58 protein-coding genes and 1 tRNA gene (2 of these 59 running past the window's edge) are annotated in these 55373 nt (G+C 60.3%); 51 read left to right on the top strand and 8 right to left on the bottom strand.

The window, feature by feature from the left end:
* The 10 genes from mraY to lpxC form a co-directional block, all read left to right on the top strand.
* Positions 1–557, top strand: partial view of a phospho-N-acetylmuramoyl-pentapeptide-transferase gene (gene mraY, locus AAF659_RS13925; RefSeq protein WP_349752385.1) — the 3' portion only. 529 nt of this gene lie to the left of the window's left edge; 557 of the gene's 1086 nt are visible here — the last part of the coding sequence; its start codon lies off the left edge, out of view; its stop codon occupies positions 555–557.
* Between the two features lie 11 nt (positions 558–568).
* Positions 569–1909 carry a UDP-N-acetylmuramoyl-L-alanine--D-glutamate ligase gene (gene murD, locus AAF659_RS13920; RefSeq protein ID WP_349752384.1) on the top strand — a complete coding sequence of 447 codons (1341 nt, stop codon included), beginning with the start codon at positions 569–571 and terminating at the stop codon, positions 1907–1909.
* Positions 1906–3063, top strand: a complete 1158-nt coding sequence (gene ftsW / locus AAF659_RS13915; RefSeq protein ID WP_349752383.1) for a putative lipid II flippase FtsW — start codon at positions 1906–1908, stop codon at positions 3061–3063. Before murD ends, ftsW begins: the two co-directional genes overlap by 4 nt.
* Positions 3060–4136, top strand: coding sequence for an undecaprenyldiphospho-muramoylpentapeptide beta-N-acetylglucosaminyltransferase (murG, locus tag AAF659_RS13910; RefSeq protein ID WP_349752382.1), 1077 nt, complete (start codon positions 3060–3062; stop codon positions 4134–4136). Before ftsW ends, murG begins: the two co-directional genes overlap by 4 nt.
* A complete protein-coding gene (gene murC, locus AAF659_RS13905) occupies positions 4129–5589 on the top strand; it encodes a UDP-N-acetylmuramate--L-alanine ligase (protein WP_349752381.1) in 1461 nt (486 codons plus the stop codon). Before murG ends, murC begins: the two co-directional genes overlap by 8 nt.
* Positions 5576–6535, top strand: coding sequence for a D-alanine--D-alanine ligase (locus AAF659_RS13900; RefSeq protein WP_349752380.1), 960 nt, complete (start codon positions 5576–5578; stop codon positions 6533–6535). The genes murC and AAF659_RS13900 overlap by 14 nt, the downstream gene beginning before the upstream one ends.
* Entirely contained in the window at positions 6532–7359 is an 828-nt protein-coding gene (locus tag AAF659_RS13895) for a cell division protein FtsQ/DivIB (protein ID WP_349752379.1), read from the top strand. The genes AAF659_RS13900 and AAF659_RS13895 overlap by 4 nt, the downstream gene beginning before the upstream one ends.
* 17 nt (positions 7360–7376) lie before the next feature.
* Positions 7377–8612, top strand: a complete 1236-nt coding sequence (ftsA, locus tag AAF659_RS13890) for a cell division protein FtsA (RefSeq protein WP_349752378.1) — start codon at positions 7377–7379, stop codon at positions 8610–8612.
* 64 nt (positions 8613–8676) lie between these two features.
* On the top strand, positions 8677–9840 hold the full coding sequence (ftsZ, locus tag AAF659_RS13885; protein WP_349752377.1) for a cell division protein FtsZ: 1164 nt from the start codon (positions 8677–8679) through the stop codon (positions 9838–9840).
* Between the two features lie 155 nt (positions 9841–9995).
* A complete protein-coding gene (gene lpxC, locus AAF659_RS13880; protein WP_349752376.1) occupies positions 9996–10916 on the top strand; it encodes a UDP-3-O-acyl-N-acetylglucosamine deacetylase in 921 nt (306 codons plus the stop codon).
* 5 nt (positions 10917–10921) lie between these two features.
* Here the strand turns inward: lpxC and AAF659_RS13875 are convergent, their stop codons facing one another.
* On the bottom strand, positions 10922–11374 hold the full coding sequence (locus tag AAF659_RS13875) for a DciA family protein (RefSeq protein ID WP_349752375.1): 453 nt from the start codon (positions 11372–11374) through the stop codon (positions 10922–10924).
* Between the two features lie 187 nt (positions 11375–11561).
* On the opposite strand from AAF659_RS13875, the gene AAF659_RS13870 reads away from it, so the two are divergent.
* The 6 genes from AAF659_RS13870 (at position 11562) to ribA (ending at position 18780) form a co-directional block, all read left to right on the top strand.
* The gene (locus AAF659_RS13870; RefSeq protein WP_349752374.1) at positions 11562–12482 is read left to right on the top strand and encodes a M23 family metallopeptidase; all 921 of its coding nucleotides are present in this window, start codon (positions 11562–11564) and stop codon (positions 12480–12482) included.
* A gap of 160 nt (positions 12483–12642) precedes the next feature.
* Positions 12643–15417 (top strand): preprotein translocase subunit SecA, encoded by a 2775-nt coding sequence (gene secA / locus AAF659_RS13865; RefSeq protein ID WP_349752373.1) that lies wholly within the window; start codon positions 12643–12645, stop codon positions 15415–15417.
* Positions 15418–15422: 5 nt separating this feature from the next.
* Positions 15423–16640, top strand: a complete 1218-nt coding sequence (argJ, locus tag AAF659_RS13860) for a bifunctional glutamate N-acetyltransferase/amino-acid acetyltransferase ArgJ (RefSeq protein WP_349752372.1) — start codon at positions 15423–15425, stop codon at positions 16638–16640.
* Entirely contained in the window at positions 16603–17589 is a 987-nt protein-coding gene (locus AAF659_RS13855; protein WP_349752371.1) for a Nudix family hydrolase, read from the top strand. The genes argJ and AAF659_RS13855 overlap by 38 nt, the downstream gene beginning before the upstream one ends.
* A complete protein-coding gene (moaC, locus tag AAF659_RS13850) occupies positions 17546–18091 on the top strand; it encodes a cyclic pyranopterin monophosphate synthase MoaC (protein ID WP_349752370.1) in 546 nt (181 codons plus the stop codon). The genes AAF659_RS13855 and moaC overlap by 44 nt, the downstream gene beginning before the upstream one ends.
* Positions 18092–18156: 65 nt before the next feature.
* Positions 18157–18780 (top strand): GTP cyclohydrolase II, encoded by a 624-nt coding sequence (gene ribA, locus AAF659_RS13845; protein WP_349752369.1) that lies wholly within the window; start codon positions 18157–18159, stop codon positions 18778–18780.
* A gap of 4 nt (positions 18781–18784) precedes the next feature.
* On the opposite strand, the gene dxs is transcribed toward ribA, so the two are convergent.
* From dxs to AAF659_RS13830, 3 genes are all read right to left on the bottom strand, one after another.
* A complete protein-coding gene (gene dxs / locus AAF659_RS13840; RefSeq protein ID WP_349752368.1) occupies positions 18785–20710 on the bottom strand; it encodes a 1-deoxy-D-xylulose-5-phosphate synthase in 1926 nt (641 codons plus the stop codon).
* A 126-nt stretch (positions 20711–20836) separates the two neighbouring features.
* Positions 20837–21715 carry a polyprenyl synthetase family protein gene (locus AAF659_RS13835; protein WP_349752367.1) on the bottom strand — a complete coding sequence of 293 codons (879 nt, stop codon included), beginning with the start codon at positions 21713–21715 and terminating at the stop codon, positions 20837–20839.
* The gene (locus tag AAF659_RS13830) at positions 21712–21987 is read right to left on the bottom strand and encodes an exodeoxyribonuclease VII small subunit (RefSeq protein WP_349752366.1); all 276 of its coding nucleotides are present in this window, start codon (positions 21985–21987) and stop codon (positions 21712–21714) included. Before AAF659_RS13830 ends, AAF659_RS13835 begins: the two co-directional genes overlap by 4 nt.
* Positions 21988–22145: 158 nt before the next feature.
* On the opposite strand from AAF659_RS13830, the gene AAF659_RS13825 reads away from it, so the two are divergent.
* Genes AAF659_RS13825 through AAF659_RS13800 form a run of 6 tightly spaced genes read left to right on the top strand, consistent with a single transcriptional unit; the run spans position 22146 to position 26788 of the window.
* Complete coding sequence (locus AAF659_RS13825; RefSeq protein WP_349752365.1) at positions 22146–22946, top strand: sulfite exporter TauE/SafE family protein; 801 nt, start codon at positions 22146–22148, stop codon at positions 22944–22946.
* 7 nt (positions 22947–22953) lie between these two features.
* Entirely contained in the window at positions 22954–23751 is a 798-nt protein-coding gene (lgt, locus tag AAF659_RS13820; RefSeq protein WP_349752364.1) for a prolipoprotein diacylglyceryl transferase, read from the top strand.
* Entirely contained in the window at positions 23752–24591 is an 840-nt protein-coding gene (locus AAF659_RS13815; protein WP_349752363.1) for a thymidylate synthase, read from the top strand. It begins immediately after the preceding gene.
* Positions 24592–24600: 9 nt separating this feature from the next.
* Complete coding sequence (locus AAF659_RS13810) at positions 24601–25113, top strand: dihydrofolate reductase (RefSeq protein ID WP_349752362.1); 513 nt, start codon at positions 24601–24603, stop codon at positions 25111–25113.
* Positions 25114–25902: an acyl-CoA thioesterase gene (locus AAF659_RS13805; RefSeq protein WP_349752361.1), complete on the top strand. Its 789-nt coding sequence runs from the start codon at positions 25114–25116 to the stop codon at positions 25900–25902. It abuts the gene before it with no gap.
* 1 nt (position 25903) lies between these two features.
* Positions 25904–26788, top strand: a complete 885-nt coding sequence (locus tag AAF659_RS13800) for a DMT family transporter (protein WP_349752360.1) — start codon at positions 25904–25906, stop codon at positions 26786–26788.
* Here AAF659_RS13800 and AAF659_RS13795 read toward each other — a convergent pair.
* A complete protein-coding gene (locus tag AAF659_RS13795; RefSeq protein ID WP_349752359.1) occupies positions 26782–27120 on the bottom strand; it encodes a hypothetical protein in 339 nt (112 codons plus the stop codon). The genes AAF659_RS13800 and AAF659_RS13795 overlap by 7 nt on opposite strands.
* 136 nt (positions 27121–27256) lie before the next feature.
* Here AAF659_RS13795 and AAF659_RS13790 point away from each other — a divergent pair, with 136 nt between their 5' ends.
* A complete protein-coding gene (locus tag AAF659_RS13790; RefSeq protein ID WP_349752358.1) occupies positions 27257–27880 on the top strand; it encodes a class I SAM-dependent methyltransferase in 624 nt (207 codons plus the stop codon).
* A 27-nt stretch (positions 27881–27907) separates the two neighbouring features.
* The gene (locus tag AAF659_RS13785) at positions 27908–28483 is read left to right on the top strand and encodes an LON peptidase substrate-binding domain-containing protein (protein ID WP_349752357.1); all 576 of its coding nucleotides are present in this window, start codon (positions 27908–27910) and stop codon (positions 28481–28483) included.
* On the opposite strand, the gene AAF659_RS13780 is transcribed toward AAF659_RS13785, so the two are convergent.
* Together AAF659_RS13780 and AAF659_RS13775 are read right to left on the bottom strand one after the other, a co-directional pair.
* Positions 28408–29463 (bottom strand): GGDEF domain-containing protein, encoded by a 1056-nt coding sequence (locus tag AAF659_RS13780; protein ID WP_349752356.1) that lies wholly within the window; start codon positions 29461–29463, stop codon positions 28408–28410. The genes AAF659_RS13785 and AAF659_RS13780 overlap by 76 nt on opposite strands.
* The gene (locus AAF659_RS13775; protein ID WP_349752355.1) at positions 29456–30286 is read right to left on the bottom strand and encodes a GGDEF domain-containing protein; all 831 of its coding nucleotides are present in this window, start codon (positions 30284–30286) and stop codon (positions 29456–29458) included. Before AAF659_RS13775 ends, AAF659_RS13780 begins: the two co-directional genes overlap by 8 nt.
* Before the next feature lie 115 nt (positions 30287–30401).
* Here AAF659_RS13775 and AAF659_RS13770 point away from each other — a divergent pair, with 115 nt between their 5' ends.
* The 14 genes from AAF659_RS13770 (at position 30402) to AAF659_RS13705 (ending at position 41987) form a co-directional block, all read left to right on the top strand.
* Positions 30402–31658, top strand: a complete 1257-nt coding sequence (locus AAF659_RS13770; RefSeq protein ID WP_349752354.1) for a glutamate-5-semialdehyde dehydrogenase — start codon at positions 30402–30404, stop codon at positions 31656–31658.
* A gap of 12 nt (positions 31659–31670) precedes the next feature.
* Entirely contained in the window at positions 31671–32315 is a 645-nt protein-coding gene (gene nadD / locus AAF659_RS13765) for a nicotinate-nucleotide adenylyltransferase (RefSeq protein WP_349752353.1), read from the top strand.
* A 2-nt stretch (positions 32316–32317) separates the two neighbouring features.
* Positions 32318–32668, top strand: coding sequence for a ribosome silencing factor (rsfS, locus tag AAF659_RS13760; RefSeq protein ID WP_349752352.1), 351 nt, complete (start codon positions 32318–32320; stop codon positions 32666–32668).
* A 1-nt stretch (position 32669) separates the two neighbouring features.
* The gene (gene rlmH / locus AAF659_RS13755; RefSeq protein ID WP_349752351.1) at positions 32670–33143 is read left to right on the top strand and encodes a 23S rRNA (pseudouridine(1915)-N(3))-methyltransferase RlmH; all 474 of its coding nucleotides are present in this window, start codon (positions 32670–32672) and stop codon (positions 33141–33143) included.
* A gap of 2 nt (positions 33144–33145) precedes the next feature.
* Positions 33146–35056, top strand: coding sequence for a penicillin-binding protein 2 (mrdA, locus tag AAF659_RS13750; RefSeq protein ID WP_349752350.1), 1911 nt, complete (start codon positions 33146–33148; stop codon positions 35054–35056).
* Complete coding sequence (gene rodA / locus AAF659_RS13745) at positions 35053–36201, top strand: rod shape-determining protein RodA (RefSeq protein WP_349752349.1); 1149 nt, start codon at positions 35053–35055, stop codon at positions 36199–36201. Before mrdA ends, rodA begins: the two co-directional genes overlap by 4 nt.
* Positions 36202–36210: 9 nt before the next feature.
* Positions 36211–37077, top strand: a complete 867-nt coding sequence (gene mltB / locus AAF659_RS13740) for a lytic murein transglycosylase B (RefSeq protein ID WP_349752348.1) — start codon at positions 36211–36213, stop codon at positions 37075–37077.
* 1 nt (position 37078) lies between these two features.
* On the top strand, positions 37079–37963 hold the full coding sequence (locus AAF659_RS13735) for a septal ring lytic transglycosylase RlpA family protein (protein WP_349752347.1): 885 nt from the start codon (positions 37079–37081) through the stop codon (positions 37961–37963).
* A gap of 20 nt (positions 37964–37983) precedes the next feature.
* Positions 37984–39135, top strand: a complete 1152-nt coding sequence (locus AAF659_RS13730; protein WP_349752346.1) for a D-alanyl-D-alanine carboxypeptidase family protein — start codon at positions 37984–37986, stop codon at positions 39133–39135.
* A gap of 10 nt (positions 39136–39145) precedes the next feature.
* Positions 39146–39415, top strand: coding sequence for an HP0495 family protein (locus tag AAF659_RS13725; RefSeq protein ID WP_349752345.1), 270 nt, complete (start codon positions 39146–39148; stop codon positions 39413–39415).
* Positions 39415–40062 (top strand): lipoyl(octanoyl) transferase LipB, encoded by a 648-nt coding sequence (gene lipB, locus AAF659_RS13720; protein WP_349752344.1) that lies wholly within the window; start codon positions 39415–39417, stop codon positions 40060–40062. Before AAF659_RS13725 ends, lipB begins: the two co-directional genes overlap by 1 nt.
* On the top strand, positions 40063–41454 hold the full coding sequence (locus AAF659_RS13715; protein ID WP_349752343.1) for an ABC1 kinase family protein: 1392 nt from the start codon (positions 40063–40065) through the stop codon (positions 41452–41454).
* Between the two features lie 72 nt (positions 41455–41526).
* The gene (locus tag AAF659_RS13710) at positions 41527–41769 is read left to right on the top strand and encodes a GrxA family glutaredoxin (RefSeq protein WP_349752342.1); all 243 of its coding nucleotides are present in this window, start codon (positions 41527–41529) and stop codon (positions 41767–41769) included.
* Positions 41770–41795: 26 nt separating this feature from the next.
* Positions 41796–41987, top strand: a complete 192-nt coding sequence (locus AAF659_RS13705; RefSeq protein ID WP_349752341.1) for a hypothetical protein — start codon at positions 41796–41798, stop codon at positions 41985–41987.
* 6 nt (positions 41988–41993) lie between these two features.
* On the opposite strand, the gene AAF659_RS13700 is transcribed toward AAF659_RS13705, so the two are convergent.
* Complete coding sequence (locus tag AAF659_RS13700; RefSeq protein WP_349752340.1) at positions 41994–43256, bottom strand: 6-phosphofructokinase; 1263 nt, start codon at positions 43254–43256, stop codon at positions 41994–41996.
* 153 nt (positions 43257–43409) lie between these two features.
* Here AAF659_RS13700 and mpl point away from each other — a divergent pair, with 153 nt between their 5' ends.
* From mpl to dnaB, 13 genes are all read left to right on the top strand, one after another.
* Positions 43410–44783 (top strand): UDP-N-acetylmuramate:L-alanyl-gamma-D-glutamyl-meso-diaminopimelate ligase, encoded by a 1374-nt coding sequence (gene mpl / locus AAF659_RS13695; RefSeq protein ID WP_349752339.1) that lies wholly within the window; start codon positions 43410–43412, stop codon positions 44781–44783.
* A gap of 22 nt (positions 44784–44805) precedes the next feature.
* Entirely contained in the window at positions 44806–45441 is a 636-nt protein-coding gene (locus AAF659_RS13690) for a flavin prenyltransferase UbiX (RefSeq protein ID WP_349752408.1), read from the top strand.
* Positions 45428–46195 carry an ATP-binding protein gene (locus tag AAF659_RS13685; RefSeq protein ID WP_349752338.1) on the top strand — a complete coding sequence of 256 codons (768 nt, stop codon included), beginning with the start codon at positions 45428–45430 and terminating at the stop codon, positions 46193–46195. The genes AAF659_RS13690 and AAF659_RS13685 overlap by 14 nt, the downstream gene beginning before the upstream one ends.
* A 100-nt stretch (positions 46196–46295) precedes the next feature.
* A complete protein-coding gene (locus AAF659_RS13680) occupies positions 46296–47435 on the top strand; it encodes an acyl-CoA dehydrogenase family protein (protein ID WP_349752337.1) in 1140 nt (379 codons plus the stop codon).
* 97 nt (positions 47436–47532) lie between these two features.
* Positions 47533–49587 (top strand): hypothetical protein, encoded by a 2055-nt coding sequence (locus tag AAF659_RS13675; protein WP_349752336.1) that lies wholly within the window; start codon positions 47533–47535, stop codon positions 49585–49587.
* 93 nt (positions 49588–49680) lie between these two features.
* Positions 49681–49767: transfer RNA gene (locus tag AAF659_RS13670), tRNA-Leu, on the top strand.
* Positions 49768–49834: 67 nt separating this feature from the next.
* Entirely contained in the window at positions 49835–52327 is a 2493-nt protein-coding gene (rnr, locus tag AAF659_RS13665) for a ribonuclease R (protein ID WP_349752335.1), read from the top strand.
* A gap of 15 nt (positions 52328–52342) precedes the next feature.
* Entirely contained in the window at positions 52343–53104 is a 762-nt protein-coding gene (rlmB, locus tag AAF659_RS13660; RefSeq protein WP_349752334.1) for a 23S rRNA (guanosine(2251)-2'-O)-methyltransferase RlmB, read from the top strand.
* Between the two features lie 84 nt (positions 53105–53188).
* Positions 53189–53623, top strand: coding sequence for a 30S ribosomal protein S6 (gene rpsF, locus AAF659_RS13655; RefSeq protein ID WP_349752333.1), 435 nt, complete (start codon positions 53189–53191; stop codon positions 53621–53623).
* 30 nt (positions 53624–53653) lie between these two features.
* Entirely contained in the window at positions 53654–53884 is a 231-nt protein-coding gene (gene rpsR / locus AAF659_RS13650; RefSeq protein WP_095617960.1) for a 30S ribosomal protein S18, read from the top strand.
* 18 nt (positions 53885–53902) lie between these two features.
* Positions 53903–54754, top strand: coding sequence for a hypothetical protein (locus AAF659_RS13645; RefSeq protein ID WP_349752332.1), 852 nt, complete (start codon positions 53903–53905; stop codon positions 54752–54754).
* Between the two features lie 15 nt (positions 54755–54769).
* Positions 54770–55216, top strand: coding sequence for a 50S ribosomal protein L9 (gene rplI / locus AAF659_RS13640; protein ID WP_349752331.1), 447 nt, complete (start codon positions 54770–54772; stop codon positions 55214–55216).
* A 31-nt stretch (positions 55217–55247) separates the two neighbouring features.
* Positions 55248–55373, top strand: partial view of a replicative DNA helicase gene (gene dnaB, locus AAF659_RS13635; protein WP_349752330.1) — the start only. Its footprint extends 1269 nt past the window's final position; only the first 126 of its 1395 coding nucleotides appear in the window; the start codon lies at positions 55248–55250; the stop codon falls past the right edge of the window.

Genomic DNA, 55373 nt, shown 5'->3' with positions numbered 1-55373 from the left:
TTGCGCTGCTGAGCTATCTGGTGATCGTTGGCAGCAGCAATGCCGTGAATCTCACAGATGGGCTCGATGGCCTCGCGATCATGCCGACGGTGATGGTTGGGGCGGCACTGGGGATCTTTGCCTACGCTTCGGGTCACGCGAATTTCGCGGACTACCTCCAGATTCCGAGCCTGCCGGGCGCCGGTGAGCTGATCGTGTTCTGTGGGGCGCTGATTGGCGGCGGTCTGGGGTTCCTCTGGTTCAACACCTATCCCGCCCAGGTCTTTATGGGGGATGTGGGGTCACTGGCGCTGGGTGCGGCTCTGGGCGTGATTGCGGTCATCGTCCGCCAGGAGATCGTGCTGTTCATCATGGGCGGTATCTTCGTGGTTGAAACATTGTCGGTGATCATTCAAGTGGCTTCATTCAAGCTGACCGGTCAGCGGGTCTTCCGCATGGCGCCCCTGCACCATCATTTTGAACTCAAGGGTTGGCCCGAGCCGCGCGTAATCGTCCGGTTCTGGGTGATCACAGTCATTCTCGTACTCGTGGGTCTGGCGACCCTCAAGCTGAGATAGGGCAGACAGTCATGGCACTGATTGTATCGGACCGTCGCACACTGATTGTCGGGCTGGGAGCCACCGGCCTGTCCTGCGTGCGTCATTGCCATGCACTGGGCCGTCAGCTGGCCGTGGCGGACAGCCGTGCCCAGCCCCCTGGCCTGGCTGAGGTCCGTGAGAACTGGCCTGAGGTGGACGTAGTCACCGGGGCGTTTGATCCGGAATGGTTTGGAAGCTTTGACGAACTGATTGTCAGTCCCGGGGTCAGCCTGGACGAGCCAGCGATTACTGCGGCTGCCGAGGCGGGTGTCCGGATTTCCGGCGATCTCGATCTGTTCCGCGAGGCGGTGGATGCGCCGCTGGTGGCGATTACCGGCTCCAATGGTAAAAGCACGGTCACCACGCTGCTTGGTGAGATGGTCGCGGAAGCCGGGGTGAACGCGGCAGTGGGCGGAAATCTTGGAACGCCGGCGCTGGATCTGGTCGCGCCCGATGTGGCGCTCTACATCCTGGAGGTTTCCAGTTTCCAGCTTGAACGTACCACGGACCTGAAAGCCGAGGTGGCCACTGTTCTCAACGTCAGCGACGATCACATGGATCGTTACCCAGATCGGATGAGCTACTTCCAGGCTAAGCACCGGATCTTTCAGGGCGCGCGCAATGCTGTGGTAAACCTGGACGATCCCCTGAGCCAGCCCCTGCTCAACGAGGGCATGGTGCCGCACTTCTTCGGCCTTTTCCGGGTGGATCTGGGGGTGTTCAGCACCCGTGAGGATGAAACGGGGCTCTGGCTCACGCAGGGGCTGGCCAATCTGATGCACGCCCGCGAGCTGGGTGTGGCCGGAATGCACAATATTGCTAATGTGCTGGCGGCGCTGGCTCTGGGCCATGCTGCCGGCCTGGCGATGGCGCCGATGCTTGCTGCCGCGCGCCGGTTCCGGGGCCTGGCGCACCGGAGTCAGACCATTCGGCAACACGACGGCGTGTTGTGGGTGAACGATTCCAAGGCTACCAATGTGGGCGCCACTCAGGCCGCTATAGAAAGCCTGGCTCCCAGCGATGGTGAGTTGGTTCTGATTGCCGGAGGTGACGCCAAGGGAGCGGATCTGTCGCCCCTGGTCAGTGCAATCGCCGGGCGGGTTCGCCATCTGGTCCTGATGGGCCAGGACGCCCCAGCCCTGGAAGAGGCGCTTGGCGCAGGGGCAGCGAGCACCCGAGTCAGCACTATGGAAGAGGCCGTGACGGTTGCCGCCGGAAAAGCCCGGCCCGGTGACCGGGTCCTGCTGTCTCCGGCGTGCTCGAGTCTGGATCAGTACAGCGGCTATGAGGCTCGCGGCGAGGCCTTCGTGCGGGCAGTGGAGGCGCTATGACGGCGGCTGTGGGAACCATGCCCATCCGCGTGCCGCGGCGCGAACTTACAGCGCTGCTTCTGAGCGCGGGTGTGCTGCTGACACTGGGCATCGTGATGATCGGATCAGCCTCCATGGACATTGCGGCTGAGAGCCATGGCAATCCGCTCTATTTTGTGCTGCGCCAGAGTCTTTATGCCGTTCTGGGCTGTCTGGCGGGACTCGCAGCGGCGAATATTCCGCTGGTCTGGTGGCTGCGTGGCGCCTGGTTGTGGCTGGCCGGCGCTTTTGCGTTGTTGATACTGGTGCTGACGCCACTTGGCATTACGGTCAATGGCAGTACGCGCTGGATCTCCATGGGAGCGGTAAACCTTCAGGTTTCAGAGGCCGCCAAGTGGCTTTTGGTCGTCTATCTGGCCGGGTATGTAGTGCGTCGCCATGCGGAAGTGGTGGATACCTGGCCGGGCGTTCTCAAGCCGCTGGCGGTCCTGGGGGCAGCAAGTGTGCTTCTCCTGGCGCAGCCGGACTTTGGCGCTGTGGTAGTGCTGATGGCAGCTGCCTTTGGTGTCATTTTCGTCAGTGGCGTCGGAGTCGGCCGGTTTCTGGTGGTGAGCCTGACCGGCCTGGCCTTGGGCGTAGCGGCCCTGTTCAGTCAGCCCTATCGGATCGAGCGGCTGGTAGCCTATCTCGATCCATGGCAGGACCAGTTCAATTCCGGTTATCAGCTGACCCAGGCGTTGATCGCGTTCGGGCGCGGGGAATGGACGGGGGTGGGCCTAGGCAACTCGATCCAGAAACTGTTCTATCTGCCGGAGGCGCATACGGATTTCATCTTTGCCATCGCCGCCGAGGAGTTCGGGCTGCTGGGTGCCTTATGCATCCTGATGACATTCACCGTGCTGGTGCTGAGTGGTCTGCGCATCGCACGTCAGGCACGAGACGCAGGCATGACCTTTGGAGCCTGTCTGGCTTATGGCCTGACGCTGCTTATCGCGCTCCAGGCCTACATCAACATGGGGGTAAACACAGGGCTGCTACCGACCAAGGGGCTGACCCTGCCGCTGGTAAGCTACGGCGGCTCCAGTCTGGTCATCAGTTGCGTGACCATAGGCGTTATCGCGCGTGTGCAGATGGAAGTGGAAGACCAGCGGGCGCAGGAGGGCGGTGAGCCATGAGCCAGCGGTTTCTGATTATGGCGGGTGGTACCGGCGGTCATGTTTTCCCAGCGCTGGCCACCGCACGAGCGCTGCGTGAGAAAGGGCATGAAGTCGCTTGGCTGGGCGCCACTGGCGGCATGGAAGAAGGGTTGATTGGCGGCAAGGACATTCCCTTGTATCTGATTGAGGTTTCGGGGCTGCGGGGTAAAAGCGGTCTGACGCGCCTAGCCGCGCCAGTGAAGCTGATCCGGGCCCTGTGGCAGGCGTTGGCGGTGGTGCGCCGCGTTCGCCCTGACTGCGTGCTCGGGATGGGCGGCTTCACGGCCGGGCCCGGCGGTCTGGCGGCTTGGCTGCTGCGTCGGCCGCTGGTCATTCACGAGCAGAACGCGATCGCTGGTATGACCAACCAGTGGCTCTCGCACCTGGCTGAGACCACATTGGAGGCATTTCCCGGAGCCTTTGGTGGAAAAACGGTCACCCGCTGCACGGGTAATCCGGTGCGCCAGGATCTGACACAGCTTTCCGAGCCGGCGGAGCGGGTCGGGCGCGAGGCGCGGCTGAAGCTGTTGGTTCTGGGTGGCAGCCGGGGAGCACGTGCTATTAATGAAGTCGTGCCGCAATCACTGGCGCAACTAGGTAATGATCAGAAGGTGGTGGTTTGGCACCAGTGTGGCGGGGACCATCTGGATGAGACCGGCCGGGCCTATGCTGAGGCCGGTTTGGAAGCTGATGTGGTGGTGTTTATAGAGAATATGACTGAGGCTTACCGCTGGGCGGACCTTGTGGTTTGCCGGGCGGGAGCGCTGACACTGGCAGAGCTTGCCTGCGTGGGGGTGGGATCAATACTGGTGCCTTTCCCGCATGCGGTCGACGACCATCAGACCGCGAACGCACGCTACCTCAGCGATGCCGGTGCGGCACTTATGATGCCTCAGTCGCAGCTGGACGCAGCGCGTCTGGCACGCGAGATCAAGCGGCTCGACGAAGACCGTGAAGCGCTGTGCACTATGGCGGCGAAGGCCCGTGAGCTGGCGGTGCCGGACGCCACTGAACGTGTTGCCAATTACTGTCTGGAGGCGGCCCATGGCTGAGCGCAATACCAGCCCCATGGTTCACGATGTGCCCGAGATGCGTCGTATCCGCCGGATCCACTTTGTGGGGATCGGTGGTTCCGGCATGAGCGGGATCGCGGAGGTGCTCTACAACCAGGGCTACGAGGTGACAGGCTCCGACATCCGTGAAAGCGGCGTTACCCGACACCTGGGTGGACTGGGTATCGGCATCGCCATTGGCCATCGTGGCGAGAACAGTGCCAGTGCCGACGTTGTCGTTGTTTCCAGTGCTGTGGACGAATCCAACCCGGAAGTCGCCATGGCTAGGGAAAGGCGTGTGCCCGTGGTGCCGCGGGCGGAGATGCTGGCTGAAATCATGCGTTATCGCCATGGTATCGCCGTTGCAGGCACCCATGGTAAGACAACGACCACCAGTCTGATCGCCTCCATTCTGGGAGAAGGTGGTCTGGATCCGACGTTCGTGATCGGAGGCAAGCTCAACAGCGCCGGTACCAATGCCCAGCTCGGGCGATCGCGCTATCTGGTGGCAGAGGCCGATGAAAGCGATGCCTCCTTCCTGCACCTGACACCAGTGATCAGCGTGGTAACCAATATCGACGCGGACCATATGCACACCTATGGTGGCGACTTCGAGAAGCTCAAGCAGACCTTCGTGGAGTTCCTGCACAGCTTGCCGTTCTACGGTGTGGCAATCATGTGCTGCGATGATCCCCGGGTTCGGGAAGTGATGGATCGAATCTCGCGTGCGGTCATCACTTACGGTTTCAGCGAGGATGCCGACTACCGTGCCACAGATGTGGATACTGACGGATTCAGCATCGGGTTCCGCGCCATACGTCCCGAAGGGTACGCGGATCTCGATGTGCGGCTGTGTATGCCTGGCCGGCATAACGTCCTCAATGCCATGGCGGCTATCGCCGTGGCTACCGATGAAGGGGTCGGCGATGACGACATCCTCAGGGCACTGGCGCATTTCTCCGGTGTCGGTCGCCGCTTCCAAGTCTACGGCGAATACCCGGTAGCCGGGGGTGAGGTCACGCTGGTGGATGACTACGGCCACCATCCGCGCGAGGTGGAGGCGGTTATCCAGGGAGTGCGCGATGCCTGGCCGGAGCGTCGCATAGTGATGATTTACCAGCCGCACCGCTACAGCCGCACCAGCGATCTCTACGAGGATTTCGTGCGCGTGCTTTCCTCCGTGGACGTGCTACTGATGCTGGATGTCTACCCGGCGGGCGAGCAGCCGATCCCGGGGGCAGACAGCCGCAGCCTTTGCCGCAGCATGCGCCAGCGGGGGCAGTTGGATCCGGTTTTCGTAGAGGATACGGACCGGGTCGAGGATCTTCTGGGCAATCTGCTGGAGCCTGGTGACCTGCTCATTACACAGGGCGCCGGCGATATCGGCGGCCTGTCGGCACGCCTGGCCGCGAATGGACTGACGGGCAGCGGGGGTGAGCATGACGGTCACTGACCCATTCCATGTCAGTCGCGAAAAGGCGCGCGCGCTGGGCCAGGTTGCCGTCCTGATGGGCGGTGACTCGGCTGAGCGCAGTATTTCGCTCAAAAGCGGGCAAGCGGTGACAGACGCGCTTCGGGCAGCGGGTGTCGATGCTCATGCGGTCGACGTTCAGGGCACGGCGATTCTCAGGCTGGCCGCGGAAAAGACGTTTGACCGGTGCTTTATCGCTCTTCATGGCCGTGGCGGGGAGGACGGAACCGTTCAGGCCATTCTGGACCAGGCGGGTTTTCCCTATACCGGCAGTGGGGTGCTCGCCTCGGCCCTGGGTATGGATAAGCTGCGCACCAAGTATACGTTCGCGGGAGCCGGGCTTCCGACCCCGTCTTTCCGGCTCATGCGTTCAGCAGATGAGGCGGCGGCCATCCTTGGCGAGCTGCGCGCTCCGCTCGGCATCAAGCCGGCTCGCGAGGGGTCGAGCATCGGTATCTGCAGGGCAGAAACGGTGGCCGAACTGCAAGACGCCTACGCCCAGGCCTGTGAGTATGACCCTCTGGTGCTGGTAGAAGAGTGGATAACCGGCAGCGAATACACCGTCAGCATCCTGGGAGATCAGGCACTACCGGTGATTGGGTTGGCCACGGACCACACCTTCTATGATTTCGAAGCCAAGTACCTGTCGGACGATACCCATTATATGCTGCCCAGTGGCCTGGATGCAGGCGACGAGCAGCGCATACGGAGGCTGTCTTTGGACGCTTTCCGCGTCATTGACGGCTGCGGCTGGGGCCGTGTGGATGTGATGCAGAATGCTGCGGGCGAGTTCTGGTTACTGGAAGTGAACACCATTCCCGGCATGACCGATCACAGTCTGGTCCCCATGGCCGCGGAGGCGGCCGGCATTGGATTCCGTGAACTTTGCGTGCGGATTCTGGAACAGTCACTGGAGGCGCAGCCATGAAAGGGATCCTGCCACCTCTGTGCGTCCGCGATACGCGTGCCAAGACTACGCGTCAGCGCGGCGCCAGCCCCATGGTGGAGGAACCCTCAGCACTGCGCCTGGGCCTGCGTATGGCAAGCAGTGCTGTTCAGCGCGTGCCCTGGGGACAGGTTGCGCTCGGCATAGTCGTAGCGCTTGCTGCGGCGATGCTTCCCTGGGCTGTCGGGCAGGGAGTCCAGCTTCTGGACCGGGATTTCAGTAGTCTCCAGGTCCAGAGTGATCTGACGCGGGTCACGGAGCCGGCACTGGAGAGTCATCTGGAGCCTTTTATTGGAACAAGCTATTTCGCTACGGATCTCTCCAGGGTCAAGGATCAGATTGAAATGCTGCCCTGGGTTAAGAGCGCGGCCGTAGGGCGTGAGTGGCCGGGCACCCTGACTGTCAGCGTGCGTGAGCATGAACCTGCTGCACTCTGGAATGATCGGGCACTGCTCAGCGCTGAAGGCGAGGTTTTCCGGCCCGCGTCGCCGGCCGCACTGGATCTGCCCCGGTTGAGTGGACCAGCGGGGCATTCGCAAAAGGTCCTTGAGCGGACCAGGGCCTTCCGCAGCCAGTTGATGGCGCTGGGAGTCCGGCTTGAAAGCGTCAGCCTGGAGGCCAGGGGGGCCTGGGAGCTGCTTCTGGACAACGGCATCCGCGTCTCACTGGGCCGGGACCGGGTCCGGGAGCGCTTTGAACGGTTCATGACGGTTTACGAATCCCGGCTGGCGCCTGTGGCGCCGGACATTACCGGGGTGGATGCGCGCTATGGCAACGGGGTTGCGGTGCGCTGGAGAGATACTTGAATCACGGGACTCAGATTATGTCATCGGCAGACACAGAGAACATGATCGTCGGGCTTGATATCGGCACCTCCAAGGTAGTGGCGCTGGTCGGCAGGCAGAATCCGGATGGCTCCATTGAGATTGCCGGCATCGGCTCGCATCCATCGCGTGGACTCAAGCGTGGCGTTGTGGTCAACATTGAGACCACTGTTCAGGCAATCCAGCGAGCGGTTGAAGAGGCGGAACTCATGGCCGGCTGCCGGATCCATTCCGTGTACGCCGGTATCGCGGGGAGTCACATTCGCAGTATGAACTCCCACGGTATTGTCGCCATCCGGGACCGGGAGGTGACTCAGGCCGATATCGACCGAGTCATTGATGCCGCCCAGGCGGTGGCGATTCCGGCGGACCAGAAAGTGCTGCACATCCTGCCCCAGGAGTTCGTGATTGATAATCAGGAGGGCATCAAGGAGCCGATGGGCATGTCCGGTGTGCGGCTTGAAGCCAAGGTGCATCTTGTGACCTGCGCGGTGAACGCGGTTCAGAACATCGATAAGTGCGTGCGCCGCTGTGGCCTGGATGTGGATGACATCATCCTGGAGCAACTGGCCTCCAGTTATTCGGTTCTGACGGATGACGAACGTGAGCTGGGCGTATGCATGGTCGATATTGGCGGCGGGACCACTGATATCGCGATCTTCACTGGCGGTGCCATCCGGCACACGGCCGTGATTCCGATCGCCGGCGACCAGGTCACCAACGACATCGCGATGGCGCTGCGAACCCCCACGCAGAACGCCGAGGAAATCAAGACCCGCTACGCCTGCGCCCTGACACAGCTCGCCGGTGCCGAAGAAACCATCAAAGTACCCGGCGTGGGCGACCGCGCGCCCCGGGATCTCTCCCGGGCGGCGCTGGCCGAGGTGGTTGAGCCCCGCTACGAGGAGCTCTTCACGCTGGTCCAGTCCGAGCTGCGGCGCAGCGGATTCGAGGATCTGATTCCGGCGGGGATCGTGGTGACCGGCGGTTCTTCCATGATGGAAGGCGCGGTTGAGCTGGCGGAAGAAATCTTTCACGCCCCCGTGCGCCTGGCTACACCTTCAGGGGTCACGGGTATGAGCGATGTGATCGGCACCCCGGTGTACGCGACCGGCGCGGGGCTGCTGATGTACGGCTTCTGGCAGGCGGAGAAGGGGCACGGGGGCGGCTCCTCTCCGTCTGCGGGAGATTCACTCCTGGCACGGATCAAACAGTGGTTCACCGGGAATTTCTGAATCGGGTATTCATGTATCAATAAAAGCGGCACGAGCCGCTGGATAAAAGGAAGGAGAAAGGGGAATGTTTGAACTGGTAGACAACGTAGAGCAGAGCGCAGTGATCAAGGTTGTCGGCGTCGGTGGTGGTGGCGGCAATGCTGTTCGCCACATGCTTGCTAGCGAGATTGAGGGCGTGGAGTTTCTTTGCGCCAATACCGACGCCCAGGCGCTGAAGGATCTGGACAGTAAGTCTCTCATCCAGCTGGGGGGCAATATAACCAAAGGCCTGGGCGCCGGTGCCAACCCGGAAATCGGTCGCCAGTCCGCTATGGAGGACCGGGACCGCATCGCTGAGGCGCTGAAGGGCTCGGACATGGTGTTCATTACCGCGGGCATGGGCGGCGGCACTGGCACGGGTGCGGCACCTATCGTGGCCGAAGTTGCCCGCGAGATGGGTATCCTGACGGTGGCGGTGGTCACCAAGCCGTTCGGCTTTGAGGGCGGCAAGCGTATGAAGGTGGCGGACGCTGGTCTGAAGGCTCTCGAGGATACCGTGGATTCGCTGATCACGATCCCCAATGAGAAGCTTCTGACGGTCATGGGTAAGGAAACCAGTCTGCTGGACGCCTTTGCCTCCGCCAATGACGTGCTGCTGGGTGCGGTTCAGGGGATAGCCGATCTGATTACCCGTAACGGCATGATCAACGTCGACTTTGCGGACGTGAAAACGGTCATGTCCGAGATGGGTAATGCCATGATGGGCACAGCCCGTGCAAGTGGCGAGGAGCGTGCCCGCGAGGCCGCCGAAGGCGCTATTCGCAGTCCGCTTCTGGACGACATCAATCTGCAGGGCGCACGTGGCATCCTGGTTAATATCACCGCTGGTATGGACCTGAATCTGGGTGAGTTCAGTGAGGTTGGCGATATCGTGCGTGATTTTGCCTCCGAGTCCGCGACCGTTGTGGTGGGTACTGTGATCGACCCGGAAATGGAGAGCGAGCTGAAGGTTACCGTTGTTGCCACCGGCCTCAACGCTGACGCGGATGCGCCCCAGAAAGTGGTCGACAACACCCGCAGCGTGGACGGCAAGACCGACTACAACCAGCTGGATCGTCCGGCCGTGCTGCGGCGGCGCGCAGTGGCCAGCGAGGGTAATGCGGCGGTGGATCAGGACAGTCAGGGGGAAAAGGATACCAACACCGAGTATCTGGATATCCCAGCGTTCCTGCGTCGTCAGGCCGACTGAGATGCGGCGGGAGTCCCGGGACATTGAGCGCCATTACAGCCAATGTTTCGGTTTTCCACAGGCTGTGTAAATGGCACTCAGCGTTGCCATCTGTTATAGTGCGCGCAAATTAGCGGCGTCAGCTTAAGCCGTTTCCATGACGGAACAATGACATCATGATCAGACAACGCACCCTGAAAAACACCATCAGAGCTACCGGTGTCGGGCTCCATTCCGGCGAGAAGGTCTTTCTGACACTGAAGCCGGCACCTGTCGATGCAGGGATTGTATTCCGGCGCGTGGACTTGGACCCAGTTGTGGAAGTACAGGCAAGAGCCGAAAACGTCGGCGAAACCATGCTATCCACCACGCTGGTTAAGGAAGGCGTTCGCGTTGCGACGGTGGAGCACCTGATGTCGGCCATGGCTGGGCTTGGCCTCGATAATTGTTACGTCGAGCTGAGCGCAGCCGAAGTGCCGATCATGGACGGCAGCGCTGGGCCCTTTGTCTTCCTGCTGCAGTCCGCTGGCATTGCCGAGCAGGAAGCGCCCAAAAAATTCACCCGCATCAAGCGGGCGATTACCGTCGAGGAAGAGGGCAAGTGGGCCACTTTCACTCCCTTTGATGGGTTCAAAGTGAGCTTTACCATTGAGTTCAATCACCCGGTATTTGAAGGGCGCAACCAGACCGCGACAGTGGATTTTTCCAGCACTTCTTTTGTCAAGGAAGTGAGCCGGGCTCGGACTTTTGGTTTTATGCGTGACATCGAGGCACTCCGGTCCATGAACCTGGCGCTTGGTGGCAGCGTTGACAACGCCATCGTGGTGGATGACTACCGCATCCTCAATGAGGATGGCCTGCGTTATGACGACGAGTTCGTCCGGCACAAGATGCTCGATGCCATTGGTGATCTCTATCTGATGGGAAACAGTCTGATCGGTGAGTTCCGTGGCTCCAAGTCGGGGCACGACCTGAACAACAAGCTTCTACGCAAACTCATAGCGGAAGAGGATGCTTGGGAGGTTGTAACCTTTGACGACGAAGCCAAAGCCCCTATCTCCTATTTCAAGCCGGGTCTGGCTGCTGCCACAGGCTGACCCGGCTATTGCCCATCATGGGCGTGTGAGGACAGTCGTTTAAGTATACCACTGAGGCCGCTGTCCTCCGTTTCTTCGGCCACCTCCCTCAGAAGTTCCGCATTCTCAGCTGTCATTTCAGGCCGTGTTCTTATCGTTCTCGGGCGTGGGTCATGCCATGGCTGAACCCGGGCGCGGACTCGCCAGACCTGACTGAATCGTTCATGCTGCCTGAGGTCGCGGACAATGGCGCGCTGCTGGAACCGGACCTGGCTGGCGCGTGTACTGTCCGGTACCAGAAGGGTGAGTTCACCGTTGGCATAGCCGCCGAATCGGCAGGCCTCGGCGAGGTTGCCTGGCAGAGCTTCCAGAATCGCCGTTTCTACACGCCGGTGCTGTTCGGCCTGCCTTAAAAGCCGGTTGAGCGGGCCTTCAGGGCTGCTGTCGAGCGGATGAGTGGGGCGGTTTTCCCGGGGCATGGGCTATCTGCAATTCAGGAGGACGTTAAAATTGTAACGGATTCTGCCCGTGATCTGTCTCACAGTTAAGATTCCGTTACACTGATCAGTTAAGTATGCTCGGCATCAATACTAGGATCAACCGACGTACCGGATGCCACAGGCATCCAGAACACAGAGGTTGCATAGACGGAGTTCGGGGAAACCCATGAACATACTTTTCGTAGGCCGCCATCACGGCAAAGCCCGGGTGTTTTCCCCGGGGCGCAATGCGCTGTTTGCAGCCGGTGCCAGCCTGGCACTATTGATGGCTGGTGCTGGCTGGGGGGGGTACCAGCTGGCGATTCACTCGGGAGCCGCTGGTGGAACTGAGAAGAGCCATATGGTTGAGCGCTGGCAGCAGCGGCTGAATGACGCCCGCTCGGAACTGGCGCGGATTGAAGCCAAAGCTGAAAACGAAATCTCGGTACTGACCCGGCGCGTGGGTGAACTTCAGGCGCGGGCGCTGCGGGTGGACGCTCTGGGCCAGAATCTCATGGCCTCTGCGGAACTCTCCGGAGAAGAGTTTGACTTTGAATCCCGTCCGGCCATGGGGGGGCCTGAATCCGAAGGCGCGGGTGAGAACCAGACAACGGGCGCCCTTGAACGCCAGATCAGTGCGCTTGAGAAACGCCTTAGTTCGCGCGAAAAGCAGCTGACCCTGCTTGATCGACTCATTGCCAACCGCGAACTCAAGAGTCAGCGCGAAGTCGATGGCCGGCCAGTGACCTGGGGGTGGACATCATCACCCTATGGTTATCGTACTGACCCCTTCAGCGGGCGCCGGGCTTGGCACACCGGAGTGGATATTGCTGGTCGTGAAGGCGGGGATGTCATCTCCGTGGGCGCTGGCATTGTAACCAAGGCGCGCAAAAAAGGCGGCTATGGATACATCGTTGAGATTGACCACGGCGATGGTTATCAAACCCGTTATGCTCATGCCAAGAAGCTCCTGGTCGAGAAGGGCGATGTTGTCGAAAAAGGCCAGAAGATAGCGGCCATGGGGTCAACCGGTCGCTCCACCGGGCCTCATGTGCATTTTGAGGTAGTCAAGGACGGTACGCGCAAGAATCCAACCGATTTCATGTGACCTGAGCCGAGTCCCTCTCGGCCGCCGCTTTTCCCTTTTAGTTGATTGGCGTTAGAATGCATTGCCTTATTGTATTCGACAGCGCCGTCTCCAACTGTTCCGCCCTGTCCTCATCGCGGCGCCCGTCCAGGCAGGGCTTTTAGGGAAACGAATCAGGATTATGTTCTCACAGCTGGCCACCCGACTTTTCGGAAGCAAGAACGCTCGTGAAATTAAACGCATGCAGAAGCAGGTTGACCGGATCAACCAGTTCAGTGAGAGCGTCGGAGCGCTCTCGGATGAAGCACTGAAAGCCAAGACCGATGAATTCCGGGAAAAAGTTGATAATGGCACGCAGCTGGAAGATCTGCTGCCGGAAGCGTTCGCGGTGGTGCGCGAGGCCAGTGACCGGACGCTCGGTCTACGCCATTTCGACGTCCAGCTTATCGGGGGGATCACCCTTCACGAAGGCCGTATTTCAGAGATGCGGACCGGCGAAGGCAAGACGCTGGTTGCCACCCTCGCAATCTACCTGAACGCGCTAACTGGCAAGGGCGTCCATCTGGTTACTGTGAATGACTATCTGGCACGGCGCGATGCCGATTGGATGAGTCATCTGTACAATTTCCTGGGGCTGAGTGTGGGCGTGATCATGTCCGGGCAGTCCACCGAGGACAAGCGCGCGGCCTATGCCTGTGATGTGATCTACGGCACCAACAATGAGTTTGGTTTCGATTATCTGCGCGACAACATGGCGTTCAGTCTGGAGGACAAGGTTCAGCGCGAACTCCATTACGCCATTGTTGACGAAGTGGACTCCATTCTTATCGATGAGGCGCGTACACCACTGATCATTTCCGGGGCGGCGGAGAGTGACACTGACATCTATCGCAAGGTGAACGAGCTGGTCCCCCATCTGGAGAAATCCTCTGAGGATGCGGATTCAGAGAATGAAGAGCCGGACGGCGACTTCACCATTGATGAGAAATCCCGTTCCGTCGAATTAACGGAAAAGGGCCATGAAAGAGTTGAGGCCCTGCTGCGCGAAGCTGGCCTGCTGGAGGAGGACTCCAGCCTTTACTCCGCGGCAAACCTGAGCCTGCTGCATCACATCCACTCCGGACTGAGGGCCCACCACCTGTTCCATCGTAACGTTGACTACATTGTCAACGAAGGCCAGGTGGTCATTGTGGATGAACACACCGGTCGTACTATGCCTGGCCGGCGCTGGAGTGAGGGGCTGCATCAGGCCGTGGAAGCTAAAGAGGGTGTCGAAGTCAAGGCTGAGAGCCAGACCCTGGCTTCCACCACCTTCCAGAACTTCTTTCGCCTCTATGACAAGCTGGCCGGGATGACCGGCACGGCGGATACCGAGGCGTTTGAGTTCAATCAGATCTACGGTCTGGATGTGGTCTGTATCCCCACAAACAAGCCGGTCAACCGTACTGACTACAACGATCTGATTTACCTTACCAAAGAGGAAAAGTACCAGGCGATCATTGATGAGATCCGCGATGAGGTGTCTTCCGGTCGGCCGGTTCTTGTAGGTACGGCCTCCATCGATACCTCCGAGGTGATGTCACGGCTACTGAATGAGGCGGGTATCCCCCACAACGTTCTCAACGCCAAGCAGCATGAGAAAGAAGCTAATGTCATCGCTCAGGCCGGGCAGCCCGAAACCGTGACCATTGCGACCAATATGGCCGGACGTGGCACTGACATTGTGCTGGGCGGAAATCTGGATGCGGAACTGGCGCAAATGGGCGAAGACGCCTCCGAGGCCGACATCGAGGCGGTTAAGCAGGACTGGCAGAGCCGTCATGATGCCGTGGTCGAGGCGGGTGGTCTGCATATCATCGGCACCGAGCGCCATGAATCCCGCCGGATTGACAACCAGCTCCGTGGGCGTTCTGGGCGCCAGGGTGATCCTGGCTCGTCGCGCTTCTTCCTTTCTCTGGAAGACGATCTGATGCGTATTTTCGCACCGGATCGTGTCAAGAACCTGATGCAGGCGCTGGGCATGCAGAAGGGCGAGGCCATTGAGCACCGCATGGTGACCAATTCCATTGAAAAAGCCCAACGCAAGGTTGAGGGCCGTAACTTCGATGTGCGCAAGCAGCTGCTTGAATACGATGATGTAGCTAACGATCAGCGTAGCGTTGTGTATGAGCAGCGCAACGAGGTGATGGAGTCCGAGGATATCTCGGAGCTTATCCAGCAGGTCCGCGAGGATGTGGTTGACTCGGTGATCAGCCAGCACATTCCGCCCCAGAGCATGCCGGAACAATGGGATATCCCCGGTCTGGAACAGAAGCTTGAGAGCGAGTTGGGCCTGCAGTTGCCGGTGCGTGAGTGGCTTGAAGAAGAGGGCATGTACGAGGAGAAACTGCGTCAGCGTATCCTCGACGAGCACATCCGGGTGTATCAGGAGAAAGAGGACGTTGTCGGGGCTGAGACCATGCGCCGGTTCGAGAAACAGGTTTTCCTTCAGGCGCTGGATACCCTCTGGAAGGAACATCTGGCGAACATGGACCATCTCCGCCGGGGTATTCATTTACGTGGCTACGCGCAGCGTAATCCCAAGCAGGAGTACAAGCGCGAGGCGTTCAACCTCTTCCAGAATATGCTGGAGTCGGTCAAGTTTGACGTGGTGCGGGTGATCTCGCGGGTGCGTGTGCAGCGCCAGGAAGAACTGGATGAGATGGAGCGCCGGCGCCGTGAAGAGCTTCAGCAGGAACTTGCGCGGGCTCAGGCGCGCCATGACGAAGCCACCGGTCAGGCGGCTGAGCGTGCGGATGACAGTTCGCAGGGCGAAGGCGAGAATGGCGGCGATGAAGACAGCGCGGGCGTGGGGCAGCAGCCGTTCGTGCGTGATAACCGCAAGATCGGCCGGAATGAGCCCTGCTACTGCGGCTCCGGCAAGAAATACAAGCACTGTCACGGTAAGGCGGAATAATCACCATGGCGGTCAATCCCGGAGCGCTTCCTGAATTTCATCCGGTTCCCGGCGTGCGGCTGGGTACGGCGGATGCGGCCATTAATAAGCGGGGCAGTGATGATCTGGTGCTGGTGGAGCTGGCCGAGGGCAGTAGCGCTGGCGCCGTGTTCACTCGCAATGCGTTCCGGGCCGCGCCTGTTCTGATTGCTGAGCAGGCGCTGGCGGCGGGTCGCCCCCGCTATCTGCTGATCAACACCGGCAATGCCAATGCCGGTACCGGGGAACAGGGTATTTCGGATGCCCGTGCCTGCTGCCGCGCGGTTGCAGAAGCTTCCGGTGTGGGTGCGGAACAGGTTCTGCCGTTTTCCACCGGGGTTATCGGGGAACCGCTACCGCTGGCCCGTATGCTCGAGGCCATCCCTCAGACTGTAATGGATCTGGATGCCGACGGTTGGGCAAAAGCTGCCCCCGCCATAATGACCACTGATACTGTGCCGAAAGGCGCAACCCGTCGTGTGATGATCAACGGCGAACCGGTACATATATCCGGCATCAGCAAGGGTGCCGGCATGATCCGCCCGAACATGGCCACCATGCTCGCCTTTGTGACCACGGATGCCGCTATTCCAGCGGACGTCCTTAATCCATTGGTCCGCGAGCTGGCGGAGTCCAGCTTCAATCGCATCACGATTGATGGGGATACCTCCACCAATGACGCCTGCGTTCTGGCATCCACAGGCCAGAGCGCCGCTCATGTGCTTGATGCGTCTGGGCAGCTTGTGCCGGCGCTGTATCAGGCGCTGGCATCCGTTTTTCTGGAACTGTCCCATGCCATTGTGCGGGATGCGGAAGGCGCTACCCGCTTCGTGACTGTTGAGGTAGCAGGGGCCGCCGATGGCGATGAAGCCTGCCGCGTGGCCTTTACCGTGGCCGAATCCCCGCTTGTGAAGACGGCACTCTACGCGGGGGATCCCAACTGGGGGCGGATTCTGGCGGCCGTTGGGCGCGCCGGCATTGAGGATCTTGCCCTTGATGGCGTTTCGATCCATCTGGACGATGTCTGCATTGTTCGCCATGGCGGGCGGGCTCAGGAGTACACCGAGGACGCTGGCCAGGCCGTGATGGATCAGGAGGAGCTGGTTATCCGCATTGACCTCGGGCGCGGCAGCGCGCTGGAACGAGTCTGGACCTGCGATTTCTCCCATGAGTATGTCACCATCAACGCCGAATACCGAACCTGAGACCGTGAAAACGGTGCATGTGGCTGTTGCGGCGGTCTGTCGTCACGCTGGTGGGCGCGAAGAGGTATTGGTGGCCCGCCGGCATCCGGAGCAGCATCAGGGGGGGCTTCTGGAGTTTCCCGGCGGTAAGGTTGAAGCTGGGGAGCCCGCTACCACGGCGCTTGCTCGTGAGCTTTACGAAGAAGTCGGGCTGCGGGTGAGGGAAAACGATCTGGATTTCGAGCTGCGCTTGATTCACGATTACGGCGACCGCCGGGTTCAGCTGGATCTCTACCGCACCGTACGTTTTTCAGAGGCGCCTCAGGGGCGAGAAAATCAGCCCCTGATGTGGCTGGCGGTGGCTGGTCTGGATCCGGCCGCATTCCCGGCTGCCAACCGTCGCATGATACAGGTGCTGCAGCTGCCGGCGCGGACGCTGATCACGGGCGGTGATATAACGCCTGAAAGGCTCGCGAACCGTCTGCAGGGCTGGGGTGGCAGCCAGTGCCTGCTGCGCTGCCCGGACATTGACGACGATGCCTACGGGGCTCTGGCTGGCGAATGCCTGTCCGTGGCCCGAGAGGCAGGTTGCCGTTTGCTGCTTCACGGCGCGCCACAGCGTCTGGCATCTCTTTCCGGTGCGGGTGGTCTGCATCTGCCTTGGCGGCAGGCCAATCAGTTGATTGAACGACCCATCAGTAATGCGTACCGCCTGGGTGTATCCTGCCACGATCTTGCTGGGCTGGAGCACGCGCAGGCGCTGGGCGCTGATTACGCACTGCTTTCACCGGTAAAGTCCACACCCAGTCACCCGGAGCGCTTGCCGATGGGGTGGGATGGCTTTGAAAGGCTGGTCACAGCAATGGATCTTCCGGTCTACGCACTGGGCGGGGTTGGTAGCGATGATGTGATGATGAGCCGTCGACATGGCGGATGTGGAGTGGCCGGTATTGGCTTCTGGTGGCATTGAAGGAGGAATGATGAGCGGTCTCAGTCACGTGGATGGAACCGGAGCGGCCAACATGGTCGACGTCGGTAACAAGGCAGTGACCCAGCGCGAGGCGCGTGCCGGGGGCACGATCCGTATGCAACCGGAAACCCTGGACATGATTCTTGCGGACGAACACCCCAAAGGGGATGTGCTCGCCACCGCCAGGATTGCCGGCATCATGGCGGCCAAGCGGACCCATGAGCTGATTCCGCTCTGCCATGCGCTCAACCTGAGCTCGGTCAAGCTCTGGCTCACCGCCAGGGAGAATCGCGATGGTATCGATATTGAAAGCCGATGCCGGCTGAATGCCACCACAGGCGTGGAAATGGAGGCGCTGACCGCGGTTTCCGTAGCGGCGCTCACCCTCTATGACATGTGTAAGGCGGTGGATCGGGGTATGGTCATGGACAACATCCGGTTGCTGGAGAAACAGGGCGGCCAATCCGGTCACTGGCAGGCACCGTTAGAAGCGGGTGGCTGACCCGTTCAGCGCGACTCTGGCTTCTGTTAGAATATTAGCCCTTTACTACCCTGAGAGGATCGCCCGTGGTCGTCCGATTCATCGAGAGCTGTCGCCTTCCCACGCCTTTCGGTGTGTTCGATATGCATGGGTTTGCGGAAATCGAAACCGGCCAGGAGCATGTGGTGCTCAGTCTCGGTGATGTGGCTGACGGGCGCCCGGTGCTTGGGCGGACCCACTCTGAGTGCCTGACCGGCGACGCCCTTTACAGCATGCGTTGCGACTGCGGTTACCAGCTCGAGGAGGCCCTGCGCAGTATTGCCATTGAAGGGCGTGGGGTGCTGCTCTACCTGCGTCAGGAGGGGCGGGGCATCGGGCTTTTGAACAAGATCCGGGCCTACCGGCTTCAGGACGAGGGAGCTGATACGGTGGAGGCTAACGAACGTCTCGGCTTTGCCGCGGATCTGCGGGATTACAGCATGTGCCTGGATATGCTTGAGCACCTCGGTATCCGCCAGCTGCGGCTGATGACCAATAATCCGGTTAAAGTGGATGCGCTTCGGGAACTGGGGGTGGATGTGGTTGAGCGCGTCGCCCTGGAAGTGGGTCGCAACCCGCACAATGAAACCTATCTGGACACCAAGCGTTCCCGCATGGGCCACTGGTTCCATACCCACCAGGACGACGACCCGCCGCCCTCGGGAGGTTGAGGGATCAGGTCTGGGCGACGGCGAGGCCGCTGTCGCTGCCCCGGGAAAGACGCTGGCTTATGGCGTTGTGGATGGTGTCTGCATCCAGCCCGGCGTCTGCCAGCTGCTCCGCCGGCTTGCCGTGGTCGATAAAACGGTCCGGTAGACCCAACTGAAGCAGGTCCACGCCAACCGCGGCGGCATGCAGGTGTTCCGAAACGCCGCTACCGGCGCCACCGGCCACCATGTTTTCCTCGATGGTCACCAGAAGGTCGTGGCTGGTCGCCAGATCCTCCACCAGCGCCGTGTCCAGCGGTTTCACAAAGCGCATATCCGCCACTGTGGCATTCAGTGATTCCGCAACCTCCAGAGCAGGGGTGACCATGGCGCCAAAGGCCAGAATGGCGACCCGGTTACCTTGGCGTCGCACAATTCCGCGCCCAAGCGGCAACGCTTCCATGTGTTCATCCACAGCCGCGCCCGGGCCGGTGCCCCTGGGGTAGCGAACGGCAGCCGGCCCTGCATGGCACCAGCCGGTGTAGAGCAGGTGCCGGGTCTCGTTCTCGTCCGAGGGCGCCATCACCACCATGTTGGGCACGCAGCGCAGGTAGGTCAGGTCGAAGGCGCCGGCGTGCGTCGGGCCGTCCTCGCCCACCTGGCCGGCACGGTCCAGAGCGAAGAGCACGTCCAGGTTCTGTAGAGCCACATCGTGGATCAGCTGGTCATAGGCCCGCTGAAGGAAAGTGGAATAGATGGCGACCACCGGCTTGGCGCCGTCGCACGCCATACCGGCGGCCATTGTTACTGCGTGCTGCTCGGCAATGGCGACATCAAAGTAGCGTTCCGGGAAGCGCTCGGAGAAGGCTACCAGGTCCGAGCCCTCGCGCATGGCGGGGGTGATGCCCATGACCCGGTTATCCTGCTCGGCTATGTCGCACAGCCACTGGCCGAAGATGTTCGAGTACTTGGGCTTCTTGGGAGCATCCGCCGGCTGAACGGGCGGTGCCGGTTCGATCTTGTTGATGGCGTGATAGCCCACGGGATCGGACTCAGCAGGGCCGAAACCCTTACCCTTGGTCGTAACCACATGAAGGAACTGGGGCCCTTCAAGGTGGCTGATGGTATCAAGGGTTTCCAGCAGCAGGGGTAGGTCGTGGCCGTCGATGGGGCCGATGTAGTTGAAGCCCATCTCCTCGAACAGGGTGCCCGGAGCCAGCATGCCCTTGAAGTGCTCCTCAGTGCGGCGCACGAGGGCCTTGAGTCCGGGGGTGTTGGCCAGTGCTCGCTTACTGCTGTCGCGGACCTGGTTGTAGGTCCGGCTTGCCAGGAGACGCCCAAAGTAGTTGGAGAGCCCGCCCACGTTGTGCGAAATGGACATTTCATTGTCGTTGAGCACCACCAGCAGGTTGGCACGCACATCCGCAGCATGGGTCAGGGCCTCAAAGGCCATGCCCGCGGTCATGGCGCCGTCGCCCATGACCGCGATGCCCTTGCGGTTGCGCCCCTGCTGGCGAGCGGCCAGGGCCATCCCCAGGGCAGAACTGATGGAGGTACTGGAGTGGCCCACTCCGAAGTGATCGTAGGGGCTTTCTTCTCGGTTGGGGAAGGCGGCCAGGCCGTCTTTCTTGCGGATGGTCCGCAGCTGTTCGCGGCGCCCGGTCAGAATCTTGTGCGGGTAGGCCTGGTGGCCCACATCCCAGACCAGCCGATCTTCGGGGGTTTCAAAGGCATAGTGCAGGGCCAGAGTCAGTTCGACTACGCCCAGGCCAGCCCCGAAGTGCCCGCCGGACTGACCCACGGACCACAGGAGAAAGGCGCGTAATTCGCGCGCCAGGGGCACCAGTTGCTCACGGCTGAGCGTGCGCAGCTGCTCCGGTGTGTTAATGCGGTCCAGCAGGGGCGTCTCCGGGCGCTGCGTGGGTATGCTGTTGAAAACGGTGTTGTCCTGCATCCGGGCCTTGCTGCCTTGGTGATTCCTGACGATGATCCCGTATTATAGTGAAAACGGCGCGGAAGATCAGTCCCGCGTTTTACAGTACAATAAGTGCACCGCCGAGGCGGTGACAACAGCGTGGCGTCAGTGATTGCGTTCGATGATGAAAGTGGCGAGTGCGGCGAGCAGTGAGGTGTCGCCTGGGATAGGTGCGAGCTGGTCAAGCGCATCGTGATGGAAGCCGTCCAGGCGTTTGCGGGCGCCTTCCAGGCCCAGCAGGGCCGTGTAGGTGGCCTTGTCCGCCGCTGTGTCAGACCCCTGGGGCTTGCCGGTCTCGGCGGAGTTGCCTTCCACGTCCAGAATGTCATCCTGAATCTGAAAGGCAAGCCCGATGCTGCGGCCGAAAGCGCGCAGGGCACCTAGAAAACGCTCATCACCATCCGCGCACAGAGCGCCCAGAACCAGTGAGGCTTCTATGAGGGCACCGGTTTTGCGCCGGTGCAGAGTTTCCAGCGCCTCGATGGAGGGGTGGGCGCCGGTAGCGTCCAGGTCCAGTGCCTGTCCTCCAGCCATGCCTTTGTGCCCAGTCGCATAGGACAGTTCCCTGACCATGGTCACCACGGTCGCTGGCGGCTGGCTGATCCCGGAAAGTGTACCGAAAGCCAGTGTCTGCAGGGCGTCGCCCGCCAGGATGGCGGTGGCCTCGTCAAAGGCCACATGACAGGTAGGCTGACCGCGACGCAACTCGTCATCATCCATGGCCGGCAGGTCGTCGTGCACCAGGGAGTAGGCGTGGACGAGTTCCACTGCGATTGCGGCGGGCAGGGCCTGTTCTTCAGATCCACCACCACAGCGGCAGGCCGCCAGTACCAGAGCGGGACGCAACCGTTTACCGCCACCGAGTACGGCATGGCGCATGGCCTGATGGAGGCGGTTGGGCTCGCTGTCCGATCCCGGAAGCGTGCGCTCAAGGGCGCTTTCCAGGCGTTGCCGGGTGTCGTTGAGAAAAGTGTCGACCGTCATGCCTCGGAGCTTTCCTCCGGGTAGGGGCGGCTTTCAAGCTCACCCTGGCTGTTCTCGATCACCTGTTCCACGCGCTGTTCCGCATCACGCAGAGACTGCTGGCAGGAGCGAGTAAGCTGAACGCCGCGCTCGAATGCCTTGAGCGAGTCCTCCAGCGCCATGTCGCCCTGTTCCAGTTTGCGAACCAGTGTTTCCAGTTCCTGGATGCTGGCCTCGAAACTGGCGGTATTAGTGGTGTTGCTGTTACTGCTGTCATGTTCACTGTCACTCATGCATCCACTCCCGTTACTACCGGCGTTGTTACCCGGTGGACAGACGAATTGTAGCACGCCCTCCGATCCCGTCACTCACGCCAAGTGGTGCGACCTGTCACCCATGACCGTCCCCTGATACCATGCTGCCCTTCTTCGGACAACGGAACGGCAATCGGATGGGCATCCTCGAACCACTGGCTTTCTATCTGGGACTAGGGGCCGTTGCCGGGACGCTGGCAGGTCTGTTTGGGATCGGCGGGGGTCTCATCATTGTACCGGCGCTGGTGTTTGTCTTCGGCTGGCAGGGCATGAGCGAGGGCATTACGGCCCATCTTGCAGTGGGTACGTCGCTGGCTACGGTCGTATTCACTTCTATGAGCTCGATCCGGACCCACCATGGCAAGGGCGCGGTCCGGTGGGATCTGTTCCGGCCCATGGCAGCTGGTATATTGCTGGGTGCGGCGCTGGGTGCGGTGACGGCCGGGATGCTCAGTGGGGACATGCTGCAACGCATCATCGGTGTTTTTGTTCTTCTTGTGGCCGTGAAGATGGTCACCGGTTGGTCCCCCAGGGCCTCAGAGCGCGACCCCGCCAAAACCGAATTTGGCGGCGTGGGAGGCGGCATCGGCTGGCTTTCGGCCTTAGTGGGCATCGGAGGTGGGACCCTGACTGTTCCCTACCTGACGTGGATCGGTGTGCGCATTCAGCATGCCGTAGGGACGTCGGCGGCCTGCGGCCTTCCTATTGCGGTTTCCGGGGCGCTGGCCAATATGGTCGTGGGTTGGGGCCGGGAGGGGCTTCCGGAATACAGCATCGGTTTTGTGTTTCTGCCGGGCCTGGTGGGAATTGCACTGATGAGTGTTCCTTTCGCCCGTGTTGGTGCACTGCTGGCACACCGGTTGGATGAGCGCTGGCTCAAGCGCCTGTTCGCGCTGCTACTGGTGGTGGTTGGTGCGCGTTTTCTGATTTCAGGTTGAAGGTCTCATGCTGGTACATCCGCAATTCGATCCGGTTGCTGTCTCCCTCGGCCCTGTGGCCATCCACTGGTACGGGCTGACCTATCTCGTCGCCTTTGTTGGCGGCTGGGCACTGGCGCGCTCGCGCACGAGCCGCGCGGATTCGCCGGTCAACGCTGAACAGCTGGGCGACCTGCTGTTCTATATGGCATTGGGCGTGATTCTGGGAGGGCGTTTCGGTTATGTGCTTTTCTATCATTTTGATCGTTTCCTGGGGGACCCGTTTTGGCTCGTCCAGATCTGGGAGGGCGGAATGTCCTTCCATGGAGGGCTGATCGGAGTGCTGGTCGCGATGCTGATGTTCGCCCGCCGTATTGATACCCGCTTTTTCAATATCGCGGATTTTATTGCACCGGTGATTCCGGTGGGCCTGGGGCTGGGGCGGCTGGGCAATTTCATCAATGGTGAACTCTGGGGCCGCCCCACATCGCCGGAGCTGCCTTGGGCCATGGTGTTTCCGCAGGCTGGGGATGCCCTGCCTCGCCACCCCTCGCAGCTGTATCAGTTCGCGCTTGAAGGCGTGCTTTTGTTCGTGGTCCTCTGGTGGTTCTCCGCCAGGCCAAGACCGCGCATGGCAGTGTCCGGGCTCTTCCTGGCCGGTTACGGGATTCTGCGTTCCGTGGCCGAGTTCTACCGCGAGCCCGACGCTCACCTTGGTTTTGTGCTGCTGGACTGGATGACCATGGGGCAGGTTTTGTCCGCGCCCATGATCGTGGCCGGTGGTATGTTGCTGTTTCTGGCCTATCAACAGGGGAGGCCCGCCTGAATGGAATCCTATTTGGCGCTGATGCGCGATGTGATCGATAACGGTGTAGACCGGGGTGATCGAACCGGGGTTGGCACACGCTCGGTTTTCGGGCGTCAGCTGCGCTTTGATCTGGGGCAGGGTTTTCCGCTTCTCACCACCAAGAAGGTCCATGTGCGCAGCATCATCCATGAACTCCTGTGGTTCCTGCGTGGCTCCACGGACAACGGTGAGCTGCAGCAGAACCGGGTCGCCATCTGGAATCAGTGGGCCACCGACGACGGTGACCTGGGACCGATCTATGGCAAGCAGTGGCGCAGCTGGCAGTGCCCGGATGGCAGCACCGTGGACCAGATCAGCGACGTTCTCGACGGTATCCGCAACCGCCCTGAATCCCGGCGTCTGGTGGTGACCGCCTGGAACCCGGCGGAGCTGCCGGATGAATCCATGGGCCCCCAGGAGAACGTGCATGCGGGCCGCATGGCGCTGGCACCCTGTCACTGTCTGTTCCAGTTCTTTGTGGCGGATGGGCGGCTGTCATGCCAGCTCTATCAGCGCAGCGCCGATTTATTCCTCGGCGTTCCGTTCAACATTGCGTCTTACAGTCTGCTGACCTGCATGATGGCTCAGCAGGCGGGGCTTGAACCGGGGGATTTTGTTCACACTTTCGGTGACGTACACCTTTATCAGAATCATCTGACGAACGATATTGTCTATGAGCAGCTGCGCCGCTCGCCTGGGCCTGTGCCGAGTCTGGAGCTGCAGCGTTGCCCTCCGAGTCTGTTTGATTACGAGGAAGCGGATTTTCGCATTACCGGGTATGATCCGTATCCGCTGATCCGTGCTCCCATCGCCATCTGAGGTCCGTTCATGCGTCTTGCACTTATGGTGGCCATGGCCCGCAATAGGGTGATTGGCCGAAATAACCGTCTACCCTGGTATCTGCCTGAGGAACTGCAGTACTTCAAGAGGGCTACCATGGGGAAACCCATCATCATGGGGCGCTGTACCCATGAATCCATAGGGCGGCCGCTACCTGGTCGCAGCAATATCGTGATCACACGTAATGCTGAATGGTCGCGGGAAGGTGTCTGCGTGGTACATTCGTTTGAGCAGGCCCTGGAGCAGGCTGAAAGGCAGGGGTTGATCGACGGGGCTGAGGAGACGGTTGTCATTGGCGGGGCGCAGATTTACGCAGAGGCGCTGCCAATGGCGGATCGGCTCTATCTGACCGAGGTTCATGCCGAGGTGGCTGGCGATACGTTTTTTCCGGAGGTGGATCTCAGCCGCTGGGAGGAGGTCTCGCGCGAGGATCACGCCGGCGGCGAGGAAGCCAACCGTTACCCCTACAGCGCTGTTGTCTATGACCGTGGAGAGTACTGAATGAGTGATTTTGACAACCTGATGCACACCGCCCGTCAGGGGCGGGCGGAGCTGACTCCTGACTGGGGCCAGGGTCGGGCCACTTTCGGTGGCCTGCTGGCGGCGATGGCGCATGAGGCCATGCGTGCCGAGCTGGTGGATCAGCGGCCTCTGCGTTCACTGGCCATTTCTTTCGTGGGGCCCGCGGCGCCGGATCAGACGGTCGATGTCAGCGCGGAGATTCTGCGTCAGGGCAAGGCCGTGACCCAGGTGGAGAGCCGTATTCATCAGGACGGTGAAACAGTGATGGTCGCGCTCGGCAGTTTCGGATCCGGACGGGATTCCGAGGTATCCGTTGAGCAGCAATCCGCTCCCGAGGCGGATAAGCCCGATGCAGCGCGCCCGATGCCGCAGATTGAGGGCGTTACTCCGGATTTTCTGCGCCATTATGACCTGCGTTTCTGCCTCGGTGGCTTCCCGTTTACCGGTTCCGCGGACCGCACCATGGGCGGTTGGATGCGTTTTCGGGAGGCGCCGGCATGCATCACCCACTCGCACCTGGTGGCTCTGGTCGATACCTGGCCGCCGGCCGTGCTGCCGCATCTGAGTAAACCGGCACCGGCCAGCACCCTGAGCTGGACCATGGAGCTGGTCCATCCCATGCCGTCCATTGATCCCTCCGATTGGTTGCTTTACCAGGCCACCATTGACCAGGCGCGGGATGGCTATGGCCTGACGCGGGCGGGGATCTGGACGGCGAGCGGCGAGCTGGTCGCGCGCAGTCAGCAGACGGTTACTGTTTTCGCCTGATATGAAAGATCAGCGCCAGGCCATGACCCTTGGCGTGACCACGGTGCTTCTGTGGTCCACGGCAGCGACTGCGTTCAAGGTATCCCTTGAGTACCTGTCGCGTACTGGACTGATGTTCTGGGGGGTCACTTTTTCGATACTGGTGCTGGTCGCCTGGCAGAGATGGCAGAGTCGCCTCAAGGAAACACTGCGCCCCGGGCGGCGTGATCTGCTTCTATCCCTTGGTTTTGGGCTGATCAACCCGGTTCTCTACTACCTTCTGCTGTTCGGCGCCTATGATCTGCTGCCAGCGCAGGAGGCTATGGCCATCAACTACACCTGGGCGCTGACGCTGACCTATCTGGCGGTACCTTTCCTGGGACACAGTCTGAAGGCGGTGGACGGTTTGGCCGGGCTCATCTGCTATAGCGGCGTCTTCGTTATTGCAACACGCGGTCAGCCATTGGCTTTTGACCTCTCGAATGGGGCTGGGGTAGGTCTTGCCCTGTTGAGTACCCTGGTGTGGGCGTTCTACTGGATCTTCAATACCCGTGATACGCGTGAGCCGGTCGCTGGACTGCTGCTGAACTTCCTGGTGGCCTGGCCGTTGATTCTGGCCCTTGTCCTCTGGAGTGGTTGGGAATGGCCGCATTGGAAAGGGCTGGCCGCGGCTGCATGGGTGGGCACGTTCGAAATGGGAATTGCATTCGTTCTCTGGCTCCTCGCCATGAAGAAGGCGACCAATACCTCACGCCTGAGCAACCTGATTTTTCTGTCACCGCCACTATCGCTGGGGTTCATCGCGCTGATCGTGGGTGAACCCATTCGCGGATCGACTGTGGTAGGGCTCGCTCTAGTGATTGCTGGCCTTTACCTCCAGCAGCACTATCACTCGCGGGCTCAGTAACCTTCCGCCGGGCGGCGGTTGGAGCGCGGATCCTCCCAGTCGAGTTCCCGTGGATCGTACCAGCCGAGCTCGTCACGGACCCGCTTGCGTGACGATTCGGAAAGGGATGCCCAGATCGCCTCGAAGCGCTCTCTGGCTTCGCTCCGTGCTCGCCCGCTACGACTCTGGAGACGGTGGATGACGGCAGGGAGGCCCAGCGCTTCGCCGAGCTGGCCGGGCACGATGCATTCCTCACCCAACACCTTGCGTTTATGGGTGCGGCGGGCGAGTACCTGCTGCAGTGCTTGGGCTGCGCTCAGGGCGCTTTGCTCGGAGAAACGGTTGTCAGTCACGGCGGTATGATCTGGGTTAAGAACCGATGAAGGAACTATAACCCGCCAGTAATTCAACTGTCTGCCCCTGGGGAGATGACGAACGACCCCTTGATTGGTACTGTATCGTTCTTCTTTGATCTAGGGAGTGCAGAAAGTGGACAACAACAGCATCAAGGGCGCCTACAAGCGTTATGCCCCGGTCTATGACTGGGTGTTCGGGCTCGTGTTTCGGAACGGCCGGCACGTAGCCATGGACTCTCTTGAGTTTCAGTCCGGCGATCGAGTTCTGGAGCTGGGCGTGGGAACGGGGCTGTCGCTGCCGGAGTATCCTGATGATGTGGATATCCATGTCACTGGTATCGATATTTCCCAGGATATGCTCGATAAAGCCGAAAAGCGCGTTGAAAAACACGGCCTGACCAACTGCGAGCTTTACAACATGGACGCAGAGGCGCTTGATTTTCCGGACAATAGTTTCGATAAGATCATGGTACTGTATGTTCTTTCCGTGGTTCCGGATCCCTACAAGGTGATGAGCGAAGTACGTCGGGTCGCAAAGCCTGGCGCGGATGTGATCTTCGTGAATCACTTCGCCAAGGAAAACCCCCTTGTTCGCCGGTTTGAATCCACACTGTCGCGTTGGGCCGCGCCCCTTGGCTTTGATCCGGACTTCCCTATGGAGCCAGTGCTTGAAAACGTGGGCTTGGACGTGGAAAAGATTGAGTCTGTGAACCTGTTCGGTTACTGGACCATGCTGCACGGGCGCTACCACGAATAATACCGTCCCTGCCGGGAGGCTCTTTCCATGATTCGGGCCCTTTTCCCCCTAAACTCAGTGGTGCTTCCCGGCGGTCGCCTCCCTCTGAGGCTGTTTGAACGCCGTTATCTGGATATGCTCACCCACTCGCTGCGCTCAGAGGAGCCCTTTGTCCTGGTTCTTCTGGAGCAGGGCAGAAGTGATACCAAGGCCGAGGCAGCTTTCCATCCCATCGGCTGCGATGTCTCGGTAGTCGATTTCTCGCCGCTCGAAAACGGGGTTCTGGGTATTACCGTGGAAGGCCTGCGCAAGGTGTCTGTGGCACGCCCATGGCGCGAAAGGGATGGGCTCAATCGTGGCGATGTGGTGCCTCTGCCGGAGGAACCAAAGACGCCCACCCCGCTCAGGCATGCGGATCTGTGCGAGCTTCTGGCAGCGCTCTGCTGTCATACCTCAGTGGCGGAGCTGGCGTTGGGCGTCGATTATGACGATGCACGCCAGGTGGGCTGGCGCCTGACAGAGCTGCTGCCACTGGCAATCGAGCAGCGTCAGTCGCTGGTGGAGATGGATGACCCACTGGAGCGGCTTGAGGTGCTGTCACGGCTGGTTGAAAGCATGGAGTGATCAGCTGCGCTCAGGTGCCAGACCTGATCATGACCACGCCGCTGCGCTTCCTCGAGCGCTCTTTCGCAGCGCTCACGCAGCGCTTCCACCGAGGTTTCACTGGTTGTGCGTGTGGTGCAGCCAATGCTGGCTGTGATGCTTTGCACCGGAGGCCACTGGGACTCATCCAGCAGTCGTCTTACGCGTTCGGCGGTTACCCTCAGGCCCTCTTCCGGTGTGAAGGGCAACAAAAGGAAGAACCTGCCATTACCCAGATGGTAGTGGCTGTCGCCGGCCCGGATGGTGGTCCTCAGGCTCTGGCTGATGGCGGCACTGAGCCCGGAGAGGGCATCTTCGCCGTAGACACCGGTGAGCTCATCCCGGTGGTCAATGCTGAGCAATGCCAGTGACAAGGGGTGACCTGTAGCTTCGGAGCGGCTGGTCTCCCGGCTCAGGGTTTCGTTGAGGCTGCGCTCGTTATAGGCCCCGGTTTCCGGGTCCACGATGGTGAGTGTGTCTACGTACCGGGCACTGGCGTGATAGTGGCGGGCGAACCAGCCCGCTCCCCCTGCCAGAAGCAGGGCTGTTGCGGCGAGCGACAGCTGGTCCCATAGTGGGAGATGCCACATCGCCACGAGCCCAATGAGCAGGCCGGCCAAACAGAGTATGAGGGCCTGATGGAACCGCAGAAGCAGGAAAGCGGCCATCAGCATGGGGTAGAGCCAGTAGATGGCCAGCGCTGGTTCGCGGGCAATGGCCTGGAGGATGACCATGGTCATCAGCACAAGAATTATTGGGTGGCTGCGGGTCTGCAGCTGGCGGTGTCGCCGTATCATGGTGGCTGCAATGCCGGCAGCTGCCAGAGTGGTGATGACCAGGCTGCTGAAAAACAGCTCATAGAAACCGTAGCGCAGATTCCGCTCCGCCAGGACGACAAAACAGAGCAGCATCAGCGCATAGACCACGATGCTGCTGCGGGTGCGCAGGGCGGTTTCAGTCATGGCCGTTGCCTCCGGCGTCTGTCCATGTCAGCGTCCGGTTGCCGCCCTGGCGGCGGGCCCGGCGCAGTGTCTCCAGAGCCTTGTCGCAGAGACTGGTTGCATCGTCGCCAACATTGGCACCGACCACGCCCGCCGAGAGCGTAAGCGCCACCCCTTCGCGGCTGAACATTTCGTGGGCCTGGCTGCGCAGGCTGTTAATGGTCCTTGCCGCATCGGGCGTTGCGGTGACAGGCAATACGATGATGAAGCCGGTCTCGTCGCTGCGGTAATAGCTGTCAAAATCCCTGAGGGTGCGGTGAAGCAGACGCCCAAGACGCACTGTCAGATTGCTCTGGTCCTGTTCCGGCAGGTGCATGTCCGGCTCATCCAGCTGCAGTACGCCGACGGTAACCGGTGTGCCCTCGCGTTCGCCTCGCCGGATCTCACGGTTCAGGTCAGTGTCTAGGTAATCCCGGGTGGAGGCAAGAGTGAGGGAGTCAGTCCGGCGTAACGGGGCAAGCTGGGCTGTTTTATACTCGCGCAGGTATACGAAAACAGCGGCAAGGCCGGTAGTGAGGATCAGCATGGGGACGAACTGGTGGCGGACCATGCCAAGCTCAGGGGCAAGAGCCAGCCCCAGGGTAGCGGCCAGCAAGATCGTGCAGCCAGCACCAGCCAGCCGTAGACTCCAGCCAGCGAACAACGTCAGCGGTACCAGAAACGCCAGTGGCATCAGCCCGGGCCAGTACCCGGCGAAAACCGCAAGGGCGAGCAGTAACAGCAGCAGGGATCCGGCCCGCAGTGTCCACCGCAGCGGCAGGGGCATTGCTGTTTCCGTTTCCATGATCAGCTCCCGGTATTGCGATGTGAGGCTGTATCCGCTGCCCCACGCAGGCGTATAATAGCGTACTTTTCCCGCAATGCCCTGAAAACAGATGCGGAATCCGAAAGGGAGGGGTATGAATACAGAATCCATGATGCGGACCCTGGGGCAGCAGGCTAGGGCGGCAAGTCGGGCAATGGCGCGTGCCAGTACCGGCGCGCGCAATGAGGCCCTGCTGGCAACGGCGCGGGCGCTTGATGCCAACAGGGCGATGCTTGAGGTGGCGAACCGGAAGGATCTGCAAGCGGGCCGTGATAAAGGCCTTGATGACGCCATGCTGGATCGGCTGGAACTCACTGCCGGGCGTATAGATGCCATGATTGAGGGCCTGCGTCAGGTTGCCGGGCTCACGGATCCGGTAGGGGTGATCACGGACATGGAATACCGTCCAACCGGCATCCAGGTCGGGCGTATGCGTGTGCCGTTGGGCGTGATCGGTATCATCTATGAGTCCCGCCCCAACGTAACGGTGGATGCTGCGAGCCTATGCATCAAATCCGGGAACGCGACGGTGCTGCGGGGTGGCTCCGAGGCCGCGCATTCGAATCGGGCAATTGCCGACTGCGTGGCCAGTGGACTACGGGAGGCGGGCTTACCGGAGACCGGTGTTCAGGTTGTGGGCACCACAGACCGTGAGGCGGTGGGGCATCTGATCCGGATGCCGGAATACGTGGACGTTATCGTGCCCCGTGGTGGTAAGGCGCTGATCGAGCGCATCAGTAACGAAGCATCGGTTCCTGTGATCAAACATCTGGACGGCATCTGCCACAGTTTCCTGGACCGTGACGCGGATTCTGAAAAAGCCGTGAATGTGACCGTCAATGCCAAAACCCAGCGTTATGGCACCTGCAATACGCTGGAAACGCTGCTGGTGGACGCACCGGTAGCGGAAACCCTGCTGCCCCTTATTGCTGAAAAGCTGCGGGCTGTTGGTGTGGAACTGCGCGGTTGCGAGGCTACCCGCAAGATTCTGACGGAGGCCGGGGAGGCCACTGAGGACGACTGGGCCACAGAGTATCTGGCTCCGGTGCTGGCAATCCGGATTGTTGACGGTGTGGATGCGGCCATGGAGCACATCAACCAGTACAGTTCCCAGCATACCGATAGTATCATCACCGACAATTACACCCGTGCCCGGCGGTTCCTTACCGAGGTAGACTCCAGTTCCGTGATGGTCAACGCCTCCACGCGCTTTGCGGATGGTTTCGAGTATGGGCTGGGAGCAGAGATCGGTATTTCCACGGACAAGCTCCATGCACGTGGCCCCGTTGGGCTTGAAGGGCTGACCAGCCAGAAGTATGTGGTCTTCGGCGATGGCCATGTCCGTGAATGACCAGGAGTCGGCATGCTGAATGTGATGCTGGGCGGGACCTTTGACCCCGTCCACAACGGCCACCTGCGGATGGCGGTAGAGCTGCATGAACGCCTTGATGGTGCACGCCTGCGGCTTATGCCATGCCATCGCCCGCCGCATCGTGATCAGCCTGGAGCCGATGGCGTTACCCGTCTGGGTATGCTCCGGGAGGCGGTGGCCGATGAGCCGGGGCTGATAGTGGATCCCCGCGAACTGGAGCAGGACCGGGTTTCCTATACCGGTGAGACACTCCAGCAGTTGCGTTCCGAACTGGGGACGGAGACGCCGCTGGCAATGGTTGTGGGCACGGATGCCTTCAATGCTTTTGACCAATGGCAGGGCTGGATGCAACTGCCCGAACTCGCTCATATAATCGTGGTTAACAGGCCCGGTTTCCCTCTGGCGCTGCCGGAGCCTGTCGCAACAATGCTGGAAAAACGCCGGGCAACGGATGCCTCTGAGCTTCAGTACAGCGCCAATGGTCTGGTGTTGGTAATGGAGCTGCCGCTACTGGAGATTGCCGCCACCGACGTCCGCAGCCGGGCTGCTGCCGGGCGCTCAATCCGCTACCTGGTGCCGGACGCCGTATGGCGTATCGTTCGGGATCAGGGGCTGTACCGACCTGGAACAGGATAATTATGGATTCTGAACAACTGAAATCACTGGCAGTGGATGCCGTTGAGTCAATGAAAGGACAGGATGTGGCCGTTCTGGATGTGCGCGAGCGCACCAGTATGACCGATTATATGGTCATCGCCGCAGGCAACTCGAACCGCCATGTGCATTCACTGGCAGAGGAAATAGTGCAGCGCGCCAAGCAGGAGACGGACAGCAAGCCCCGTCTCGAGGGCGGTGAAACCAGCGACTGGGTACTGGTGGACATAGGGGATGTAATCGTTCATCTGATGCTTCCGGCCACCCGGGAGTTCTATGACCTGGAGCGGCTGTGGCGGGATGCCCCGGGGCTGGGCGCCGCGGGTACGGAGTAGCATGCATCTGAAGGTTATCAGCGCCGGGCAGAAACTGCCCGACTGGGCGAATGCCGGATTCGAGGAATACCGCAGGCGCTTCCCCCGTGAGATGCGGCTTGAGCTTACTGAGGTACCCCTGGGCGGCCGTGGTCGCCAAGCGGATACAGCGCGGGCAGTGCGTGAGGAGGGTGAGCGGATGCTGCGCGCGCTGCGTGGCCCTGAATGGGTGATCGCACTGGAGGTTGATGGCCGCCAGTGGTCTACGCAAAAACTGGCGGAACGACTCTCGCACTGGCGCATGGAAGGCCAGGATGTGGCCTTCTTTATCGGTGGGCCAGAGGGGCTTTCGGAGGAATGCCGGGAGCGTTCCAACCAGGCCTGGTCACTGTCACCCTTGACCCTGCCCCACCCCCTCGTCCGGGTGATGCTGGCTGAACAGCTCTACCGCGCCTGGAGCATTAACTGCAATCATCCCTATCATCGGGGCGGCTGACCATGAGCTGGGGGACGCTGCGCAATAGCGGTCAGGAACGGGAACTGTTCAAGCGTCGCTCCTTTGTGGCGATTATCGCGATCATACTGCTGACCGGTGTTCTGGTCGGGCGGTTCTATTACCTCCAGATCATCGAGCATGAAACCTATGCCACCATTTCCGACCGCAACCGGCTTCAGGTTCAGCCAGTGCCTCCAACCCGGGGGCTCATCCACGATCGCAACGGCGTGCTGCTGGCCGAGAACCGTCCGGTTTTCAGTCTTACGGTGATTCCGGAACAGGTATCTGACATGGACGCTCTGATTGAAGAGATCAGGGGGATCGTCCAGGTCCGTCCTGAAGACGTCGAGAGCTTTCAGCGTCGCTTGGGGGAGCGGCGTCGCCCCTTTGAGCCGGTACCGCTGCGTTATCACCTGAGCGAGTCGGAGATGGCGCGTCTAGCCGTGAACCGTCACAGCCTGCCCGGCGTGGAAACCGAGGCGCGGCTGGTGCGGTATTATCCCTACGGGCGGCTGACGGCGCACGTACTGGGTTATGTCGGGCGGATCAACGAGCAGGATGCCAGCCGTATCGATCAGGTGGCCTATGCAGGCACCCACTACATCGGAAAAACCGGGCTTGAGCGAGTCTATGAGGAGGAACTCCATGGGGAGGTGGGGTATCAGAATGTGGAGACCAATGCCCGTGGTCGCGTTATGCGGGTACTTGAGCGGGAAGACCCCACACCCGGGCGGGATCTTACGCTGAGCCTGGATATCCGGCTCCAGCAGGTTGCCCATGAGGCCCTGGGGGATCGGCGAGGTGCGATTGTCGCAATCAACCCGGAAACCGGCGGACTCCTGGCCCAGGTCAGTACACCAGGTTTTGATACCAATAAGTTCGTTACCGGCATTGACCACGAGAATTACTCTGAGTTGCGCGACTCGCTCGATAAACCCTTATTCAATCGCGCCACTCGTGGCCAGTACCCACCCGGCTCAACAATCAAGCCGATGATGGCTCTGGCAGGATTGGCCTCGGATACCGTTACCCAGTCGGATGTTGTGCATGATCCGGGATACTACAAGTTGCCCAACAGCAGCCAGGTGTTCCGCAACTGGAAACGGGGTGGCCACGGCGACACGACCCTCTATGATGCCATCGTTCTGTCAAGTGATACCTATTTCTACAAGATGGCTTACGAGATGGGTGGCGCTGAGATGGCGGACTATCTTGAGCATTTCGGCTTTGGTTCTGTGACCTCACTGGATGTGAGCGATGAGCGCGCGGGGATTCTGCCGGGCCCGCAATGGAAGCGCCGCGTTCATGGTGAGCCATGGTATCCGGGGGATTCGGTGAATATGGGGATCGGACAGGGGTATTTCCTGTCCACCCCCATGCAGCTGGCAGCTACAACCAGTGTGATTGCTAATCGTGGCGCACGACGGCCGCCGCGCCATCTACGCTATATTGATGGCGACATCCCGGCGCGGCACCTGCTGCCGGATGTGGTTCGTCCTCCGGTTGAGATGGGCGAAAAGTCCGATTGGGAGTACGTCATCAATGCTATGGAGGATGTGGTGCACGGTTCCAATGGTACGGCCAGGGGTATCAGTCCGGGGCTCAATTACCGCATGGCCGGCAAGACGGGGACTTCCCAAGTGTTCAGTCTTGAGGGCGAGGAATATGATGAGGATGAGGTCGCTGAGCGCATGCGGGATCACGCTCTTTTTGTCGCCTTTGCGCCGGCCGATGATCCGGAAATCGTGGTGTCCGTTCTGGTCGAGAACGGTGGTAGCGGCAGTGCCACGGCGGCGCCTGTGGCACGTCAGGTAATGGATGCCTGGATCAATGGTTTTCCAGAGGTGCTGACGAACCAGGCTATTCCGGGAGCCATGGAGAATAACGGCCCTAGCGGGAGAGACCCGCAGTGAGTGGTGGGTTCTTGCGCCAGATCACCATCGAGTCGGATGAGCTGCAGCGCCGTGGCAGCTGGATGAGCCGGCTGCACCTGGATCCCTGGCTGCTGCTGTTGCTGTCGCTGATCATGGGGGGCGGGCTGGTGGTGCTGTACAGCGCTGGCGAAAATGGTATGGCGATTGTCCAGAGCCAGGCACTGCGAATTGGTGTGGGGCTTCTGGTGATGCTCGTCTTTGCGCAGCTGGATCCCATGCTCTATCGGCGTTGGTCGCCCTGGCTGTATATGTTGGGTGTGATCGCGCTGGTTCTGGTCCTGCTTTTCGGGGCTGGAGCCCAAGGGGCTCAGCGCTGGCTGGCACTGCCCGGCGGCTTGCCCCGGGTTCAGCCTTCCGAGTTCATGAAACTGGGAGTTCCTCTCATGGTAGCGTGGTTCCTGGGGCGAATGTCGCTGCCGCCACGGCTTTTGTCAACGTTGATGGTGTTGGGAGTGATCGCTCTTCCGGGAGCGCTCATTATTGCTCAGCCGGATCTCGGCACGGCTGTGCTGGTGATTGCGGCCGGGTTGGCGGTATTGTTCCTGGCTGGACTGAGCTGGAAACTGATCATGCTGATGGTCGCGGCCGGAGGGGCTTCCATACCAGTGCTCTGGTTGTTCGTGATGCGCGATTACCAGAAAGAGCGTGTGCTGACGCTGCTCAATCCCGGCAGTGATCCACTCGGGGCAGGCTGGAATATCACGCAGTCCAAGGCTGCGATCGGGTCCGGAGGTCTTCATGGCAAAGGCTGGGGTGAGGGAACCCAGTCGCATCTGGATTTCCTGCCTGAGAGCCATACTGACTTCATTATGGCGGTTCTGGCTGAGGAGTTCGGTTTTGTGGGGGTCACCGTTCTGCTGGTGCTCTATGCACTGACGGTGATTCGCTGCCTGTACATTGCCTCTGTGGCCCAGAGCTCGTTCAGCCGTCTTTTGTCCGGCGGTCTGGCTATTATCTTCTTCATGTACGTCGTGGTGAATGTGGCCATGGTCAGCGGGCTCATGCCCGTGGTTGGGGTGCCGTTACCTCTGGTGAGTTTTGGCGGAACATCGATCGTGACGCTGCTGGCGGGCTTCGGTATTCTAATGGCAGTCCACACCCACAGACGCATGCTGGAGTCCTGACCCAACGCTATGGCCCGACTTGCCGTACTCCTGTTGACCGCTGTGTTCAGTCTCACCGTATCCGGAGCGCCTTCTGAGCGGGAGCATTTCATCGAGCGCATGGTTCAGCAGGAGGGTTTTGATCGAAGCCAGGTCGCTGAATGGCTGGACGATGCCCGCCATGACAAAGCCGTGATCGAACGCATCAGCGCGCCCGCGGAGAAGGTGCTGGCGTGGGGCGAATACCGGGCGATTTTTCTGACTCCGGACAGGGTGGCGGAAGGCAGAGCCTTCATGGACCGCCATCAGGAAACCCTGGCTCGAGCTGAGGCGACCTATGGTGTGCCGGCCGAGCTTGTGGCGGCCATCATCGGTATTGAAACCTATTATGGGCGCCATAAAGGTAACGATCGGGTGCTGGATGCCCTGGTCACACTGGGATTCGGATACCCGCCCAGGGCGGATTTCTTCCGCGAGGAGCTTCGCCATTTTCTGCTTCTGGCACGCGAGCAGGGCTTTGATCCGCGCAAGCCCAGGGGGTCCTACGCCGGGGCCATGGGTTATGGCCAGTTCATCGCCAGCAGTTACCGTCATTACGCCGTGGATTTCGACGACGATGGCATTATGGATCTTTTTGACGATCCGGTGGATGCCATCGGCAGCGTGGCCCATTATTTCCATGCCCATGACTGGCAACCGGGAGCCCCCGTGGTTATGTCACTTTCGCAATGGCGCGGCCCTGTCGGTGATACCCGCTTGTTGCGGTTGCGAGCGCAAGGCAAAGACCAGTTCCGGATCGCCCACAGTAACTTTGAGGTGATTACGCGCTATAATCACAGTGATCTGTATGCAATGGCTGCGTGGTCGCTGGCGCAGCGCCTGAAGGAGTCAGGTTGATATGAGAGGCGGACGTCATCTTCTGGTTGCGTTGTTTGTACTGACGCTGATCGGCTGTGCAGGTGTTGGCCAGCAGCGTCAGTCGGATTCGCGTTACACCCTGGCCAGGGACGCTGGCCCCGAGCGTGAACTGGACATGGCCAGCATAAGCGAGCCGGAACCACGGTATGAACCGCCCAGCAAATCGGGCAATAAATCGCCTTATGAGGTCTGGGGCGAAAGCTATCAAGTAATGGCTTCCGCAAAAGGCTATGAAGCAACCGGCACTGCCAGTTGGTATGGCCGTAAATTCCATGGGCACCTCACATCCAATGGTGAGACCTATGATATGTACGAACTCAGTGCGGCTCACCGCAGTCTGCCTCTGCCCACCTATGCTCGGGTGACGAATCTGGATAATGACCGCTCCACCATTGTCCGGGTAAACGATCGCGGGCCGTTTCACGGTGATCGCCTGATTGATCTGTCCTATGCGGCGGCGCGGGTTCTCGGGTTTGACGGCCAGGGAACGGCGCAGGTTCATGTTGAGGCACTGGCAACCCGGCCACCAGAGCAAAAAGCGCAAAGAAGTCCATCCGCTGATGGGGGTGAGGCGCAAGCGCAGGACAACGCTGCATTACCATCCGGCAAAAAAGAGGATCGTCTCTTTGTTCAGGTGGGTGCGTTTGGTAATTTAACGGCCGCTACCCAGCTCAAGGCTCAGCTTCACATGGTGACAGCGAGTGAAGTGCATCTGGTCCGCAGCGCGCATGATTCCCCGGTCCACAGAGTGTGGGTGGGGCCATTCCGCGAACGGGGCGCCGCAGAGCAGGCGGTACGGGCCATTGAGCGTAACGAACTGGGGCAGTCCATCATCATCAAGCGGCCCGCTGGAAGCGCGGGCTGATACATCAGGACGATTCAACCATGCGCAAGCTGTTCTCGATTCTACTGGCTCTTAGTATGGTCCTGGCGGCAACACCGCTGCAGGCCGCGAGCCTGATTCCCTCGCCCCCCGAACTGGGTGCCCACTCCTACATCCTTATGGACGCCCAGAGTGGACGGGTGCTGGTGGAGCGGAACGCCGACGAGCAAGTGGCTCCCGCCAGTCTGACCAAGATGATGACCGCCTATATCGCTGATCGCGAGACCGAGGCGGGCCGCCTGAGTATGGACGAAGAGACGACCGTCAGCGTCCGTGCGTGGCAGACGGGCGGCTCGCGTATGTTCCTGCGCGAGGGCACACAGGTCTCGGTACGCGAGCTGATGCATGGGGTCATCGTTCAGTCCGGCAATGATGCCAGTGTGGCGCTGGCGGAACACATCGCCGGTGGTGAGGGGTCCTTCGCTCAGATGATGAACCAGCAGGCGCAGCAGCTGGGCATGGCGAACACCCACTTCACCAACGCCACGGGGCTGCCGGATCCGGATATGCACACCACAGCACGGGACATGGCGATTCTCGCCCGGGCCAAGATCCGGGATTTCCCGGAAAGCTATGATCTCTACTCGAAGCGTTACTACACCTATAACGGTATCCGTCAGCCGAACCGAAACCGCCTGCTGTGGCGGGACAAATCCGTAGACGGTCTCAAGACCGGCCACACTGAGGAGGCGGGTTACTGCCTGGCGGCCTCGGCTGAGCGTGATGGCATGCGCCTCGTTAGTGTTGTCATGGGTGCTTCCAGTTCCGAGGCGCGCGCGCGGGAATCCCAGCAACTGCTCAACTATGGCTTTCGCTATTACGAGACCTTCCGCCTCTACGAGGGCGGCCAGAAGATCACCGACAGTCGCGTGTGGAAGGGGGCGAGTGATCAGCTGGATCTTGGGCTTCAGGAGGATCTGTATCTGACTGTGCCCAACGGCGCACGTGAGAAACTGGAGCCTAAAGTATCCGTGCAGTCCGTGCTGGAAGCGCCTGTCGAGCGGGGCAGCGTGCTTGGAGACCTGATTGTCAGCCATGAAGATACAACCCTGGCCGAACGCGAGCTGGTAGCGCTGCACTCGGTGGAAGAGGGCGGATTCTTCCGGCGGATCTGGGATGCCATCAAGCTGTTCTTCTTCGGGCTCTTCCAGTAACCTGTAGGGCATGATTGAAGACCAGAATCGACAGATCGAGTTTCCCTGCGACTACCCGATCAAAGTGATCGGAGACTACAGCGAGGACTTCGCGCTGACGGTGACCCGGGTTGTACAGCGGTTCGATCCGGCGTTTGATCCTGCAGACCTTGCGGCTCAGCCGAGCCGTAACGGTCGTTTCATCTCGCTGCGAATAACCCTGCGCGCCACCGGCGAAGACCAGCTCAACGAATTGTTCGCGGCGCTTAAGGCCACCGGGCAGGTGCACATGGTGGTCTGATGCCGGAGGATTCTGCCATCCCATCCGGGCCCAGAGTTGAGTGGCTCGGGCGTCGTCGCTACCAACCCATCCTCGAGGCTATGAAAGCCTTCACTGACGCCCGGGATCACGGAACTCCGGATGCATGCTGGCTGCTTGAGCATGAGCCGGTGTTCACCCAGGGTCAGGCGGGGCGCGCGGAACATATCCTTATGCCTGGTGATATTCCCGTGGTTCAGGTGGATCGTGGTGGTCAGGTCACCTATCACGGACCCGGGCAGTTGATGGTCTACACCCTGATCGACATCCGTCGTCGCGGTTTGGGAGTGCGGCAACTGGTGAGCCTGCTGGAAGACACTACGGTGGCAGCGCTGGCACACTGGGATATTGAGGCAGCGCCGCGCCAGGATGCGCCGGGAGTCTACGTTGCCGGTGAGAAGATCGCCTCTCTTGGTCTGCGGGTGCGGCGTGGCTGCGCCTATCATGGGCTAGCACTCAATGTGGACATGGATCTTGCGCCTTTTCAGCGGATCAATCCCTGTGGCTACGCTGGGATGCCGGTAACCCAGATCCGCGATCAGATCGGTGGCGCGGTTTCCCTGGATGCCGTATCGGATATCGTCCAGCGGAAACTGCTGGAGCGGTTACAACTGGCCGGGAGCGAGTGAATGGGTTCCGAAAAAAAGCGCAGTTCGGTTTCCCGCATCAAAACAGGTAGCTTCGAACGGCGCCTGAGCCTGACACGGGCTGGCCTCTCTGCAGGTACCCGTATGGCCACGCATTACGCCACCAACTGGCTTGGAAGCCGTGAGGGTCGCCAGAAACGCCGTAGTGACATGCTCTCCCGCCAAGCCCAGTACCTGGTAGAGGAGCTGGGGGAGCTCAAGGGCAGCGTGGTCAAAATCGGTCAGATCATGGCTCTCTATGGCGAACATTTCCTGCCCGAAGAGGTTACCGAGGCGCTGCATACGCTTGAGGATCGTACCACTTCGCTGGAATGGGCGACCATTGAACGAACCCTGAAGGATGAGCTGGGCGAACAGCGGCTTGCCGAGCTGGAAGTCGACCCGGAGCCCCTTGGCGCTGCTTCTCTTGGGCAGGTTCACAGAGCCCGTCGTCGTTCCAGTGGGGAAGAGCTGGTGCTCAAGATCCAGTACCCTGGTGTCGCCAATGCCGTGGATTCGGACCTGAACTCGGTGGCCCAGGTTCTGAAAATGGCCCGTGTGGTTTCCTGGGGGCCTGCTTTTGATGAATGGCTCGAAGAGGTCCGAGCGATGATGCACCGGGAAGTGGATTACCGCCTGGAGGCGCACACTACCGAATCATTTCGTCAGAAACTCGCGGGTGATCGGCGCTTCATCGTGCCCCGCGTCATTGCTGAATACTCCAGTGACCATGTCATCGCTTCGACCTTTGAGTCCGGTCATCCGGTGGGCGCTGATGAGGTGCAATCACTGTCGCTGGAGCGCCGTTCGGCATTGGGCAAAGCCGCGTTGGAGCTGTTTCTGAGCGAGCTCTTTACTTGGAACGAAATCCAGACCGATCCAAATTTCGGCAACTACCGCATTCGTCTGGCCGAGGAAACCGGTGACTGCGACGGCATCGTACTGCTGGATTTCGGCGCCGTTCAGCGCTATTCTGATGACTTCCTGGGCCCTGTGCGCGATATGATCCGGGCCTCTTATGAACAGGATCTGGAGGCCGTCATCCAGGGTGGCATCAAACTCAACTTCATGCAGAGTGACTGGCCTCAGCCCGTTCTGGAGCGGTTCGGCCAGGTCTGCATGAGGGTGCTGGAGCCGCTCAGTGGTGACGCTATGGAAAAGCCGGATTACGCGGTGAACGAACGCGGCGAATACCGCTGGAAGCAGAGTGATCTTCCCAATCGGGTAGCGCGGGAAGCTACGCGCTCGGCCATCAATCGCTATTTCCGGATCCCGCCGCGGGAGTTCATCTTCCTTAACCGCAAACTGGTAGGGGTCTATACCTTTATCGCGGTTCTGGCGGCGGAATTCGACGGCGAGCCCGTGCTGCGCCATTACCTTTACGCGAAACCGTAATGCGCCGCTGGCTGATGGCGTTTCCCATGGTAACGTTGCGCCTCCAAAACGCATGATCCGAGGAGATCGGTAATGGAAAAAGTAACGATCTATGGTCGAACGTCCTGCGGTTTCTGTACCGGCGCACGCCGGCTGTGTGAAACGCGCGGACTGGACCATGAATGGGTGGATATGATCTCAGAGGGGATGGATAAACAGGACCTTTCCGAGATCACAGGAAGCCCGGTGCACACTGTGCCGCAGATTTTTGTCGGTGATCGTCATGTTGGCGGATTCGACGAATTTTCCCGGTACGTGGAACAGAATCAGACCTGAATCACCATGACGGAGGATAGGCAGGTATGGCCGATGAAGAGAACATGCAACGTCCGGAGACCATTCCGGAAGAGCGATGGAAGCAGCATCTGGACTGGATGCAGGTAACCGGGAGCACTCTGGATGAACATCTGAAGGAGCATGGCAGCGGCGATCTCTGGAAACAGTTCCAGCGTCGCTCCATGACCCGGCGCCGCAGTGACGACTCCGGGTCATGATGCACTTCAGAGCTTGAAGTCGGCTTTGAGCTTTTTCTCCACGGGGCGGTTTTCAAGGTTCGCTACTTGCGGTAGGCCATTGTTGAATGGCGGGAAGGCCTCGCCCTTGATCAGTGGCTCCAGATAGTCGCGGCAGTCGGAGGTGATGCCGAAACCCTCATCGGTCGTGAAGTGGATCGGCATCTTCTTTTCCTGGTTGGCAACCTCGTTCAGCGGCGCCTCGCTGATGTGCCAGTGATAGGGTTTGGAAGACTCGCGTTTGATAATGGGCATGATGCCGTTACGGCCCTCGAGGGCATAGTTGACGGCAGCCTCACCCACGGCATAGGCCTGCTCCACATCGGTCTGCGAGGCAATGTGGCGCGCCGAGCGCTGCAGGTAGTCGGCTACCGCCCAGTGGTACTTGTGTCCCAGCGACTGTTTCACCATGTTGGCCAGCGTCGGCGCCACGCCCCCCAGCTGGGTATGGCCGAAGGCATCCTTCTGGCCGGCTTCAGCGAGGAAACGCCCGTCTTCGTATTGAGCACCCTCCGAGGCTACTACCACGCAGAACCCGTGATCCTTCACGCACTGGTCCACTTTGTTCAGGAACGCCTCGCGCTCGAAGGGGTGCTCCGGGAAGACGATGATGTGCGGCGCGTCACCGGGGTTCTTTCCGGCCAGGCCACCGGCGGCGGCGATCCAACCCGCGTGGCGGCCCATGACTTCCAGGATGAAAACCCTCGTAGAGGTGTCGCACATGGACTGGATGTCCAGGCTTGCCTCCAGCGTGGAGGTGGCGACGTACTTGGCGACAGAGCCGAAGCCTGGGCAGCAGTCGGTGAAGGGCAGGTCATTGTCCACCGTCTTGGGAATACCGATGCAGTTGAGCGGGTAGCCCATGCGTTCGGCCATCTGGGAGACTTTGAAGGCTGTGTCCTGACTGTCGCCGCCGCCGTTGTAGAAGAAATAACCGATGTCGTGGGCGCGGAAAACCTCGATGAGCCGCTCGTACTCGTGGCGGTTCTCATCAATGTTACGCAGCTTGTGGCGGCAGGATCCGAAAGCGCCTCCGGGTGTGTGGATCAGGGCACGGATCTGCTCGTCGGTTTCATGGCTGGTGTCGATCAGCTCCTCCTTGAGGGCGCCGGTAATACCGTTGCGGCCGGCGAATACCTTGCCGATACGGTCGCCGTGGTTGCGTGCGGTTTCAATCACCCCCGCGGCACTGGCGTTGATGACCGCAGTCACGCCTCCGGACTGGGCATAGAAAGCATTCTTGGGCGCCATGGTTGTTGAGCCTCCTGCGATAGACTGAAATGGTCAGGCATGATACTTGAAAGCATCGTCGTTGTGCATGATCCAGGTATCAGTCGATTGGGTTTATCCGGGATTTCCAATACCATGGCGTGACCCACGGACAACAGGCCGGAACAGCGGACTATGCACATCCATATCCTCGGTATCTGCGGTACCTTCATGGGCAGCCTTGCGCTGCTGGCACGCGAGCTCGGCCATGAGGTCACCGGCTCGGACGAGAATGTCTATCCACCCATGAGCACCCAGCTCGAACAGGCCGGCATAGAACTGCATCAAGGCTATAATCGCGAGGCCCTCAAGCCCGCTCCGGATCTGGTAGTGGTGGGCAACGCGCTGGGGCGGGGCAATGCTGCCGTGGAATACATGCTCAACCGCAACCTACCCTATATCTCCGGTCCGCAATTCCTGGCCAGGGAAGTGCTCAACGGTCGCTGGGTGCTTGCGGCGGCAGGCACGCACGGCAAGACCACAACCGCCTCCATGGTGCTGTGGATCCTGGATCAGGCTGGGTTCGATCCCGGCTATCTGATCGGTGGCGTGCCCAATGATTTTGAGCAGTCGGCGCGCTTGGGCAGCAGTGATTTCTTTGTTGTAGAGGCGGATGAGTACGACAGTGCCTTCTTCGACAAGCGCTCCAAGTTTGTTCATTACCATCCCCGGACGCTGATTCTTAATAACCTTGAGTTCGACCATGCGGATATCTTTGACAGCGTTGAGGCCATTGAGCGCCAGGTTCATCACCTGGTGCGTACGGTGCCGGCCACGGGCCTGATCGTGCGCCCCGCAAGGGATCGCAATCTGGATGCGGCGCTGGCGCTGGGCTGCTGGACTCCCATACAGAGCACTGCCATAGGCGGGGAAGCGGATCTGGCAGCCTGGCGCGCCGAACTGACCGCTGACGATGGCAGTGAATTCATGGTAGTTCACAACGAACAGCCAGTAGGACGCCTGCGTTGGAATCTCACTGGCCAGCACAATGTGCGCAACGCGCTCGCGGCGATTGCCGCCGCCAAACATGTAGGCGTAACGCCGGATCATGCCATCTCGGCCCTGCAGCGCTTCGGTGGGGTCAAGCGGCGCATGGAACTGGTCGCGGATGTAGGCGGTATCCGGCTCTACGACGATTTCGCGCATCACCCCACGGCCATTGCCACCACGCTGGATGGACTGCGCAACAGAGTGGGTGATGAGCCGGTTGTGGCGGTGGTGGAACCGCGCTCCAATACCATGCGCCAGGGCCACCACAGCGCCCGTTTGCTGGAGTCCACTATGCTGGCAGACCGGGTTATCTGGGCAGACTATGATGAGCAGGATTGGCTCGTGGCCATGCTGGAGGGTGCAGGCGGGCACCACAGCCGGTACACCGTGATGGAAGAGCTCGTCAGTGGCCTCTGTGGCAGTCTGCCAAGACCCTGTCACATTGTTCTCATGAGCAATGGCGGTATGGGTGGGCTGCGTGAACAGCTCCGGAACCAGTTGGAGACCTGCTTTGGCTGAACGCCCTGTAATCAACCTGGCCATGACGGGGGCCTCAGGGGCCCCTTACGGGCTGCGGTTGCTGGAACAGCTTATGCTTGCGGGCTGCGAGGTGCGCCTGATGATCTCAAAGGCGGCTCAGGTGGTGATCAACACCGAGACGGAACTGCGCCTGCCGGGGAGCACGGAGGCCGCCACGCGGCTACTCACCGAGCATTGCGGCGGGGAGCCCGGGCAGTTGACCCTGTTCGGCCGCGAGGACTGGTTTGCGCCGCCGGCTTCAGGCTCGGGGCCGAAAGCCCCTATGGTGATCTGCCCGTGCAGTACGGGTACACTTTCGGCACTTGCCAGCGGCGCCAGTGACAATCTCATAGAACGGGCCGGTGATGTCGCTCTCAAGGAGCGGCGTCAGCTGATCCTGGTGCCGCGTGAGTCGCCCTATTCGGAGATCCATCTCCAGAACATGCTCACGTTGACCCGCATGGGTGCCACCATCATGCCGGCCAGTCCGGGGTTCTATCATGAACCGCGGAGTCTGGCGGATCTGGTGGATTTCATTGTGGCACGCCTTCTGGATCATCTGGGTCTGGAACAGAGTCTGGTCGGGCGCTGGGGCGAGGCGCGTCTGGCCATGAAACGTGATACAGCAGGAGAGCAGAACACCGATGAGCGGGATTGACTGGCAGCAGGTACCAGCGGCCATCTGGCGCCCGAGGCGCCAGGCGCTGAGAGCGGTCACCCAACCGGACCCGGTGCGCTGGGAGGATCTGCACGGCGTCGACGCCCAGAAGACCAAGCTGGCCCACAACACCGAGCGCTTCCTGGCCGGGCAGCCAGCCAACCACGCCCTGCTCTGGGGGGCACGGGGAACCGGCAAGTCTTCGCTGGTGAAAGCGCTGCTCAATCGCTATCAGGGGCAGGGCCTGCGGGTGATTGAAGTGGATAAGGACGACCTGGTGCACCTGCATGAGATTGTGGACCCGATCCGCGAGCGTGAGGAACAATTCATAATCTACTGTGATGACCTGTCCTTTGGTGCCGACGATCCGGGCTACAAACCGCTCAAAAGCGTCATGGAGGGCTCCATCGAACTGCCACCGGCCAATGTCCGGGTTTACGCCACATCCAATCGCCGTCATCTGATGCCTGAGTACATGAAGGACAATCAGGACACCACTATGATTAACGGCGAGATCCACCCCTCCGAGGCAGTGGAGGAGCAGGTGTCGCTTTCAGACCGTTTCGGGCTCTGGTTGTCGTTCTATCCCTTCGATCAAGACACCTACCTTGAGATGGTGGATGCGCTGTTTCCGGGTGTTCAGGACCGCGAAGCGCTGCACCGGTCCGCGCTGCAGTTCGCTCTGGCCCGGGGCGGGCGCAGCGGTCGGACCGCGGAGCAGTTCCGTCGGGCCTTCAGCGGCGAATTTGAATAGTACTTCCAGCCAACCCGTTTGAACGCTTTGGTCATTGTGGCGGCTTCGGCGCATAGCGACACTGAATGCGACTGAAACAACAACACCGGAGCCAGCTTCAATGCTTTCACGCCCGATTTACGACAGCGACGTCAACCAGTTCCGCGACACCGTCGTCCGCTTCCTCCAGAACGAGGCGGTGCCCTACCACGACCAGTGGGAAAAAGATGGCCAGGTCAGCCGCGACCTCTGGAGCAAGGGCGCCGAGTTGGGGTTACTGTGTCCTTCACTGCCCGAGGAGTACGGTGGCGCTGGGGTAGACTTCCGTTACAGCGCTGTGGTCATGGAAGAAGTCAGCCGACTGGGGCTTTCAGGTATTGGCTTCTTCCTGCACTCGGACATTGTCGCCCCCTATATTCACCATTACGGCACTGAGCAGCAGAAGCAGAAATATCTGCCGAAAATGGCCCGCGGCGAGATGATCACGGCCATTGCCATGACCGAGCCGGGAGCCGGTTCCGACCTGCAGGGGATCCGCACCAGTGCCATCTGGGATGGCGAGCATTACGTGCTCAATGGTTCCAAGACCTTCATTACCAATGGCCAGATGGCGGATCTGGTGATCGTTGTGGCCAAGACTGACCCCAAGGAAGGCGCCAAAGGCACCAGTCTCTTTCTGGTTGAGGCGGACTGGGACGGGTTCGACAAGGGTCGCAACCTGGACAAGGTGGGCATGAAAGCCCAGGACACCTCGGAACTGTTCTTCCAGGACGTGAAAGTTCCCGAGGAGAATCTGCTGGGCAGCGCGGAAGGTCAGGGCTTCATGCAGCTGATGCAGGAGCTGCCCCAGGAGCGGCTGCTGGTGGGCCTGGTTGCGCTGGCGGCTTGTGAGGGGGCGTTCGAATGGACCCTGGATTATGTGAAGGAGCGCAAGGCATTTGATAAGCCAATCATCGGCTTCCAGAATACCCGATTCAAACTGGCGGAACTCAAGGCGGATATCACGGCCGGGCGTACGTTTGTAGACCGGTGCCTGGAACTGCATCTGGAAAGCAGGCTGGATGTTCCAACCGCCGCCATGCTCAAGCAGTGGAGTACGGATCTGCAGTGCCGGGTGATGGATGAATGCCTGCAGCTGTTCGGCGGCTACGGTTACATGACCGAATACCCAATCGCTCGCGCCTGGGCCGATTCGCGCGTACAGCGCATCTACGCCGGAACCAACGAGATCATGAAGGAGATCGTGGCGCGCTCGTTCTGATCCCAATAATTGCCAAGCCGATCAAGGTACAGGGGGCGCCCATCCGTTAGAGTCGCGTCAGGACTATGGCGCAATGGGGACAACGGGTGGCGCATCCATGACCAGACATACCCTCCGCACCGGCATCGCCTTTGTGGCGGTTACAGCTCTTGCCGGCTGTCTCGGGAACAGTGATTCCGACGAATACGGTGAAGACATCACGCGTTACGAGGGCCGCCCCGACGCAGGTATGCCCGGCACGTACAACGCTCGGGTCATCAACGGCAAACTGGGCAGTGTCTTCGTCTGGCTCGACATGGACGGCGATCAGCAACTGTCATCCTATGATTATGACGAATACAGCAGTGATTTCCTGACGGAGCGATCTCGCGAGGCGGAGCCGCCTTCCGGAGTTGCAGACGCCTTTCCAGTGAAAGAGCCCTGGGCGCTTACGGATGCTGAGGGCAACGTCTCGATTGATGTGAGTGGGTTTGACCTCCCGGAAACGCTGGGGCCGGACATTGACCCTAAGCAGTTTTCGCTCATGGCCATCGCGATCCCCGAGGTCACCACCATCAATGGGGCTGCCATTGACACGGACAGGGCGTTCTTCCTCAGCGCGCCGCCCGGCATTACCACTGTTTCGCCGTTTTCAACACTGGCTGAGACGCTCCGATGGTTGAATGGTGGGGATATGAGTGCGTCACAGGCGGCAAGCCGTCTGCTGCAGGACGACGTCTTTGGCGGCAGGGAGCGTGTCAGCCCTTATCAGGATTATCTGAAGCTGCAGGATGTCAGCCGGCTGCCGCATTACGCGACTGCCCTTAGGCGGCTTATCCAGGCCCAAATTCCCGACTCAAAGAGTCAGGCGCTGCCCAATCCGGAGGATGCGGCTTCCAGCAGACCCCGGTCGTTTTTTCAGAAGCAGGATCTGCGGGTGATTGGGTCGCTCGCTCTGGACCAGGCGGGGACCGTCATTCAGGAGATCGATGCGGGCATCGGCGGCGGGGATCCCGAGCGTTACACGCTTCCGCCTGATAATCAGCTGGAAAGTATCCGGGATTACGGGCCGGATCTGAGCAATCCCAATATCGCAGTGGAGCAGCGATACTACATCCCGGCTGAGAACCTGGATTCCCCGGCGGATTTTGACCCCGGCGCTCCGGGTGAAAATGGTCGTCTCAGCGCCCAGCTTTTCCTGGAATACGGGCTCGGCGGCAGGTTCCGCCGGGTCAATGTCCGGGGTCAGACCCGTCCCTCGATGAGTGTTTTCCATTTTCTGGCCGGTGGCAGCGGCAGCAATGCCGGTAACCCGGTGGCTCTCGGCCACACGCCTTACCTGGATATTGATACCGCCACCGTAGTGAAGGAAACGCTGAGTCGTGACGCAGTGTCTCCATCCGATCTGGATGAACGCTTTACCGGCGAGGAGGCGGCGATCGATTGGCAGACCCCCAGGATCGGCCTTGATTCGGCACGGATCGGCAATCAGGGCGCTGGTGCCCAGCTCGACGGCACCCTGGAGCGGGAATATGTGGCGCCCGCTGATGAGGCAGGCAATGACTACGACCTGATTCGCCGGCCGCCGGGGACTTCGGGTCCGGGCTCAGAGGGGGCGGCCATCAGTATTGATAATGGACCGGGGTATACGCAGGCGCCGCTTAATTTCCCCTTGTGGTCGGGGCTCTCTGATAGTGGTCCAGTCACCGTGGACTATGGTGCCCTTGAGGACGTCAGCGGTTGTTCAGGGGACACCATTCAGCACATCAACAAACAGCAGCCTGTCACCATCACTAATACTGACAGCGGGGACAGTATCGACGTTACCCGCTATGGCCATTTCAGGGCGAATCCTGATGACGATGAGCTGGCTTTTCGGGTGATGGCTGAAACTTACCCTATTTCTGATCATAGTGGTCTGATTGTCCGGGAATACGAACATGTGACCGAGAGCGCTGAAAACCCGGATGAGGTCGAAGAGCCGGATCGGCTGGCTTCCGTCAGAGTGTTGGCCGTCGATGACGTCAGTAATCCCGGTAGTCGTTTCTGCGGCGGAGGTGACGAGGAGCCCTTTTCGGTAACATCAAGTCCCTCTGAGATGCGTCTGTACATCGGTTATGAGTACAGGCGTTTCGCTGAGTATCTTGAATCAATCGGAACCCAGGGTCAGTGAACCGAAACCAAAAAACGTTTGACAGGGACCCCAGCTGCAATTAAAGTACGCGCCATATTCGGGAAACGTCCCGAACACAGTCAGTTACCTCGTGCCGAGGTGGCGGAAATGGTAGACGCGCTAGCTTCAGGTGCTAGTGTCCGTAAGGACGTGGAGGTTCAAGTCCTCTCCTCGGCACCACTCTTTCCTTCCTTTCTCTCCTGTCTCATTATTGAGATCCAAGAACAAACAGTCACAGGCGGAATCAATGGCCTCAGGAACCCCTCAGGACGACTCCAACGCGGATCGTGAATCCCAGAATTACGAAAAGCCGGTTCATGGTCGGGAAGCGATCCTGGAACACCTTAAAAAGCGGGGTGCTCCGGCAACCCACCAGAAGCTCTGTGAAGAGCTTGATCTCGACGATGAAGACCGCATTGAGGGGCTGCGCCGGCGATTGATCGCCATGGCCCGCGACGGGCAGCTCATCTGTAATCGGCGTGGCGCCTATCTGCCGATCTCAGAGGCAGACCTGACGCGAGGTCATGTTCAGGGGCACCGGGATGGTTTCGGTTTTGTGGTGCCTGAGGGCGGAGGCGATGATCTCTTCCTGAATGCCCGCCAGATGCGCCAGATCTTCCATGGAGACCGGGTGCTCGTACGTGAGGATCAGCGGGACGCCCGGGGCAAGCGTGAGGCTGTCATTGTGGAAGTTCTGGAACGTAATACTACCCAGGTCGTCGGGCGTATGCAGCGCGAAGACGGTGTCTCGATGGTGATCCCGGAGAACAGTCGGATCAATCAGGAGATACTGGTTCCTGAAGAGGCCTGCCAGGGAGCTGGCCACGGTCAGTACGTCACTGTCACCATCGAGAAGCAGCCGTCGGTGCGCAATAAGCCGGTGGGGCGTGTGGTCGAGATCCTGGGTGACCATATGGCGCCGGGCATGGAAATTACTGTGGCTATCCGCTCCTATGGTGTTCCGGATCAGTGGCCGCCAGCGGTCACCGAGCAGGCGCGAAGCATTCCGGAGGAGGTCTCTGAAAAGGCCAAGCAGGGTCGGGTCGATCTGCGGGATCTGCCGCTGGTCACCATTGACGATGAGACCGCCCGTGATTTTGATGACGCCGTCTACGCCGAGAAGCGCCGGGGTGGTGGCTACCGCCTGATCGTCGCCATCGCGGACGTGGCCTGGTATGTGCGCCCGGAAACCCCGTTGGATCTGGAAGCCCAGAACCGGGGCAATTCCGTGTACTTTCCGGATCACGTAGTGCCCATGCTGCCGGAGAAGCTCTCCAACGGTCTGTGTTCGCTGAATCCGGGCGTTGATCGCCTGTGCATGGTGGCGGATATGAACCTGAGCCGTGAAGGGCGCATTACCCAGTACTGCTTCTATGAAGCCACCATGCACTCCCATGCGCGCCTGACGTACAACAAAGTCAGCGCAATTCTGGAGGATCCTGAGTCGGATCAGGGGAAGAAGCTGCGCGACGATTACAGTCAGGTAGTTCCTCACCTGGAAACGCTCCATGAATGCTACCGGATGCTGCGTGAAGCCCGTGAGCAGCGTGGCGCCATTGACTTTGAAACCACGGATACCGAGATCCGGTTCGATCGTGAGCGCAAGATCCGCGAGATCGTGCCGGTTCAGCGTAATGATGCGCATAAACTGATCGAAGAATGCATGCTGTGCGCCAACGTGGCCACGGCGCGTTTCCTGAAACAGCATCGGATCCCCACGCTGTACCGCGTGCATGATTCACCGTCGCCAGAGCGGTTGGCGGATGTACGACAATTCCTGAGTGGGCTGGGTCTGGATCTGCCCGGCGGCGATGATCCGGAGCCCCAGGATTATCAGAAGGTGCTCAGTCAGGTGCAGGATCGCCCGGACGCCCACATCATCCAGACGGTGATGCTGCGTTCCATGAAGCAGGCGGTGTACAGCTCTGAGCAGCGCGGTCACTTTGGGCTTGGCTTTGACGAGTACGCGCACTTCACTTCACCTATCCGGCGCTATCCGGACCTGCTGATCCATCGGGGCATCAAGTCGGTGATCCATCGCAAGGCCAAGGGCGGCGCCATGGCTGGAATCAAGGCACTGTTCGGCAGCCAGAAGAAGGCGAAGACGGTCGTGCCGGCCGAGAAGCCTGATCCGGAGCTCGCACAGTATGGCTACTCCCAGGAGCGCGTTCAGCAGCTGGGCGAGCATTGTTCCATGAGCGAGCGCCGAGCTGAAGATGCAACCCGTGATGTTGAAGCCTGGCTCAAGTGTGAGTTCCTTCAGGGCAACGTGGGCGAGGTCTTTGATGGTGTGATCGCGTCTGTCACGGGCTTCGGGCTCTTTGTGGAGCTGGCCGGTGTCTATACTGAGGGGCTGGTGCACATTTCCGCGCTGGGAGGTGATTTCTTCCACTTCGATCGGGTCCGCCACAGTCTGATCGGTGAACATACCGGTCGCGCTTTCCGTCTGGGTGATCAGGTCCGGGTGCGGGTTGTCCGTGTGGATCTGGATGATCGCAAGATTGATCTGGAGCTGGAAGAAACGCTGCAGGACTCCTCGAAAAAAGGCGGCGGCAAGAGCTCCGGCAACCGCAAGAAAGGCGGTGGTAAGGGTGGCCAACAGGGCGGCCGCGGGAAGGGCGGTGACCAGAAACAGGAGAACGAGACTGCCTCTGGTGAAGCGGCTTCCCCCAAGAAGAAGTCCAGCGGTCGGCGGCGCCGGCGTGGTGGTCGCGGCGGCGGTGGCAAGAGCGAAGGCTGATCCGGAGAGCGACTCATGGCGCAGCATAGTCTCTATGGCTGGCACGCGGTTACCACGCTTCTGGAGCGACATCCTGAACGTGTGCGCAGCCTGAAGCTGCAGCAGGGACGTGAGGACGGCCGGCAGAAGCGGGTGCGCCAGCTTGCGGACGATTTCGGTGTGGCGATGGAGCAGTGCCAGCGCCGGGTTCTGGATGAGGCCTCAGGGGGTGAAAATCACCAGGGGATAGTTGCAGTGATCAAGCCGCCGGTCGCTCTGGATGAAGACACGCTTCTGGCGCGCCTGGACGCTCAGACACACCATCCCTTCCTCCTGCTTCTCGACGGGGTGACGGATCCCCACAATCTTGGGGCCTGCCTGCGTACTGCCGATGCTGCTGGTGTTGACGCTGTGGTTGTCCCCAAAGACAACTCGGCACCGCTCAATGGTGTGGCCATGAAAGTCGCCAGCGGCGCGGCCGAATCCGTACCTGTTGTCCGCGCGACCAATCTCGCGCGCTTCATGCGCCGGTGTCAGGAGCAGGGCATCTGGTTTACAGGCACATCGGATTCCGTCGAGGCGGGCATCCACGATCTGGACCTTACCGGCCCAGTGGCCATGGTTATGGGCGCCGAAGGCAAAGGCATGCGTCGCCTCACGCGCGAACACTGCGACCAGTTGGGCCATCTTCCCATGGCTGGGCTGGTCAGCTCTCTCAATGTGTCCGTTGCAACAGGCGTCTGCCTTTTTGAGGCCCATCGCCAGCGCACGATTGCATCAGGGACACGCGAAGCCTAAAATGTGCGATCCCTTTCAAGGGGTCAACACCACTCCTTGCTTTCGACAACGGGTCGGAAGCTGCTCAAACCGTAAGGAGCGATAATGCGTCATTACGAAATCGTGACACTGGTTCATCCTGACCAGAGCGAACAGGTACCCGCCATGATCGAGCGCTATTCCAAGCTCGTCACTGATGATGGCGGTACGGTCCACCGGGTCGAGGACTGGGGGCGGCGTCAGCTGGCCTATCCGATCAACAAGATCCACAAAGCCCATTACATCCTCATGAACATTGAGTGTACCCAGGAAGCGCTGGGTGAACTGCAGCATAACTTCCGGTTCAATGACGCGGTCATCCGCGATCTGATCGTGCGTAAAGATGAGGCGGTGACTGAACCCTCGCCCATGAAGGCGACCGACAATCGTGAGGAGCGGGGGGACGACAAGCCGCGCCGCCAGACCACCTCCGACGATTCCGGTGAAAAGGAAGCGGACGACACCGCCAATGCCGAAGAAGCCGGCGAAGACGCCGAGTAACACGCATCAGTGAACTGAGGATATAAAATCATGGCCCGTTTTTTCAGACGTCGTAAGTTCTGCCGTTTCACCGCTGAAGGAGTCAAGGAGATCGACTATAAGGATCTCGATACTCTGCGCAGCTACATCACTGAAACCGGAAAAATTGTACCCAGCCGGATCACCGGCACACGTGCCCGCTATCAGCGGCAGCTGGCAACAGCCGTGAAGCGTGCCCGCTACTTGGCTCTGCTGCCCTACGCCGACAGTCACGACCAGTAACGCCATCGAGTTCAGCTGATGCAGCGTCTGGCCGAATTCATACTGCGGGGTCCCATGCCTGCGGCCGCTGTTGCGGTCGGGGGTATGGTTCTGCCGTTTCTGTTCTGGTTAGGTGCTGCGGCGGTAGGGCTCGTAACGCTTAGGCTGGGGCCCTATCGGGGGATGATCACTGGGCTCTGGGCGCTGCTACCGGCAGCGGCCTGGCTCTGGGTTGGAATGGATCCGGCACCGCTGGCGGTGCTGCTGATCACAGGAGCCATCTGCACAGTGCTGCAGGTGACTGTATCCTGGGAAAAGGCCCTGATGGCCGGGGCTGCGCTTGCAATCGGCATCGCACAGGTTCTGCCGCTGGTAGCACCGGCTTTTTTTGAGCAGCTGATCACAACGGCTCAGCAGGTTTACGGCGACATGAACGCCGGCATGATGGAAAACCTGCCTGAGGATGTGGATCCGGAAACCGTGATCCGCACTATGATGGTTGCGGTGCTCGGGGTTCTGAACTTTGCGCTGGCGATCATCGCCTCCCTGCTGGCTCGTGGCTGGCAGGCCCGGCTGTTCAACCCCGGTGGGCTTCAGCATGAGTTCCATGAATTCCGGCTTTCAGCGCCTACGGCGTTGGGGCTGCTGGTGCTCATGGCGGTCGGCGAGTTCGTTGGCATCAACGGGACTCTGCTTCTGTTGGTGCTGGGGCTGCCGCTGGTGCTTGCAGGGCTGGCGCTGGTGCACGGGACCCTGGCGAAACGGGGGCTTGGCACCGGCTGGCTTATAGGCTTTTACATAGCCATGGTGGTGCTGGTTCCATGGTTGTTTCTGGTGCTGGTCTTCGCGGCCGTCATCGACAGCTGGCTTGATATCAGACAGCGACTTTAGATAGAGGTTTTTGGGATGAACGTAATTCTGCTGGAAAAAATCCACAAGCTCGGGGATCTGGGTGACCATGTGAAGGTCAAGCCGGGCTTTGGACGTAACTATCTGGTTCCCTACGGCAAGGCGGTTCCCGCCACCGCAGAGAACATCAAGGCATTCGAAGAACGCCGTGCGGAACTCGAAAAAGCTGCCGCTGAACGGCTTAAGGCAGCCCAGGCCCGCGCCGAGGCGCTGGATGGCAGCACCGTTACCATTCAGGCCAAGGCCGGTGAAGAAGGTAAGCTGTTCGGGTCCATTGGCATCCGTGATGTTGCGGAAGCGGTATCCGCTAACGGTACAGCCATCGAGAAAAGCGAAGTGCTTCTTCCCGAAGGGCCGATCCGCATGACAGGTGAGTATGCGATCACACTGCAGCTTCACACCGACGTGCAGGCGACGATCCAGCTGAACATCGTCAAGGGCTGAATCTGGTCCGGTGTAGGGGAGTGCCTGGCTGATGGCGCAGGAACACGAGACTGGCAAGCAAGCCAGCCGCGTCAAGGTGCCCCCGCATTCCATTGAGGCGGAGCAGGCCGTTCTTGGCGGCCTGATGCTCGACAATGCGGGCTGGGAGCTCGTGGAA

Source organism: Salicola sp. Rm-C-2C1-2 (assembly GCF_040196175.1).
Classification (GTDB): Bacteria; Pseudomonadota; Gammaproteobacteria; order Pseudomonadales; family Oleiphilaceae; genus Halospina.
Note: the sequence above shows the minus strand (reverse complement) of the source record. Positions and strands in the feature narration are given on the sequence as shown.

What these genes read in the sequence shown, in the direction of transcription:
- rpsF (WP_349752333.1), top strand. Translation starts at nt 53,189, where the DNA reads ATGCGTCATTACGAAATCGTGACACTGGTTCATCCTGACCAGAGCGAA.
- lipB (WP_349752344.1), top strand. Translation starts at nt 39,415, where the DNA reads ATGCCGGAGGATTCTGCCATCCCATCCGGGCCCAGAGTTGAGTGGCTC.
- AAF659_RS13810 (WP_349752362.1), top strand. Translation starts at nt 24,601, where the DNA reads ATGCGTCTTGCACTTATGGTGGCCATGGCCCGCAATAGGGTGATTGGC.
- rnr (WP_349752335.1), top strand. Translation starts at nt 49,835, where the DNA reads ATGGCCTCAGGAACCCCTCAGGACGACTCCAACGCGGATCGTGAATCC.
- AAF659_RS13730 (WP_349752346.1), top strand. Translation starts at nt 37,984, where the DNA reads ATGCGCAAGCTGTTCTCGATTCTACTGGCTCTTAGTATGGTCCTGGCG.
- dxs (WP_349752368.1), bottom strand. Translation starts at nt 20,710, where the DNA reads ATGCAGGACAACACCGTTTTCAACAGCATACCCACGCAGCGCCCGGAG.
- AAF659_RS13870 (WP_349752374.1), top strand. Translation starts at nt 11,562, where the DNA reads ATGAACATACTTTTCGTAGGCCGCCATCACGGCAAAGCCCGGGTGTTT.
- AAF659_RS13815 (WP_349752363.1), top strand. Translation starts at nt 23,752, where the DNA reads ATGGAATCCTATTTGGCGCTGATGCGCGATGTGATCGATAACGGTGTA.
- AAF659_RS13770 (WP_349752354.1), top strand. Translation starts at nt 30,402, where the DNA reads ATGAATACAGAATCCATGATGCGGACCCTGGGGCAGCAGGCTAGGGCG.
- AAF659_RS13680 (WP_349752337.1), top strand. Translation starts at nt 46,296, where the DNA reads ATGCTTTCACGCCCGATTTACGACAGCGACGTCAACCAGTTCCGCGAC.
- AAF659_RS13705 (WP_349752341.1), top strand. Translation starts at nt 41,796, where the DNA reads ATGGCCGATGAAGAGAACATGCAACGTCCGGAGACCATTCCGGAAGAG.
- ftsA (WP_349752378.1), top strand. Translation starts at nt 7,377, where the DNA reads ATGTCATCGGCAGACACAGAGAACATGATCGTCGGGCTTGATATCGGC.
- AAF659_RS13675 (WP_349752336.1), top strand. Translation starts at nt 47,533, where the DNA reads ATGACCAGACATACCCTCCGCACCGGCATCGCCTTTGTGGCGGTTACA.
- mrdA (WP_349752350.1), top strand. Translation starts at nt 33,146, where the DNA reads ATGAGCTGGGGGACGCTGCGCAATAGCGGTCAGGAACGGGAACTGTTC.
- ftsZ (WP_349752377.1), top strand. Translation starts at nt 8,677, where the DNA reads ATGTTTGAACTGGTAGACAACGTAGAGCAGAGCGCAGTGATCAAGGTT.
- mpl (WP_349752339.1), top strand. Translation starts at nt 43,410, where the DNA reads ATGCACATCCATATCCTCGGTATCTGCGGTACCTTCATGGGCAGCCTT.
- AAF659_RS13785 (WP_349752357.1), top strand. Translation starts at nt 27,908, where the DNA reads ATGATTCGGGCCCTTTTCCCCCTAAACTCAGTGGTGCTTCCCGGCGGT.
- moaC (WP_349752370.1), top strand. Translation starts at nt 17,546, where the DNA reads ATGGCGGATGTGGAGTGGCCGGTATTGGCTTCTGGTGGCATTGAAGGA.
- murC (WP_349752381.1), top strand. Translation starts at nt 4,129, where the DNA reads ATGGCTGAGCGCAATACCAGCCCCATGGTTCACGATGTGCCCGAGATG.
- rpsR (WP_095617960.1), top strand. Translation starts at nt 53,654, where the DNA reads ATGGCCCGTTTTTTCAGACGTCGTAAGTTCTGCCGTTTCACCGCTGAA.
- argJ (WP_349752372.1), top strand. Translation starts at nt 15,423, where the DNA reads ATGGCGGTCAATCCCGGAGCGCTTCCTGAATTTCATCCGGTTCCCGGC.
- rsfS (WP_349752352.1), top strand. Translation starts at nt 32,318, where the DNA reads ATGGATTCTGAACAACTGAAATCACTGGCAGTGGATGCCGTTGAGTCA.
- AAF659_RS13900 (WP_349752380.1), top strand. Translation starts at nt 5,576, where the DNA reads ATGACGGTCACTGACCCATTCCATGTCAGTCGCGAAAAGGCGCGCGCG.
- nadD (WP_349752353.1), top strand. Translation starts at nt 31,671, where the DNA reads ATGCTGAATGTGATGCTGGGCGGGACCTTTGACCCCGTCCACAACGGC.
- murG (WP_349752382.1), top strand. Translation starts at nt 3,060, where the DNA reads ATGAGCCAGCGGTTTCTGATTATGGCGGGTGGTACCGGCGGTCATGTT.
- AAF659_RS13780 (WP_349752356.1), bottom strand. Translation starts at nt 29,463, where the DNA reads ATGACTGAAACCGCCCTGCGCACCCGCAGCAGCATCGTGGTCTATGCG.
- rlmB (WP_349752334.1), top strand. Translation starts at nt 52,343, where the DNA reads ATGGCGCAGCATAGTCTCTATGGCTGGCACGCGGTTACCACGCTTCTG.
- AAF659_RS13835 (WP_349752367.1), bottom strand. Translation starts at nt 21,715, where the DNA reads ATGACGGTCGACACTTTTCTCAACGACACCCGGCAACGCCTGGAAAGC.
- murD (WP_349752384.1), top strand. Translation starts at nt 569, where the DNA reads ATGGCACTGATTGTATCGGACCGTCGCACACTGATTGTCGGGCTGGGA.
- AAF659_RS13800 (WP_349752360.1), top strand. Translation starts at nt 25,904, where the DNA reads ATGAAAGATCAGCGCCAGGCCATGACCCTTGGCGTGACCACGGTGCTT.
- AAF659_RS13830 (WP_349752366.1), bottom strand. Translation starts at nt 21,987, where the DNA reads ATGAGTGACAGTGAACATGACAGCAGTAACAGCAACACCACTAATACC.
- AAF659_RS13710 (WP_349752342.1), top strand. Translation starts at nt 41,527, where the DNA reads ATGGAAAAAGTAACGATCTATGGTCGAACGTCCTGCGGTTTCTGTACC.
- mltB (WP_349752348.1), top strand. Translation starts at nt 36,211, where the DNA reads ATGGCCCGACTTGCCGTACTCCTGTTGACCGCTGTGTTCAGTCTCACC.
- AAF659_RS13690 (WP_349752408.1), top strand. Translation starts at nt 44,806, where the DNA reads ATGACGGGGGCCTCAGGGGCCCCTTACGGGCTGCGGTTGCTGGAACAG.
- AAF659_RS13735 (WP_349752347.1), top strand. Translation starts at nt 37,079, where the DNA reads ATGAGAGGCGGACGTCATCTTCTGGTTGCGTTGTTTGTACTGACGCTG.
- AAF659_RS13715 (WP_349752343.1), top strand. Translation starts at nt 40,063, where the DNA reads ATGGGTTCCGAAAAAAAGCGCAGTTCGGTTTCCCGCATCAAAACAGGT.
- AAF659_RS13805 (WP_349752361.1), top strand. Translation starts at nt 25,114, where the DNA reads ATGAGTGATTTTGACAACCTGATGCACACCGCCCGTCAGGGGCGGGCG.
- AAF659_RS13875 (WP_349752375.1), bottom strand. Translation starts at nt 11,374, where the DNA reads ATGCCCCGGGAAAACCGCCCCACTCATCCGCTCGACAGCAGCCCTGAA.
- AAF659_RS13775 (WP_349752355.1), bottom strand. Translation starts at nt 30,286, where the DNA reads ATGGAAACGGAAACAGCAATGCCCCTGCCGCTGCGGTGGACACTGCGG.
- AAF659_RS13855 (WP_349752371.1), top strand. Translation starts at nt 16,603, where the DNA reads ATGAGTATGTCACCATCAACGCCGAATACCGAACCTGAGACCGTGAAA.
- AAF659_RS13700 (WP_349752340.1), bottom strand. Translation starts at nt 43,256, where the DNA reads ATGGCGCCCAAGAATGCTTTCTATGCCCAGTCCGGAGGCGTGACTGCG.
- AAF659_RS13725 (WP_349752345.1), top strand. Translation starts at nt 39,146, where the DNA reads ATGATTGAAGACCAGAATCGACAGATCGAGTTTCCCTGCGACTACCCG.
- lpxC (WP_349752376.1), top strand. Translation starts at nt 9,996, where the DNA reads ATGATCAGACAACGCACCCTGAAAAACACCATCAGAGCTACCGGTGTC.
- AAF659_RS13645 (WP_349752332.1), top strand. Translation starts at nt 53,903, where the DNA reads ATGCAGCGTCTGGCCGAATTCATACTGCGGGGTCCCATGCCTGCGGCC.
- lgt (WP_349752364.1), top strand. Translation starts at nt 22,954, where the DNA reads ATGCTGGTACATCCGCAATTCGATCCGGTTGCTGTCTCCCTCGGCCCT.
- AAF659_RS13895 (WP_349752379.1), top strand. Translation starts at nt 6,532, where the DNA reads ATGAAAGGGATCCTGCCACCTCTGTGCGTCCGCGATACGCGTGCCAAG.
- ftsW (WP_349752383.1), top strand. Translation starts at nt 1,906, where the DNA reads ATGACGGCGGCTGTGGGAACCATGCCCATCCGCGTGCCGCGGCGCGAA.
- rplI (WP_349752331.1), top strand. Translation starts at nt 54,770, where the DNA reads ATGAACGTAATTCTGCTGGAAAAAATCCACAAGCTCGGGGATCTGGGT.
- rlmH (WP_349752351.1), top strand. Translation starts at nt 32,670, where the DNA reads ATGCATCTGAAGGTTATCAGCGCCGGGCAGAAACTGCCCGACTGGGCG.
- AAF659_RS13825 (WP_349752365.1), top strand. Translation starts at nt 22,146, where the DNA reads ATGGGCATCCTCGAACCACTGGCTTTCTATCTGGGACTAGGGGCCGTT.
- secA (WP_349752373.1), top strand. Translation starts at nt 12,643, where the DNA reads ATGTTCTCACAGCTGGCCACCCGACTTTTCGGAAGCAAGAACGCTCGT.
- AAF659_RS13685 (WP_349752338.1), top strand. Translation starts at nt 45,428, where the DNA reads ATGAGCGGGATTGACTGGCAGCAGGTACCAGCGGCCATCTGGCGCCCG.